The organism is Citrobacter enshiensis (assembly GCF_029338175.1).
In the GTDB taxonomy this organism is placed as follows: Bacteria; Pseudomonadota; Gammaproteobacteria; order Enterobacterales; family Enterobacteriaceae; genus Citrobacter_D; species Citrobacter_D enshiensis.
In genome coordinates, this window is record NZ_CP119862.1 from 2,988,284 (window position 1) to 3,045,954 (window position 57,671).

Genomic DNA, 57,671 nt, shown 5'->3' on the forward strand with positions numbered 1-57,671 from the left:
CTCAGCGCAAGAGCGCTATGACATGACTATTCCATTGACCCCGTCCGGAACCGGGTTGCTCCCATTGCTAAATGATCTTTGAACTCAGGCGCGGCAATCGTCGCAGATCTGAAATGTGCGCTGGGCGGGTTTGCCCCTGCTAAGTGATTATCCACCTGGTCTGGCGGTTTTTTTCCATGAAAAAGTGGTTTGCCGATGGCGCTTTTCGCACCATCATTCGTAACAGCGCCTATTTAGGCTCCAGCAATGTCGTGAGCGCCCTGCTGGGTTTACTGGCACTTTCCTGTGCAGGTAAAGGCATGACGCCGGCAATGTTTGGTGTGCTGGTCATTATTCAGTCCTATACCAAAGGCATCAGCGATTTTGCCAAATTTCAGACGTGGCAACTGGTCGTTCAGTACGGCACGCCCGCGCTGGAAAGCAATAATCCGCAGCAGTTCCGCGATGTAATCTCATTTTCCTTTGGCCTGGATATCGCCAGCGGCGCCGTGGCGATACTCGTCGGGATGCTGCTGCTGCCATTTCTTTCGCAGTCATTAGGCCTCGATGCAGACAGTTTCTGGCTCGCAATGCTGTACTGCACGCTGATCCCATCCATGGCCTCATCGACGCCAACGGGGATCCTGCGGGCGGTGAACCGCTTTGATTTGATTGCCATCCAGCAGGCAACTAAACCCTTTCTGCGCGCCCTTGGCAGCGTTATCGCCTATTTTGGCGACTATGGGTTTGCTGGTTTCGTGATCACCTGGTATGCCTCAAACCTGGTCGGCGGCACCATGTACTGGTGGTTCGCCGCGCGGGAACTTCGCCGCAGGAACATACACAATGCGCTACGGCCACGTCTGTTTGAATCGGCGCGCCGCATTAAAGGCGCATGGAGTTTTGTCTGGGCGACCAACTTTGCCCACACGATATGGTCTGCGCGCAACTCGTGCAGCACCGTGTTAGTGGGGATTGTTCTGGGCCCCGCCGCTGCCGGGCTGTTTAAAATTGCAATGACCTTTTTTGATGCGACAGGAACCCCCGCTAAACTCCTCGAAAAGAGCTTTTATCCTGAAGTCATGCGTTTAGATCCGCGCAGCAAAAAGCCGTGGCAACTGGGGATAAAATCAGCGTTGTTAGCCGGAGGTATCGGTATCGCCGTAGCGCTTGTGATTGTGATTGTCGGTAAACCGCTAATTTCGCTCGTGTTTGGCGTCAAATATCTTCAGGCATATGACCTCATACAGGTCATGCTCGGCGCGATTATCGTATCGATGCTGGGCTTTCCTCAGGAATCGTTGCTGCTCATGGCTGGCAAACAGCGTGCTTTCCTGACCGCACAGACGATTGCCTCCATCGCCTATATTGTCCTGCTGGTGGGACTGTCGCATCGCTTTGGCGTGATTGGCGCCGCTTTTGCCTACTTCGGCGGACAGAGCCTGGATGTGCTGCTTTCCCTGATACCAACGTTATATGCCTATAACCGTCGCCATTTACTGAAGTTTACGACGGCCAAAGAGAACCATTCATGACACGCGAAACATTCTCACCTGACATTCTGCAGCGCCTGTTTGTGGCCGTAGAAGAAGATGACATCGTAGATCAACATGCCACGCTGCCTGAAATTATTCATCCGCATTGCACTGAGGAAAATATTCAACGCTGTTATGCCTTATGCCTGCAGTTTTGGGAGGAGGGTGTTGCCCGAAAGGACTTACTGCATTTAGTACTGAAACAACTGAAAGGCACCGGGTTATCTGAGAAAGAACGGATGCAATACAAATATATTCGCGCACGTTATAAGCATTTACGTTTTGCCCTGCGACTCTACCGAAAAAGCCACTACTCAGGCCTCTTATTCAGTAAAACGACCGTTTTTCTCGGGCATTTTCAGGATGGGTTTCGTAATGGGAATAACGATATTATCGCCACTTATGGAAAGCGGTTACGTATTTACCTGAGCCTTCCCGTCTGGGCGCTGGTCCATTATTCCCTGCGTCATAGTCAGTTAGAAACGGCAAGTGGATTTCTCGCCTACTGCCAGGCACAACTGCGCACGCTGCAAACGCTTATTGCCAAACCGAAACTGACGGGAAGCGAATTCCATGACATGCGAAAAATCATTAGCCAGCAGGTATCTTATTACGACACCTTACGCTCTCTCGATCCGGACAATCAGGATGCCCGGTCAATTTCCCGCTTTCTGGCCGCGATTAATGGTCTGATGGGTGACCGGCATGATGAAATGGTGGCAGATGATATGGAAATGAGAACCCCCTACGAAGAGCCTTGTGCACTGGACAGTAATATACGCGAGCGTATAGAGCATTTTCTCGCACATTATCCTCTATAGGTTTATCTCCTTATGATTCCCCATACTGACCAGCGAAATAAAGGATATATGATGCTGCTACGTCCATTACTGGTTGCTTCATTCCTGCTCTCTCCGGTGCAGGCGTCCGCGCATAACTTTGTCGTCGGTAAATCGGTACAACCCGTCAGTATTGCAGATCGCGGGGAACTGCTTCTGGATAATCAGGATGAATTTAGCTACCGGAGCTGGAATAGCAGCGAACTGGCGGGAAAGGTGCGCATTGTTCAGTACATTGCCGGGCGAACTTCCGCAAAAAAGAAAAACTCGCTGCTGATTAAAGCGGTCAAGAAAGCGAATTTTCCTCAGGACCGCTTTCAGCCCACCACCATCGTCAATACCGATGATGTGATCTTTGGTTCCGGTTTTTTCGTGCTGGGTAAAATAGAAAAAAACAAACGGCACTACCCGTGGGCACAATTTATTATCGACAGTGACGGCTTAGGACGAAAGACCTGGCAACTTAATGAAATGAGTTCAACCATTCTGGTGCTGGATAAAGATGGGCACATTTTATGGGCGAAGGATGGCAATCTGACACCGAAAGAGGTGCAACAGGTCATCTCGATGGTGCGAAAAGTGATTGGTGAATCGAGCCCTCTATGAATTTAATTGAGCGCTACATCATGACCGGCATTCGTCGACTGGTGGTGACCATCATTGGTTTTCTGATCTTTATTTTCGCCAGCTATTCCGCTCAGCGCTATCTTACTGAAGCGGCCAACGGCACGTTAGCGCTTGCAGTCGTATTGGATGTTGTCTTCTATAAGGTACTGATAGCGCTTGAGATGCTGCTACCTGTCGGCCTTTATGTCTCCGTCGGCGTAACCCTCGGCCAGATGTATACTGATTCGGAGATAACAGCAATATCCGCCTCTGGCGCCAGTCCGCTTCGCCTTTATAGCGCCGTGATGTTTCTCGCCGTTCCGTTGAGTATTCTGGTTACGCTTCTTTCCATGTACGGCAGACCCTGGGCCTACGCGCAAATTTATCAGTTAGAGCAGCAATCGCAATCTGAGCTGGATATCCGTCATTTGCAGGCCAAAAAGTTTGCTATTAATAACAACGGCAGGATGATCCTCGCTCAGCAGATTTTTCCCGCCTCTCATCATCTCAACGATGCGCTGATTTACACCTCTTCAGGCAACAAAACCAACGTATTCAAGGCCCGCGTCGTTGATGTTGTCGACGCATCGCCTACGACGCCTGCGGTCATGCTGCACTCAGGCACCGCCTATGTACTGGCGCATCAGGGCAGTGATGATAACGAACAGATTTACCGTAACCTCCGACTGAATCTCAAACCGTTCGACCAGAATCCTGATGTCAAACGCAAAGCCAAATCCATAACAACGCTTTCTCACTCCCGGGATCCCGCTGATATCGCCGAACGGCAGTGGAGGGAAAGTCGCGGTGTTTGTGCGTTTTTAATGGCGTTGCTGGCGATCTCGTTAAGCCGCGTCAAGCCGCGCCAGGGACGATTTTCAACGCTTCTCCCGCTCACCCTGTTATTTATCGTCATTTTTTATGGCGGTAACATTTGTCGCACGCTGGTTGCCAACGGTGCGCTTCCCGTCATTCCGGGAGTGTGGTTGATCCCCCTACTCATGCTTGCCGGCGTGTTTATTCTGGTGATTCGCGACTTTGCTCTCCTGGAGAAAATACGCCGATGAAGATATTCAGCCGCTATTTACTACGCCATATCTTTATTGGATTTGCTGCCGCAGCAGGATTATTGCTTCCGCTCTTTACCACCTTCAATCTGATCAATGAACTTGATGACGTGAGTCCCGGTGGATACCGCTGGACGCAAGCTGTGATTGTCGTGTTAATGACATTGCCCAGAACCCTCATCGATCTTGGCCCCTTCATCGCGCTGCTTGGCGGTATCATTGGGTTGGGTCAACTGTCGAAAAGCATGGAGTTAACCGCAATCCGTACAACGGGATTCTCCATTTTTAGAATAGCCATGGTAGCGCTGTGCGCTGGACTGATGTTGACCTTCGCTCTCAGCGCAACCGACGAGTGGATTGCTTCGCCGCTACAACAGCAGGCGGTGCAAATAAAAAACCGTGCCGATGCGCTTGATGGCAGTAACGATGTGGCGGGAAACATTCTGTGGGCACGACGAGACAATGAGTTTGTCACAATAAAGTCTCTGGATGAACAGAATCAGCCTGCAGGCATTGAGTTGTTTTACTACCGGCCCGACCGTTCGTTAGAAACCTATATTTATGCACAGACAGCCACGATTTCAGATAGCAGGACGTGGGTGCTACACGGTGTTAATCAGAAAAAATGGCTAAATGGGAAAGAGACGATAGAAACAACAGCGAACTTGCCGTGGCAATCCCTTTTTGCGGACATGAGTCTGTTGGAACTCACCATGCCCAGTAATAGCTTTTCGATTACGCAACTCGGTCATTATATTGCCTGGCTGAAAAAGACGGACCAACCCAGCATCGAATTTAAGCTGGCGTTGTGGCAAAAGCTGGGATATCCCCTTTTAACCCTGGCGATGATTCTGTTGGCCATCCCCTTCGCCTTTAGCGCCCCCCGTTCCCCCGGACTGGGCAGTCGCTTAGCCGTCGGCGTGGTCGTTGGGTTACTGACCTATGTCAGTTATCAAATCATCATCAACCTGGGGTTGCTGTTTTCCCTTAATGCTCAGTTGACGACGCTGGCGCCGCCGGTATTTCTTTTGGTGGTGGCGTTAATTCTGGTTTATCGATTTGATCGGCAGCACTAACAGGCAAGACGTTCAGAAGTCACAGCGGTTATCCCCATGCAGAATAACCGCTGCGGGTATAGAGCATCACTTTTTCAACTGCGCAAACGCATGAATAATTGCGTCAATCTGCTCACAGGTATGTGCAGCGTTGACGCTGCAGCGCAACAACGTGATCCCGGCAGGCGCGGCTGGCGGCAAAATGAGGTTCACATAGACACCTGACGCAATCAGTTCTCGCCAGATACGCAACCCCTCTTCTTTAGCGCCAATAATAACCGGAACCACTGGGCTGATGTGTGAGCTCAGTTCGTAGCCCAGTTTTTCCAGCCCTTCATACAGTCGTGCTGCGTTGTCCCACAGTTTTTGGCGCAACTCCGGTTGTGTGGCAATCGTTTTTAACGCGGAGCGTACAGAAGCAATACTCGACGGAGAAGGCGATGCGGTAAAAATATAAGGGCGGCTGGCATAGCGCAATACATCCATGGCATTAGCGCCAACGGCAAAACCGCCAATGGAAGCCAGACTCTTACTGAATGTTCCCACGATGATATCGACATCCTGCTCGACACCTGCCGCCTCAGCCAGTCCCCGTCCCGTCGGGCCCATCACGCCGAAGGAGTGCGCTTCATCGACGATCAAAAACCCACCCAGCCGTTTTTTGATATCAACAATTTCGACCAGAGGCGCAATGTCGCCCAGCATACTGTAAATGCCTTCGACAATGATGATTGCGTCTTTGGCGCGCTCGCCAAGGCGCACCATACGACGCTCCAAATCTTTCGCATCGTTATGGCGGAAACGAATAATTTCTGCACCGCCTAAAGCACAGGCATCATAAATACTGGCGTGGCTGTCCGCATCCAGTAATACCACGGCATTATGATCGGCAAGCGTACTGATGACCCCCAAATTGGCGGTATAGCCCGTAGAGAAGACTATCGCGGACGGACGGCCAAAAAACTCAGCAATCTCCTGCTCTAATGCCAGATGCGGTCCATAACTGCCGTTGGCCATCCGGGAACCGGTCGTTCCCGTCCCCTGTTTTGCTAATGCGGTCTGAGCATCGGCAATCGCCTGCGCATTAAAGGTCAGTCCGAGGTAGTTATTCGTCCCCGCCAGAATAATCTTTTGATCACCAATACGCCCTTCCGTTGCGGAATAGACTTCGTCAATACAGGTGCCAAATGGATTAATCCCTGCTGTGCGAAATTGCTCCCGCTCACTGGCAATGCGCGAAAATTTATCATAATGGCCCATTGATACTCTCCAGATAGGGGATTAGTGCTTCAATGAGTTGCGCAGGCGTTCTGACATCCAGCAATATATTAATGGGGATGGAAATATCGAATTTATCTTCCAGCAGCATTAACAAATCCATTACTTTGATAGATTCCAGACCGAGATCATTAACAAGCTCGCTGTCAGGATGAATATCCACTCCGCTTTCGACCATACCCTGTAAACAGTAAAGGGTGTACTCCATTACTTCTTCACGATTTAACATAGAAATGTAACATACCTGTAATTAAAAATAATCAAAATAGCCTATGACGCAATGCATATTCCAGGCTAACCCGGGGAAACCAATTCATATTTTCGAACAGACATTTATTATTCGCGGACCAGTCAGGATGTGTTAATTCACAGATTTTACTGCGAGTTAACATCGGTTCTTTTCCGACAAACTGACTGATTAACGTACTCATATCGGCAATGAATTTGAGTAAAGGTAATGGAATACCGATAATCCGCACAGGGCCATTCCGCACCGCAGCAGCAATTTCCTGAATGCGTTGCCAGCTATACCCTCCGGCATGACCATCACACAACTCGTAAGGATAAACCGTCGTCCGATCAGCAATGAGCCATTGGCTCACGGCCATCGCTAAATCACTTACGTGTAAAAAAGAGAGCTGAGTTTCCGATGTGCCAAAGCGCGGAAGGAACCCGCGCAGCATCATGCTAAATAACGGTTTTAACTCTGTATCGCCGGTCCCATAAACGGCGGTAGGACGAAAAATTCCCAGCTCAATGTCCGACGCCATCGCAGTTAGCTCCTGCTCAGCAACGAATTTAGAGTTCGCATACCAGGAGAGTTCAGGATGACGTGCGGCGAGGGAAGAGATAAACAGAAAACGTCGACAATGGCCGCTCTCTTTTGCGGCCTGCATCAGTCGCAGGCTGCCTTCGACATTGCACTGGGTAAAAATCGCCTCTTTGCGCCCACGAACTTGCCCGGCACAGTGGACAACGAAATCCGCGCCAGCCACCAATTTCGCCAGTGCTCCATACTCTTCCAGCGAACCGCGGATCCAGACAAGATTATCGCGTGAGTCGTGACGAGCGGTTCGGGTTAACGCACGAACCGTAAAGCCGCGGGACAACAGGTCATCAACGATATGCTTACCGATAAAACCGGTTCCTCCTGTCACCGCCACTGTTTTACTCATTGCGCGTAACCCGTCACTGGAAGCGGTGGATTTAGCGTCTCCGCGAAGAGGGTCAGATAGCGTTTTTTCGCTTCAGCACGTGCCGGTTTCCCGGAGGATGTTCGCGGAATACTGTGCGGCGGCAAGAGCTCGATACTAACAGAAACGCCAAACTCGCTTTGTATTCGGGCAATCAGGGTGTGAACGATCTGCGCACGGCGTTCTTCAGAACTGACCCGACACTGGATCTGCAAAATAATCCGCTCCTGAGACGTCACAAACGCGATCGCATCGCCAGAGTGAATTTCCGGTTCCTGTTCCGCGATATACTCGATATCCTGGGGCCAGATATTACGGCCTCGAATGATAATCAGATCTTTTATTCGCCCCGTCACATACAGGTAGCCATCCAGCAGATAGCCGAGATCCCCGGTATCCATCCATCCTGTTGACTGAATTTCTTTTTGCGAAGTCATATCCTCGAAATAACCGCTCATCAGACTCGGACCGGATATACAGATATGACCGACTTCCCGTTCAGGAAGCGGTATCCCGACTTCGCTACGAATTTCGATGCGGTGGCCGGGCAGCGCTTTTCCACAATTCACAAAGGTGGAAATTGCCCGGGTATTTTGGTTTGGCGCAGCGGCTTTTCCCTGATACTCCAGAATATCGCGGTCAACATCATTCACCTGTGAACCTGATGCTTCATCGGAAAAACTGACTGCCAGCGCGTTTTCAGCTAAACCATAGCACGGCATAAAGGCCCGGCTGTCAAAACCCGCGCTCCTGAAACATTCGCCAAACTGATTGAGCTGCTTAGCAGAGATAGGTTCTGCCCCCACTCCAGCGACACGCCAGCAGGAGAGATCCAGCCCGACGAGCTCTTTTTCATTGATACGGCGTAAGCATAAATCGTATCCAAAAGGCGGGGCCACGGAGACGGTGCAGCGGTTCTGACTTATTAATTTCAACCACTGCAGCGGACGCATGGCAAAATCCTGGGTGCGGAGATAATCCACGGAGAGTTGCGTCGCCACAGGCGTAAGCAGAAAACCCACCAGCCCCATATCATGATAAAAAGGCAACCAGGAAACGCAGCGGTCACTTTCACGTAATTTTATCCCATCATGGCTAATGACGTGCAGATTAGACATCACTTCACGATGGGTGATAATGACGCCTCGGGGAAAACGTGTGCTGCCAGAGGTGTACTGGAGATAGGCAATATCGTCTGGTAACGGCAGCGGGAGTTCTATATCCCTTTCCGGTAACGCATTAAAACTCGCGTTGGTGAGAATATGGGTTGTCGTACCATGAACATTGACAACATTAATAAGCGATAGCCATTCATCACTGCTAATAATTGCCGCAGGCTTACAACTGGCTAACAGGCCCTGCAATTTCGCGGAATAAGAATCACGCTGCCCGACACCCATAGGAATCGCGAGGGGTACGGCAACCAGACCCGCATACTGACAGGCAAAAAAAGCTTCGACAAACCCCACGCTGGTTTCAGCAATAAGCGCGACACGGTCCCCTTTATTGAGATTCAACGATAACAATCGTCGCGCCCCTGCTATTGCCCGCAATCTTAGCGTGCGATACTCCAGCACGGCTTCAAGTTGAGTGCGGCGGTCATAAAAATTCATTCCTGCATTTCCCAGTGCAGCATAGTCCAAAGCTTCCACCAGGGTTGAAAAGTCAGCATAACGCATAGGAAGAGAATGAGTTGAGATTCTATTGGACATATACACCATGAGAACGTTTGAATTAAAAAACACTGGATATACGAAACGAATAACCGTCAAAGGATAATATAAATTAAATAGTCATAAAGCAGTACATCTTTTTTTGCAAAAAAATTATCACCTACAAGAATACTTTTCCGCATAGCAATATTATCGACAATAACATCATCAATATAAATATTTTATGCCGCATATTTATCACTCGCATGAATTTCTCACAATTAAATAACACTTCACTTTTTCATCGTGGCAGTAAAAGCATTAAGTGGTAAAAGATGGAAAAAATTATTCAGTAGCCTGATTTGTCATCTCAGATATTTACGTTATTGCATTACTGCAAACACTATTATTTTTAATTTCTGCACTTTTATTTAAGGCTGTTTATGATCCACATAGAAAAAGTCATGAATAAACATGACCTCAATGCCTTCATCTCTTTCCCCTCTTCGCTCTATCGTGCTGACCCTTGTTGGATCCCGCCCTTATTTCTTGAACGCGCCGAGCATCTGTCAGAGAAAAACCCGGGTTCTGAGCATATCAAATGGCAAGCATGGGTCGCTAAAAAAGAGGGTGTCGTGGTCGGCAGAATTACCGCCCAGGTGGATAGTTTGCATCGCCAATTGTACGGTGAAGATACAGGCCATTTTGGCATGATCGACGCCATTGACGACCCTGAAGTGTTCAGTGCTTTGTTTACCACCGCCGAAGCATGGCTGAAGTCCTCGGGGGCGCGAAAAATCAGCGGTCCTTTTAGCCTGAATATTAACCAGGAAAGCGGTTTACTGATCGAGGGGTTCGACACTCCGCCCTGTGCGTTAATGCCGCATGGTAAGCCGTATTATGGTCTCAATATCGAGCGACAAGGATACACAAAAGGGATAGATCTCCTGGCCTACTGGATGCGCCGTACGGACCTCTCTTTCTCTCCGTCGCTGACCCGACTTATGGATCAGGTACGCAAAAAGGTAACCATCCGCTGTATCGACCGCAAGCGGTTTACTGAAGAGATGCAGATTCTACGGGAGATTTTTAACTCCGGATGGCAACACAACTGGGGATTTGTCCCCTTCACGGAACACGAATTCGCCACCATGGGCGAGCAGCTTAAGTTTCTCGTTCCGGACGATATGATTTACATCGCTGAAATAGATTCAACACCGTGCGCGTTTATCGTTGGCATGCCCAATATCAATGAGGCCATCGCCGATCTCAATGGTCGTTTGTTTCCGTTTGGCTGGGCAAAACTACTCTGGCGTCTGAAAGTGAGCGGCATACGTACTGCGCGGGTGCCTCTAATGGGCGTTCGTCAGGAATATCAGTTCAGCCGCATTGGCCCGGTCATTGCACTGCTGTTAATCGAAGCGTTACGCGACCCCTTTGCGAAGCATCAAATCGATGCGCTGGAGATGTCCTGGATTCTGGAGTCGAATACCGGGATGCGTACGATCCTTGAACGGATTGGCGGGGTTCCTTATAAGCACTATCGCTTATACGAAAAACAACTCTGACATCGACATTTTACGACTGGACCTGCGGGATACAACCTGGCGGATTTTTCGCGAAAGCGTACAGCAGTTGTAAACAGGGGGCATTACATTGTCCCCTGACTGTTTTTCCCAAAATAAATGACAACCTCACAATAAATAACACTTTATAGGTACAACCTGGCGCAACACGTTATTTCTCTGTGCCACGCGTCATTATCAGGATATAAATCAATTTTCGCCGTTGGGTTCCGCCGTAGCATAGTAGCATTATGGATGCACGTTCTGGGAAAGTGAGCGGTCATGGGCGAAACGAAGAGAACACGCTGGCAACGCCGTCAGGGAACAACAGGCGGGAAATTACCCTGGAATGACTGGCGAAACGCCTTAACCTGGCGCAAAGCCACGCAATATCTGCTGCTGGCCATCAATATTTATATTGGCGTCAGTTTCTATTTCTGGGTCCGTTTTTATGAAACGGGCGGCACCAGTGTCTTTATTCCCAGACCCGGCGGTATTGAAGGATGGTTGCCCATCGCAGGGTTGATGAACGCCAGATACACCGTGGAAACCGGTTTGCTTCCCCCTATTCACGCCGCCTCCATGCTGTTTCTGGTGGCATTCGTACTGATAAGCCTGCTGCTTAAAAAAGCCTTCTGCTCCTGGCTGTGCCCTGTAGGTACGCTATCGGAACTGCTTGGCAGTCTGGGGATGAAATGCGTTGGGCGTCAATTTACGCTCCCTCGCTGGCTGGATATTCCGTTACGCGGACTGAAATATGTGCTGTTAAGTTTTTTTCTGTATATCGCGCTTTCAATACCAGCCCAGGGAATTCAGCTCTTTCTCATGTCGCCTTACGGGATAATTATCGACGTTAAAATGCTCAATTTTTTCCGTCACATCGGTACGTCAACGCTCGCCTGTGTGATTATTTTCGCTATCGCCAGTCTGTTTATTCGTAATGTCTGGTGTCGATATTTGTGTCCCTATGGCGCCTTACTTGGCCTTTTTTCTCTGTTGTCCCCGTTTAAAATCCGCCGTAATGCAAACAGCTGTATTGATTGTGGAAAATGCGCCCAAAATTGCCCATCCCAAATACCGGTAGACCGATTAATCCAGGTGAGAACGCTTGAATGTAGTGCCTGTATGACGTGCGTTGAATCCTGCCCAGTCGCGTCGACCCTGGTTTTTTCAGTACGTACACCACCCGGAACACAAAGCATTCCACATCAGCAAACGCGGTGGCAGAGCGGCCTCTCGGGGGCCACCATGGCCGCACTGGTACTGGGGATTGTATTTGCCGCGGTCGGCATCGCCATGCTGGCAGGTGTATGGGAGAGTCCCGTACCCGAACATCTCTATTTCCGGCTCATTCCGCAAGCAAACATGATTGGGCATTAATTGAACAAGCTCATTATACGCCAGGAAAAAACATAACCCCTGCTCAGGGGTTATACTCACTGGCGGGAATTTTAGGGTTATCGATGCTATACTTGAGAGCACTTGCGGGTGGTTTAAAAAAGGGAAGTTACCAGCTTGTCTCCGAATAAATATATCAGCGCCGTTATCATCATCATTGCCTGTACGACATCGATTTTTTTGGCACTCTTCGCTCATGAATACCGTAGCCTTCAACGCTACATGGGATACATTGCTGAAAACGGAAAGTCTGCGTTATTCCATGAGGAGTTCATAAACCAGGATATTGCATTTCGACTATCGCGAGCATTTTCATCCACAGCCTCTCCGTCAGCAAAGAAAACGGATGAGATGACTGACGTATGCAAACACGTCGAATCAGTGAACACGATTTTCGGTTTAAATCTGGTGGGTAAAACGCTGCCCGCGTTAGAGGGGACGCTACAAACTCACAATCCCTCATGCGCACAATGGGGCCAGGACGTCTCCGCGCTGCCCATCATTCAACATGCAAACACGATGATTTCGTCACAGTACAGTTTTTCGAACTACAACGGATATGTGTTCAAAAACATGCGATATTACATTGATATGGCACACAATTATATTTACATCAATCAGTTAGTCGATACCCGGCATTACAAATTCAGTAACTGGCTGGTTGCCGATGATGACAGCATCAATATTGTTCGTAGCGCCCACACCATTAATATTGACGCCGCGGCATTAAATGACTTGATGCAGGGTGAAAACATCGTTTCACATATTTATCATGATGGCTTTACAGAGAAAAATATCATCAGCATGCTGACCCCTGTATTCCGTCACAATATCGTGAAAGGAATATTGATTACCGATATCAACATTAATGATCTGGCAACATCGTTCCATACCCTCGATCGCCCTTTGCTGTGGCAATTTTTATCGCTTTACGTCACAGACAATACCACCCGAGACAATATCATTTTCCATAGCCCGTATATTAAAACGGTAGATGCTATTAATTATGAAGAGCCTATAACACAGTACTACACTCTGCATATTAAACTTGATGCGATTTATCTTATCATCAGCAATATGTGGTTAGTCATTCTTTATGTATTCAGTACCTGGCTACTCTGCCGTTATGCTAAACAACAGTTTATACGTCATATGTCACTGTCTCACGACAATGTCACCGATGCGATGACCGGTCTCTACAATCGAAAAATAATGAACGCCAGTCTCGATCTAAAAATCCGTACCTTGCTCCAGAAAAAAATCGCCGTCACGGTAATTTCGATCGACAGCGATGGGTTGAAAAAAATCAACGACACGCTGGGGCATCATATGGGCGACAAAGCCATCCAATCTCTGGGCATGGCGATAGCACAATCAATCCGTAAAAGTGACTACGGTATACGACTGGGCGGAGATGAATTCAGCCTGATTTTGATCGATTATACGCTGGCGAAGTCCTGGGATGTCATTGCCCGAATCCAGGAAAACCTGACCACACTGGATGAAGAAAAACTCGTGGCCTTCTCCTACGGTTGCTATCAACTGCATCCTAATGACACGCTGGAAACCGCGCTGTTAAAAGCAGACGATTTGCTGTATCAACATAAACGGAATAAATACGGTATTCAGGAGCCGGGTAAGATCTGAGTGCGTCAACGTATCGCCAATATGAGGATATCAAAGTCACCCGCGTTGGCGTGAACCCTGTAGAACACATACAGGGCTACGCCAACCAGGGAAATGCTACAGTAACAGTTTTGCCAGACCTTGCTCCAGTACGGGTATCGCCGCACCGTACACGCCAAGATCACGGTTCACCTGACTGACCGATAACACCGGGATGGTCTGACCAAAGAAGTTGTTTTGCTGTTCAAAACCGTCACAGAATGCATGCCATATGCCCGCATTTTTTACGAACGGACCGGAAACAACCAGTTTTTTAGGGAAAAAGACACGACAGACATTAGACGCAGCGGTGGTCATCTGCTCTACCGCTTGCCGCACCGCCGGATTGTCAGACAACGCTCTGGATTCCAGCATAGTCGCAATATGCTCTTCATCATCCCCTGCCTGAAAATCATCGTCCAGAACCGCGCGGCCGATGGACCATAATGCAGCGACGGTTTCCAGACAGCCTTTTTGTCCACAGTGACAGAGGCCATTCTGTCCTGGAATATGCCAGTGTCCAATTTCACCGAAGGCATAACCACCTTCAACAATGTTGTCCCCGGACTGGCCAAACGCAAAACCGACGCCGTATCCCCAGTGCAAAAGCAATGTGCTTTCATTTTGCTGGAGGAGGTGGATCAGTAATTCATTATCCAGTGTACGAGACAGTGTGACTGAGTGTTCTTTATCCGGAAAAATATGTCTGATGTCCAGGTTATGCATCCTGGGCCAGCGCGAGGTGTGGATCCAGCGGTAAGTCGTCCGATCAAATACACCGCCAAGCGAAAAGACCGTCCCGGCTAATTCAGCACCTGCCGGTAACTTCATCACGATACTGTTATAGAGATTAAGAAAAATCGCTTCCAGGGCCGCATTGTCGCTGTCGGGTGAAGCCTCAACATGCTCATGCGCGATAATCTGCGCAGCCAGGTTGACCATAAAGGTATGCACCGACTGACTGATCACCTGAAAAACGATGGTCACCACTCTGTTGGCGTTAACACCCAGCGTCAGCGACGGTCGCCCTCGCCCAACATGTTCACTGGGCTCTTCCGTTAACAGGCGAGCCTCCAGAAGTTCAGCCACATAATCAGAGATCGTGGTGGAACGAATTGACAGTCGTTTGGTGGCTTCGCTTCGGGTTTTCACCTCTCCCTTCAGTACCGCAAGGAAAACACGTTCTTTATCATTGAGTAAGGCGCGAGTGATCGGCAAATGGGTCAAAAAGTCTATTGTGGGTTTGTTATTCATGCTCTTTTAAAAACATTTCAGGTTCAGACCAGGACATTAGCAGTAATCCCTCATCGTGGTAATCACGAGGGGCGTTATGCCAGCAGAGCTACCCGACAAAGTATCCAGAAAGGTAGCGCATCAATCAACTCTGATTTGCTTTTTACAGGAGAAGGAACAAACGGTTACAACGTTGGGGAAACATTTTAAATGCAGAGAGCTAGCATTGCAGGGGCATTGCTGCCCCTGTTTTTAGTTGTAGCGCCTGCTGATGCCAGACGCGATATGACATTCAATGACGGCATTGTTGTCATCCCAGACCACCCTGGATTCAGGGCGAATTTGCGAATGATGAACCATTGCCTTTTGCATAACCCTGCCCGGGTGGGCGCTTGCCATCTCCACGGCTTCGTCAAAGCTGGCGATATTCCAGTGCACCAGATTACGCACTGCCTGATCCAGGGTTAGACTGGATCCCGCCAGATTACTGGCACCCGGCTGGCGTACCGTACCATCGTCAGCAAGTTCCACCTTCACTCCGGCAAAAGAATACATCCCAGAGTTCTTGCAGGCCGCAGCACTCATCGCATCCGTCACCAGAATCGAGCGGGCCAACGTTTTCGCGCGCAGAAGGTTTTTGAGCGCGAACGGGGGAATATGTAACCCATCAGCAATAAAGCAGGCATCCAGCGCATCGCAACTCAGTTGCGCCTGTAATGTGTTATCCAGCTTAGGTAACGTCTGAGGAATGCCATTACCAAGATGTGTACACAGACTGAGCCCCGCCTCAACTGCTTCCTGAAGTTGGGCGTAACCGACGCTGGAATGCCCAACCGCAACACGTTTTCCCCTTTCCGTTAACGCCCGCACAAACGCGCCGCTGGCATCAAATTCGGGGGCGCAGGTGACCAACAGAATCGGTCGTGAGAGTCCCTTTTCGATGTCATCAATCAGCCGAATGTCCGGAGCAAGCATATCTTGTGGAGGATGACACCCGGCATATCCCTCTGCCGGATTCAGGAAAGGTCCTTCCAGATGATATCCCGGGACCATCAACGCCCCGAGCTTACTCCCGGTCACGGCTTTATCCAGCGCCTGAAAGCGCCTGATAAGCACAGGTCCGGAAGCCGTAATCAGCGTTGGCAGACAGCAGGTCACGCCGGTTTTCAGCATGGCTTCCAGCGCGAAGTCCAGCATTTCGGCTTCAATACTTTCATCATTGAAATCTACACCGGCAAACCCATTCACCTGTATATCAAACAAACCTGGAGTGACTTTCATCTTTCATCCCTTACGGTCTGGTCATAAGCGAGGCGGATTCATTATCCAAAAATACCTCGCAGGCAGCATGACGTTGAACAATAGAGGCCGGAACAGTATTCACCACAGGGCCTTGCAGAGCATCTTTTACAGCCTGCGCTTTACGTGCATCCGGAATGCTCAGGATCAGCGCCCTGGAGAGCATAATCTGATGGATGCTCATGGAGATAGCGTGTGACGGCACCTCCTCTAAGCAACTGAACCATTTTTCGCCCAACTGCTGGCGGCGACAGGCTTCGTCCAGTTCAACCTTCAGATAAGGCACCGTTGTTGTAAAATCTGCCGGTGGATCGTTAAAGGCCAGATGACCGTTTTCACCGATCCCTGCAAAGCAAACGTCAATATCCTGCGCGCTAATCAATCGGTTCAGACGAGCAAGCTCCAGGTCAATATTCTCAGCAGAGCCATCAACTCCCACAAACTGGTGCAATCCAGAAAGCTTTTCGACAACACGTTCACGTAGATAACGCCGGAAACTGGCCGGATGATCTTCGCCTAACCCAATATATTCATCCAGATGAAAAATCGTCACTCGCGACCAGTCAATATCCGCCTTGATGAGATTTTCCAGCATTTGAAACTGACTGGCTCCGGTCGCCAGAATAATGGCAATATGCGCTTTCTGAGCCAGCGCATTTTGTATCGCAAGAATACCGGCTTCCGCTGCTTTCACACCCAAAATGTCTTTATTGTCTGAAATAATGATATTCATGTTTACCTCATTGATTAATTTTTAATACTGTCTCTGGACCCACATTAATGATGTTCTTTCAATCCCTTCGCCATTTGCACTGCGACTAAGGTCAACAGGCTACAAAAGATCAGGTAATAGATCAGAAGGGTCGGCTCTCCATCACCAAAGGTGATGAGTGCAGCGGCAATAACGGGTGTGGAACCCGCAAAAATGACGCTGTTAAGTTCACGCGATAACGCGATGCCAGAATAGCGGTACTGCGTCGGGAAGAGATTCGCAAGAAATGCCCCCTGAGCTCCCGACGTTGCGCCGTGTCCAATACCGTAAGCGATACACATCCCGATGGTGGCCAGCACAATATCGCCGCTATTAAGAAACCAGAACAGCGGGAAAGCGAAGGCACCAAGGAAAATAGCGCCAAACGAGAAGACAACCGTCGTGCCATATTTATCGGCCATTTTTCCCATGACCGGCGTCATGAGGGTATTTACCGTCACGGCAATCATCAGTGCTATTAGCCCTTCAGATTTCGCCATCCCTAAGGTATTCGTCAGATAACTGATACTGAAAACGCTCAGCAAGTACCCATTTGCCTGGTGGCCCGCCAGACTGAAGAAACCGCAAATAAGGCTTTTAGGGCTGTTCATGATCAACGCTTTAATCGGGACGGCCTCGGTTTTCTTATTACTCTCGGCCTTCTCCATCGATTTTACGTATTCAGGCGTTTCATCCAGATGTTTACGGATATAAATAGCCACAATAAACAACACAATGGAGAACAGGAACGGAACACGCCATCCCCAGCTCATAAAGGCTTCATCCGGTAACTGGGTGACCAGGAAAAAGGCCAGCGATGAAAGAAGAATGGCCACGCCCGTGGAGGCATTGATCAGTGAAGTGTAAAACCCTCGCTGATTAGCAGGCACATATTCGGCAACAAAGGTTTGCGCCCCCGCCAGTTCCGCGCCTGAACCAAACCCTTGCATCAGGCGGATAACGACCAGGGCAATGGTCGCCCAGATACCGATGTGGTGATATGTCGGCAATAATCCCAATGCCAGTGTTGCAATCCCCATTAATAGTACGGCGAAAATCAGGGCGGGTTTACGCCCGTAACGATCACCAATATGCGCAATAATCACCCCTCCCAGGGGACGTGAAACAAAGCCAACCGCAAAGGTTAAAAAAGCGGCCAGCGTTGCAATGGTAGGAGAGAGATTAGGGAAATAGAGTTTATTGATGACCAGCCCCGCAGCGGCGCCGTATAGCGAATAGTCGTACCATTCAATAACGGTGCCTGAGATGCTGGCAAACATGACTTTGCGAATCGTTTTTTTACTGGCCCCCTGCTCTGCAGGGATATCCAGTATGCTACCTCGGTCTAAATTTGCTTCACTCATTGCTCCCCCTGAACTTCATTAAACAATTGTTTTAAAACAATAAAAAACATTGTCTGATCTGGATAACAAGCGGACATCAACCTCGCGTGCAATGACGGTATCACTACGGCATCTATTTTTGAACACATGCGTTCAAAAATAGAGTTGTAAATGTGACAGCTGTCATGACAAACGGGATTTATGAGTAAAAATGGGTCTGAAAGGACGTCAGGTTCGACGGTGCCGGGAATGATATTCAGGTGACGGTTTCAATGGTGTGTCTGACGCGGGACTAGAATTTGTTGTGGTGACGGTACAAGCGATTCCCCCCGGCCTCACGCCGGGGGGTTTTAACCATTAAGACTGGATTACATCTCTGGTTGATTGCGGTGCTGTTCGAAATAGTTCCTTGCCTTATCGTCCGCTTCTTTAAATGCGGCAGGCGTTAAATTCTGCTTTGCGCTCTCCATAGAGGTCTGCGCATCAAAATTTCCATTGGCGACGGCCACCGCAGTCCAGATATAGGCTTGCGCATAGTCCTGCTTCACCCCTTTCCCTTCCAGGTACATGCTTCCCAGCAAACCCTGAGCCCCTGCATTTCCCTTCCTGGCGGCTTTATCAAACCACTCAAGGGCTTTTTTATCGTCCTGGGCGACGCCAAGTCCTTCTAAGTACATCTTCCCAAGCTCCGTCTGAGAGCCTGTATCTCCCTGCTCAGCGGCCTTGCTAAACCACTCCATCGCTTTCTTATTGTCCTGAGCGGTTCCCTCTCCCTTTAAGTACATTGAGCCGAGCATGCCCTGCGCCAGCATATCGCCCTGGGGAGCGGCCTGGTTAAACAACGTAAACGCTTTCTGGTAATTCTGAGCAACACCGACGCCCTCGCCAATGTAATACATAACACCCAGCATGCTCTGACCCAGTGCATCGCCGTGGCTGGCGGCTTGCGTCAACAGCTCACGCGCTTTTTTATGATCCATACCAACGCCATCACCCTCAAAGTACTTTCTGCCGAGTAAAGCCTGCGCCTTAGCATCTCCCTGCCCAGCCGCTTTACTCAATGCCTTGACGGTGTTGTAGCCCTCTAACAGCGCTTTATTGTTTTCAAGATAATGCTTCGCATCGGGATTTCCTCGTTCAACCGCCCGATGAAGCCACTCTATCGCAAGATAGTTTCCCCGTCCGGCCGCCTTACTAAGCCACTCAACCGCTTTCTTGTTTCCCTGTTCTGCTTCTTTGTTGAACCATTCAATGACCTTGCCGTCATACCACCGCGCCCCCTCACCATCGAAGTACATCAAGGCGAGGAAATAGCGCGCATCGGCATTTCCCTGTTCCGCAGCCTGGGTCAGCCATTCAACGGCTTTCTTGTCGTCCTGCTGTACGCCCTGACCTTCGCAGTACATGGTGCCAAGGTAGTACTGCGCATCGACTTTCCCCTGCCCGGCTGCTTTGCTAAACCACTCAGCCGCTTTCTTGTCATCCTTCTGCTCTCCCTTTCCCTCGTAATACATGAGCGCAAGAAGGTGCTGCGCATCCGCGTTTCCCTGCTCTGCAGATTTGATTAGCCACTCGCGCCCTTTACTGAGGTCCTGCGGCACCTCTTTTCCCTTTAAATAAACGGCCGCAAGAACGAACTGTGCCTCCGCATCACCCGCCTCTGCCCCTTGCTGTAAAACAGTCATAGGCTCCTTTTTCCACTCTTTTGCGTGTCCCTGCGATGCGCCTACGCCCCATAATAAGCCGATGAAAGTTAAGGCGAAGAGAGGTCGAATGTTCATATAACGTAATCCTTGTTAAGAAAAATGCACATAATGGAGATGGCACACTCACAATCCAACCTGTTTGGCCGACGGTTGTGATCTGTATCAGAACTATAAGTCGTCGACTTGATAAAACGCGGAAAAAATGCCCTTAAAATTCAGGGAATTCAACTGAAGCGTATGGCATTTATGCAGCGGACGCTGCCGCAGGGAATGCAAACAGTGGGGGGAATCCAGCACAGACCAGAGATACGGTTAGCCGAAACGCCCCCATTAATGAATGGTAACGGGCACTGCCTGTTGAAATAAGTTGGGCATTACGCCGGATTAGGTCCAAGTCGGGACAATAGCACTGCCGCACGAGCTGCGGTGTTCGGACCTGCCCCTTTTGCCTGCTCAGCGAAAGCAATAACTTGCGCTCGATGTGTCTTAAGTGCGGAAGCGTTGAACTCAGAAAGCACAACGACGGCATTGAAGATACCGTTCTCATTGGAGGGATGGCTTTTAGCAAAGGATATGATCGCATCAACCGCTCCAGGATCGTTCCGCCAACCTTGAATGATTTGCTGTGCAGCCGTTATACGGGTACTGGCATCTGATGCGAACAGATCCTGAAGTAGTGTCTCTATTCGCTGATCAATAGAGTTACGAGCGGCTTCCTGCACCGACTTATCCTTGTCTGTTTGTTCTATCGTGCGTGCCAACGCTGGGCCCTCTTCCGGGAGGGCAATTATCACCGCTTGAACGGCTAACTGACGTTCCTGTGGGTTCACACTGGTCAACGATTTCATAAGGGTATTAATGAGATTCGCCTGTGAAACACGCACACTCTCCCGAGCAAGCGCTCTATCGAGATCTGCGCGCTTTTCCTGGGATGCAATTTCTGCATCCTTGATTGCCTGACCGATGAAGTAACCGGCCAGAGCAATAGCAGCAGGGATAAGGATCGCCGCAAGCGATGTAATGCGGTCCCAAACATCCTTATCGGAAAAAGACACAGCATGTTTTCTGGGCTGAGATCGCGTCGTATGAGAAGTTGAAGAAACACGAGAAGAAGGAGCACTCATTCAAAACCTCCAGAAATTTATTCGCAACGCATCACGGATGGATCCAGAATGCACTCTCGGCAAATTGCTCACCATTCCACCCGTTGATTTTACCCGTACCAAAGCGAAAGTTATTCTCACCGGCTTGACTCTGCAGCGGCGCGACCAATTCAGTACAGGGCGCTTCAGCTGATACGCCATGCTATTCCGGTAGCCCCGGTTCATTGAGCGAATGCCCCCCGCGAGTTCAACTCTTCGCGTCACCTTGCCAGGTTTCCGTGGCATGTAGAGAGTCGATCCGATGTTAAACCCACAGAAAGGATCTGATGATGTTTCGTTACGTTCACCCACAGTCATTGCATAGCCGCGGATATAGATGATGGGGTATCTGTGCATAACAAACACTCTCTATTTGTATTACCTGATTGAAAATACAGGATAATTAGAAACAAGCCTGGCTAGCGTGCAAAGCACGCAATCATTTGCTGATGAAATGAGTATTTATTGCCAGTATTTTCAGTTTATTATTGCTATCAAATTGGCATACTAAATATTAACTTTCGTACTATTTTCATCTTAATAATCATGCAAAATAATGATGATAGCCTGTCTGCCGGATAACCAGGAAGGTACAGAAAATAAACTGACCACGCTCAGCAATCTGTTGTTCCTCGAAATGCTGCAGGACAGCCCGCACAGATAAAAGAACGGGACATCCGTTTTGCGTTTAATGAGCTTTTGCTGCTGCCACCTACGTAACTGACTTTTTCTGTACCACGGTGCAGCGCCCCGGCCAGATAATATTTTTCATTCTGCCCGGGAGTAATCACTCGTTTTTGATGCCCTCGCAGTTGCCAGTCCGCTCCGATTTTTGGATTGAGGTGGATATCCACTTCACCTTCATAAAATACCGGGTGCTCCACGTTGCATTCGTCCAACTCTTTATGGATTGCGGCCATCTTTCCATTAATTTCGTCTGTTACCATTTGTGCTGAAACACGTGGGTTAGTAGGCTTCTGGCACTGCGAGCTAAGTTGCAATGTGTTGAAAAAATGACTAACTAAGTTTAGTGATTTATTTATCCAGCGGATTGAGCGTAGCAGTCTGTGACCTCCTTTCCCGGTTCCGTGTTTTTTGACGGGATTCGCTTTCTCACAAAACCGATATTTTACTGCAGGCGCCAGCATAAGCATTGATAACATAACTAAAAACACAGCATTATAAAGGTGGCTTTCGTTCCCTTTAATAAATCTTTTAGTTCTGTTGGCGTATGCTGGCGCGACATCGTCTTCTCCTTATCCGATTAGAATAAAATCATTAATATTTATGCTGTTAGAGTTTACGTTTTCTAAAGTAATGACATCGCCATTAAGAGGATTGCCGATGGTAATGACGGTACTGCTACCGGATCCCCCAGCAATCGTGACGCTGCTGGCAAAATTCGCTACAGCAATTCCTAATGAACTCAGATCGAGGTAGTCCTGTCCGCCGCTGGGATTACTATCAAAACCGTTGGTAATACGGTCTCGCCCAAAGCCTGCGCTAAAGACGAAGGTGTCATTTCCGGAACCACCTGCCATGATATCAGCGCCCTGGCCCCCCTCGAGTCTATCGTTACCCGCTCCGCCTATCATGTTATCGTTACCGGTGCCGCCCTTCAGGTTATCGATACCGTCCCCCCCATCAAGGGAGTCATTTCCTGCCCCGCCGTTCAGTTGGTCGTTTCCTCCCATCCCATACAAAAAGTCATTACCGCTGCCACCGTTGATGGTGTTGGCAATGGCATTCCCTCTGCCAGTGAAAGCGCCTGTCCCGGCGAACACCAGTGTTTCAACGTTATTGGTCAACGTGTAATTTTGGAGGGTGGTCTGGACAACATCCGTCCCGCCATTAAGACCTTCCTTGACACTATCCATGGCATTATCAACCAGATAAACATCATCTCCGGCCCCCCCTGTCATGCTATCGGCACCCTGGCCACCCTCGAGTCTATCGTTACCCGCTCCGCCTATCATGTTATCGTTGCCAGCCCCGCCCTGAAGGTTATCGGCTCCGTCACCACCATCAAGGGAGTCATTTCCTGCCCCACCGTTCAGTTGGTCGTTTCCTCCCATCCCATACAAAAAGTCATTACCGCTGCCACCATTGATGGTGTTGGCAATGGCATTCCCTTTGCCGGTGAAAGAGCCCGTCCCGGTGAACACCAGTGTTTCAACGTTATTGCCCAACGTGTAATTGTTGAGGGTGGTCTGGACAACATCCGTCCCGCCATTAAGACCTTCTGTGACAACGTCGCCAATATTATCAACAATATAGGTATCATTGCCGAGACCGCCCACCATCACATCTGCGCCAGTGCCGCCGTTGAGCGTGTCGTTGCCGGCCCCACCGTTGAGCGTATCGTTGCCTCCCCCACCATTGAGGACGTCGTCGCCGAGCCCACCATTGAGGACGTCAATGCCGTTCCCACCATTGAGGACGAGGTTGCGGTGGGCAACGACCGGCGGATTATCGAGCTGACTCGTCCCGAAGATGTTCTCGGGAAGATTGGTCAGGCCCGTATTGCGTGCCACGATCCCGGCAAAGCCCTGCTCCTCGATGACCTCGTAGAGGTCCAGATGCTCCACGCGGTCGAGATAATACAGCCGGTCACCTTCCTGGATCCGGTCAAGTTGCTCGTGGATGATGACCCAGAAGGTCTGGCCAACCACACCGCCATTAATGTGCTTCTCGGCGAGTCCGCCAACGAACAGATCAACTCTGTCGATGCCTTTGACGGTGTTTCCGTTGACAAATTTATAGCCAGGATTCGCTGCCAGGAAGTCTGCAATTTGAGCATCTTCCAGCACGAGGTCTGGATAGGCCTGCTTGAATTGCTCAATGACTGTGTCGCTGAGATTGTTCCGTGCCTGGAAGTCCTCCCACGAACTGTAGGGTGTGAGATCGCCGGCAAAGCTGACCGCCTCCTTCACATACGGATCGCGAGAGGCCAGCAGGTCGGCCCGGATCTGGTTCATCGAACCCAGACCGACGTCCCACTCGCGGGCGACGTCGAAGGCGAACACGTCAGCACTGGTGCGAATGAGGTCATTTCGGACAGCATCGACGATATTGACGTCGACTTCTTCCGCTTGCTGGACAACACCACCGGCAATGATCCCAGAGACACCCAGTTGCTCATAGCCAGGCTTGGGAGAGTAAGGCAATTGCCCACTGGGGAGGATGAATGCACTCGTATCGTTGGTCGGGTTGAGGAACGCGTCGAACAGCGGTACCTGCGTTGCATTGCCCTGAGCGTCGAGCACCGTCAGCGTCTGCCCTATCAGCGAATGACCGAACCGGTAAGCTGCAGTCGCGAACTCGTGGGAGACTCGTGCATCCACTTCCGGATTGTACCCGGCGAAGCCGTGATCGCCCTCGCCTCTCATGCCACCAAGCAACTTGTCGGCAAAGTCGGTGTAAATAACGCGCTGATACTCAGCCTCGTTGATTATCTTGGCGGCCTGGAACAGTTCTTCAGCTGTTCCATCAAATCCGGCTTCGAGCAATCCGTTGACATGGAAGTTGTGATTCCGCTCCCAGATGTTGTGGATCGCAGTGAGTGCGATGTTCTCGTTCGCACGTCCATCACCCGCTACGTAGTGGTCGAGCAGGTTGATAAAGGGGTTGGTGTCGAGCAGCAGCGCAAAGCCACTTCCCATGAAATTAGAGGTCATGGCAGGAAGCATCGACTTGTTGATAACGCCATTGCTGTCGACCAGTCCGGCGAAGTACTCCCGGAAGGTCACGGTGTGGTCGCCCGGCAGCGAGCTGTCGGTGAACAGCGTGTTGTTGCTCCAGTGATGCAGGATCAGTTCGCTCAGCGTGGGCAGCAGCTTGAAATTCGGGTTTGATGGATCCACTCCGCCCTCTAACAGCTTGCCCGTAAATCCGCCCTGTCCGTCGCCTTCGCGCAGGAACTGGCCGACGAGTTCGTTCGAGCCATAAGTTTGGTTCTGGTCAGCGAATGGCGATGTCTTATTGAGATGCTGCGGGATGCCATTGGCATCAATGCTGTCAACGGTGCCGCGAGTCAGGTCCGCAGGATTTGGAACCGTGCCCGGAGCGCCAATCTGGATCGTTCCGTTACCTCCCTTACCAAGGAAATCCAGACCGTGATCGAAGTACTGACCGAAGGCCGTGAACAAGCTGTTCACGCCGGCGGCGTTGCCGGAAAGATTTGCTTCCTGTGCGCCAAGGATATTGCTGATGGCTCGCGGATCCAGCCCGGAGAACAGGGGATTGATGTCGCGGTTGTGAGTCGTCTCATTCCAGACGCCGTAGTGCGCGTCGGTGAGTCGTATGAACGGCTGATCGGCCGAACCATAGTCAAGGTGAACACGGTTATTGCCGGTACCTTCGAGATCGCGGATCCCGAGCGCATCGTTGTCTTCACCGCCTTCACGCCCGTTGACCAGATTCTTCAGGTTGGCGACATCACTGGCGTTGAGCGGGAAGGCTCCGTCGCCGCCGACATCATCATCGCCATCACCATCGTCATCGTCATCCGTCGACGTTTTCTTGCTCGCTAAGATAATGGGATCGGCAGGTTTCGACAGGGTGTTCATGCCGTCAGGCACTGTGCTCGTGTCCTGGGTCAGCGTAGAAGGCCTGGATTTCGACGCCAGCTCAACAACCTCCTGCGGCGATGGCGTGCCAAACACACCATCCAGACCGGTGCTGATGACCGGATCGGTACCTTTGTTCACTTCAACTGCGGGTAAGATGTTGGCGGTCTGGTTACTGATAACCGATCGCGGCGGATCTATAACCGACCATATCCCGGCATATCCCGTTTGAAACGCGTGATCAAACACGCGCAGGAAGGAATGGTCTGTGGCCCCAAACTTGTGCTGCCCTGTGACCAGGTGGTTAAAGCTACCATCGAAAGTACGAATACCGAATGGAAGCAGAGGGTTGGAGAGTAAATTAAAGTTGACACCCTCGACATACGCTTGTGCTATAGAGGTTTGCAGGAGGATAAATTTAGGGTCATGCTTATTAATATCGGCCATGTTCATTTCTCTCAAGAATGATTATGAAAGGGCACGAAAAGGCGAAGCCTGTACGCGGCACTCGGATTACGCGCCTGGAATTGCTAACTGAGCGAGTAGACAGAGCAGCTCCGAGCTCCGAGGGGGAAAACGATCTATATTCCCCCTTCACTTCACAAAATGACCCTACGATGGATATGCTCAGCTCCCACTGGAAAATCGCGACGACTTACTTTGCCAAAGTGATAATAGGCTTCAGACAAGCGATCCCCTGATATTTAATAAAGCCATAAAGTTAACAACCGTCAATAATATTAAATAGCGAAAATGAACCACCGGTAATTAACCGGTCAACGTTGCACTGATAGCCGCGCTTTAACTATCCAGCAATACAACGCGATAGGTGAAATTTTCCAGATGAATATTGAATAAATCATAAAGAAAAAATTAATTATTAATATAGCCATACTAAAATCAATAATATAAAAGTTTATAAAAAAAACCTGAAAATAATACGTTATTAGTACCGCTTCGTTGACATACCGAAACTAACTTATATTTACCTGCCATCAACATCATAAACGAGGTCATTATGTATGATGTGACCTGTCCCCAGAATTAGAGACTACCGTCAGTGAGTCATGTCGGTTTGTTTACCTTTAATTTTTCCGTTTCGCCAGCCTGCTGCAAACTCTGATGGCGTCGGATAATTCAGTTCTGAATGTGGACGATACTCGTTATAACCCTGCCGCCAGTCATTAATGTTTGGACTGACCCCACCTCAGTAGACATTTCCTATCCTCACGACGAGGCCCGTTCGAAGCACGTATCAAACTCCAAAGATGACTCTACTGTAAGCACAGTGTTCATCTTTGAGCTGGTGAACTTGAAAAGATGGTTAACTCTGGAATGACGATGACTTCGGCGGTACATGATACCCCCAAACCACAATAACCCTAATTTCAATAGGGTCTATGGCGGCTATTGCTTCCAGCAGGGACACTAAATGGTTAGGAGGCGTCAACTTATGGTAAAAATACCGAAAAAAAAGGGGTTACCTTTCGGTAACCCCTTCTCTGTATTTGGCGGAAGCGTAGAGATTCGAACTCTAGAACCCTTTCGAGTCGCCGGTTTTCAAGACCGGTGCCTTCAACCGCTCGGCCACGCTTCCAATGAGGCGCACTATAAACATCCCGAGCGGACCTGTAAAGCACCAAAACGTTCGTTTGCCTGAAAAACAGTCAAAATACTGTTAATAGCCTGAAATAACAACAAATTGAACATTTATTCAGCATAAAACCATCACTGTTTTTTGATGTACATATCTTTGCTGTAGTAATTTCCCAGACTGTCGGAGACAAATCCGCCTACCCACGGCTTCACCAGATGGGTGCGAACGTAGTGATAAACCGGAATTGCCGGTACATCCTGCCCCAGCATGTCTTCAGCCTGCTGATAATATTTACCTCGCTCCGCGACCGTTGCTGCTGTCGCGGCATGACGTAATGCCTCGTCATACGCCGGATTGCTGTACTTGCTCGTGTTCTCACTGTCGCCAGTACGGTATGTATTCAGGAAACTTGCCGCATCATCGTAATCCGCTATCCAGGCATAACGAACCGCATCGAAATTACCGGTATGCATGGTATCGAGCATCGTTTTCCATTCCTGGTTTTGTAATTTCGCTTCTACGCCGAGGTTCTTCTTCCACATCGAACTCGCCGCAATGGCAATGCGCTGATGCGTTTCCGAGGTGTTATAGAGCAAATTGAACGAAAGTGGATGATCCGGACCAAATCCCGCGTCGGCTAACAGTTTTTTCGCCTCTGCGATGCGTTTGTCCCGTGGCCAGGAGGCATAGTCAGGCGCACGCAGCGTCACACCGCCAATATCCGGCTGGCTGATGACCCAGGCTTCGCGTTGCCCCTGCCCCATGACTTTCTGCGCGATAATGTCTTTATCCAGCGCCATATTCAGCGCGCGGCGAACACGCGGGTCATTGAACGGCGCGCGGGTAGTATTGAACTGATAATAATAGGTAGACAGCTGTGGTGCGACGCGTAGCTCATCGCCCATTGTTTTTTTCAGTTGCGCGAACTGATTCACCGGCACGGTATAGACAATATCTATCTCTCCCGCTTTGTAGCGGTTAACGTCCGCCGCCTCAGAGCTGATAGGCAGCCAGGTGACTTTATTGATAACCGTATGTTGGTCATCCCAGTAATGAGGGTTGCGCACCGTCACAATCCGTTCGTTCACCACCCATTGCGAGAGCGTGTATGCTCCGCTGCTGACGAAATGTTCGGGTTTTGTCCATTTGTCGCCAAAACGGCCTATCAGGACTTTATCCAGCGGCACCAGCGATGGATGGGCCAGCATCGCGAGAAAGGCGGCGGTTGGCTGCGTGAGTGTGATTTCCAGCGTGCTGTCGTTGACGGCTTTGACCCCCAACGTATCAGGCGCTTTGTTGCCTTGCGCAATCTCGGCGGCGTTCAGAACATGCATATTCCCCAGATAGGTCGCATACGGAGAGGCCGTTTTGGGCGAAACTAAACGCTGCCAGCTCCAGACGATATCCTGCGCCGTGATAGCCGAGCCATCAGACCAGGTGATCCCGGGGCGTAAATGGAACGTCCAGACCGTATTGGCTTTATTTTCCCATGACAGGGCAAGTCGCGGTTCAATCGCCCCTTGCGGGGTGACGGCGACCAGTCCATCGAACATATCGCTGATTAAACTAAGCTCGACATTGCTTTCAACTTTATGCGGGTCCAGCGATGCCGGTTCGCTACCGTTGTTTCTGACCAGCTCCTGTTTTTCTGCCAATACCGTTCCGGCCGGAACATTCGCTGCCCATGCCGCACTGGTTATCGACATCAGACTGACGGCCAACAGCGTAAACGTAAACACCCTCGGGTTGAGTTGAGTCATTCCCTTTACCTTATTGATCTGTTGATGAGGACATCACCACTCATAATGGGCGTCATGTAATAAAGCAATAATTTTCAGTTACCTATACGACACCGATCTCCCTGCGGCGTATAATTGGTGTGTTAAACTGGTTTACCTGATTTTTCTGAAATAAAATGCTTATCCCGTTAGAGATCAACTGCGTAAAGATGGGTAAAACCGCTGTGTCATTGCCAGCGATTTCTTTATCCTCCGTCATTAATTACATCTGTCATAAGAGAGTGACTCATGGATCGTATAATTACTTCTTCGCGCGACCGTACATCGCTACTCAGCACTCACAAAGTGCTGAGAAATACCTATTTTCTGCTGAGCCTGACGCTGGCGTTTTCAGCGATCACCGCCACGGCAAGCACCGTATTAATGCTGCCGTCTCCGGGTCTGATCCTGACGCTGGTGGGTATGTATGGCCTGATGTTCCTGACCTATAAAACAGCGAACAAACCGACCGGTATCCTCGCCGCTTTCGCATTTACCGGCTTCCTGGGCTACATTCTCGGCCCGATGCTGAATGCCTATCTGTCCGCAGGTATGGGTGATGTGATCGCGATGGCGTTGGGTGGAACTGCGCTGGTCTTTTTCTGCTGCTCCGCCTACGTTCTGACAACGCGTAAAGACATGTCTTTCCTCGGCGGTATGCTGATGGCGGGTGTCGTTGTCGTACTGATTGGTATGGTGGCGAACATCTTCCTGCAACTGCCAGCGCTGCATCTTGCCATTAGCGCGGTATTTATCCTGATCTCTTCCGGTGCCATCCTGTTTGAGACCAGCAACATTATCCGTGGCGGTGAGACTAACTACATCCGTGCGACGGTTAGCCTGTACGTTTCGCTCTACAACATCTTTGTCAGCCTGTTGAGTATTCTGGGTTTCGCCAGCCGCGACTAAGAGACAAAATGTGTCATCCAGCCCCGCTTATGCGGGGCTTTGTTTTTTGGTAAACTGGCAACAGTTTGACTAACGCTGTGAAGAATTATGTTGATCTTTGAAGGGAAAGAAATCGATACCGATAGCGAAGGCTATCTGAAAGAGACGACGCAATGGAGCGAGCCTCTGGCAGTTGTTATTGCGCAAAACGAAGGCATAACCCTCTCGGCGGAACACTGGGAGGTAGTTCGCTTTGTCCGTGATTTTTACCTGGAATTTAATACGTCGCCCGCGATCCGTATGCTGGTAAAAGCCATGGCGAATAAATTTGGCGAAGAGAAAGGCAACAGTCGCTATCTGTACCGCCTGTTCCCGAAAGGTCCGGCTAAACAGGCCACAAAAATTGCAGGCCTGCCCAAGCCAGTGAAGTGTATCTAATAGCGAATATTAAAGCCCTTTAACTCGGCGCCAGGGCGATGCGGTTCACTGAGAACCCGGTCAACTCTGGCGCTCCTTGGCCCCCCATCCTTCAGCCACTTAAGCAGTTTTTCAACGAGCTCAGCTTCGCCGCAGGCCACGACTTCTACACTGCCGTCATCGAGATTTTTCGCGTAGCCGGTTAATCCCAGTCGTTGCGCTTCATGCTGCGTGCTAAAGCGAAAGCCAACACCCTGAACGCGACCGTGCACCCAGGCGATTATGCAGATTTTTGACATTGCTGTTCTCCTTATCATCGCGGGGCGCGTTGCAAATCCTCGCAAAACTCAGGACAATGGCGCCCATTTCTTTGATTCGACAGAATAGTAAATTATGAGTGTACGTTTAGTGTTAGCCAAAGGGCGCGAAAAATCTTTACTTCGCCGCCATCCGTGGGTCTTTTCCGGTGCGGTAGCTCGCATGGAAGGTAAAGCCAGCCTCGGTGAAACCATTGATATTGTTGACCATCAGGGAAAATGGTTAGCACGCGGCGCGTATTCGCCTGCGTCGCAGATTCGTGCACGCGTCTGGACGTTCGATAAAACGGAATCCATCGACATCGCCTTCTTCACCCGTCGCCTGCAGCAGGCGCAGCAATGGCGCGAGTGGCTGGCGAAGAAAGACGGGCTGGACAGCTATCGGCTGATTGCCGGTGAGTCTGATGGGCTGCCAGGCGTAACCATCGACCGTTTCGGCAACTTCCTTGTGCTGCAGCTGTTGAGCGCGGGAGCAGAATATCAGCGCGCCGCCTTGATCAGCGCACTGCAGACACTGTATCCCGAATGCGCCATTTATGACCGCAGCGATGTTGCGGTGCGTAAAAAAGAAGGCATGGAGTTAACCCAGGGACCCGTTACGGGCGAGTTGCCTCCTGCCCTGCTGCCTATTGAAGAACACGGTATGAAGCTGCTGGTGGATATTCAGGGCGGACATAAAACCGGTTACTACCTTGATCAACGCGACAGCCGCCTGGCGACCCGTCGCTACGTAGAAAACCAACGCGTTCTGAACTGCTTCTCCTATACCGGGGGGTTCGCGGTATCGGCGTTGATGGGCGGATGTCGCCAGGTCGTGAGTGTCGACACCTCTCAGGACGCGCTGGACATTGCGAAGCAAAACGTTGAACTGAACAAGCTGGACCTGAGCAAGGCCGAGTTTGTGCGTGATGATGTTTTCAAACTGCTGCGCACCTACCGCGATCGTGGCGAGAAATTTGACGTGATCGTGATGGATCCGCCGAAATTTGTCGAAAATAAAAGTCAGTTGATGGGAGCATGCCGCGGCTATAAAGACATCAATATGCTGGCAATCCAGTTGCTGAACCCTGGCGGCGTATTGCTGACATTCTCCTGTTCCGGGCTGATGACAACCGATTTATTTCAGAAAATCATCGCCGATGCCGCAATAGATGCTGGTCGTGATATACAATTTATAGAGCAGTTCCGTCAGGCTGCCGATCATCCGGTGATCGCTACCTACCCGGAAGGGCTGTATCTGAAAGGGTTTGCCTGTCGCGTCATGTAACTTGAAAAGTGGAATTTTACCCTCAAATAGAGAGTATTAATTTCCCGGGAGGTGACTATGATTGCCAGCAAATTCGGTATTGGCCAGCAGGTCCGCCATTCCCTGTTAGGTTATCTCGGAGTGGTCGTGGATATCGACCCGGTCTATTCGCTCGAGGAACCGTCACCTGATGAGTTGGCGGTTAACGACGAACTTCGCGCTGCTCCCTGGTATCACGTGGTGATGGAAGACGATAATGGTCAGCCTGTACATACCTATCTGGCTGAAGCGCAGTTGAGTAGCGAAACGCAGGACGAACATCCTGAGCAGCCTTCAATGGATGAACTGGCCCGCACGATTCGCAAGCAGCTCCAGGCGCCACGCCTGCGTAACTGATTTTAACCTGTGCCCGATGGCGCTTCGCTTATCGGGCCTACGCGTCTTATCCGGCCATGAACCGTAGGCCGGATAAGCAACGCGCCATCCGCGCTGTCTTACTTTGCCAACCCCAGACGTGGAATTTCAATCGCCGGGCAGCGATCCATCACGACGGTCAGACCCGCGTCTCGCGCCAGTACCGCAGCCTGCTCATTAATCACGCCCAACTGCATCCACAGCGTTTTCGTGCCGATAGCAATCGCCTCCTGCGCGACGCCCCACGCGGCTTCTGAATTGCGGAAAACATCCACCATATCGACTTTTTCCGGCACATCGGCCAGCGTCGCGTAGCCTTTCTGCCCTAACAGCGTCGTCCCGGCAACCTTTGGCGAAACAGGAATAACGTGATAGCCCTGGTCGAGCAGATATTTCATCACACGATAGCTTGGGCGATCGGGTTTATCACTCGCCCCCACCAACGCGATAGTACGGGTGGACGTCAAAATGCCAGCAATATCGGTCTCTTTCATCATCTTTCTCCAGGCTGTTTTGCAAAGTGTACGACAAACCCGACATCCCAACCATTCGCCCCATACGAATGTATGAGAGCAAAAGTTAAAAATATGTCTATATGTTAGTAAAGATGATTGCCGCAAAATTTTGATACATTATTCATCATGCGGTCTTTGGACAGGAGAACCCTATGAAAGCCGGCATTGTGACAACCTTCATTGCATTGATTTTGCCGGCCACCGTTTTCGCCACCACCTTACGCCTTTCCAGTGATGTTGATCTTCTTGTTTTAGATGGTAAAAAAGTCTCCAGTTCGCTGTTACGGGGGGCCGACAGTATTGAACTGGATAATGGTCCGCATCAGTTGGTGTTTCGTGTGGAGAAGACCATTCGCCTCTCCAGCCATGAAGAGCGACTCTATATTTCACCCCCATTGGTGGTGAGCTTCGATACTCAGCCTATTAGCCAGGTCAATTTTCATCTGCCACGGCTGGAGAACGAGCGTGAAACGGCGCATTTTGATGCCGCGCCTCGCCTTGAACTGCTGGATGGCGACGCCATGCCAATCCCTGTAAAGCTTGATATTCTGTCCATCACGTCGACGGCAAAAGTCATTGATTATGAACTTGAAACTGAACGATATAATAAAGCGTCTAAACACGCCTCGCTGCCGCAGTTTGCCACGATGATGGCCGATGACAGCACCCTGCTTTCGGGGATCTCAGAGCTGGATGCCATTCCGCCGCAATCCCAGACGCTCACAGAGCAACGGCTCAAATACTGGTTTAAACAAGCCGATCCGCAAACCCGAAATAACTTCCTGAAATGGGCAGAAAAACAGCCATCCTCATAGCGTTTTGACGCCCGTCCGCATTTTTTACGTCTTTCTCTTGCAGCGTCAAGTGCTTCCAGTACTCTGTAGCAAGGTTAACTACGGAATTGAACTATGGAACTGACGACTCGCACTTTGCCGGCGCGCAAACATATTGCGCTGGTTGCACACGATCACTGCAAACAGATGTTGATGAACTGGGTTGAACGCCACCAGCCATTACTGGAAAAGCACGAACTTTACGCGACGGGTACAACCGGAAACTTAATTCAACGCGCAACAGGTATGGAAGTGAACGCCATGCTGAGCGGCCCGATGGGCGGCGATCAGCAGGTTGGCGCGCTGATCTCTGAAGGGAAAATTGATGTCCTGATTTTCTTTTGGGACCCGCTCAATGCAGTGCCGCACGATCCGGATGTCAAAGCGCTGCTGCGTCTGGCAACGGTGTGGAATATCCCGGTTGCCACCAACGTTTCTACCGCCGATTTTATTATCCAGTCGTCGAATTTCAGCGATGAAGTGGATATTTTGATCCCGGATTATGACCGCTACCTGGCCGAACGCCTCAAGCCATAAGCCTACAGGCGGCGTTTGCCGCCTGTTTCTCAGGGTTTCCTCGCTACCGGCACATCCAGATGTTTCAGATCGTCGACAAAGCAAGACGGATTTTCTTTGTTAAATAAAATCCACACGCGATGCCGGGCACGTGTCAACGCCACATACAGCAATCTCCGCTCTTCCGCATTCGGGAAATCTTCTACCTGCGGCAGCAAGGCCTCTTCCATGATCGACTCGCGCGCTGGCGCCGGAAAACCATCGCTTCCCCCCTGCAACCCGACGATGATCGCATAATCTGCCTGCTGGCCTTTACTGGCATGAATGGTCATAAAATCCAACTGCAGTTTTGGCCAGCGCGTCGCGGCCTTTTCCAGACAGGCGGGTTTCAAATGATGGTAGCGCGCCAGCACCAGAATACGCTCATCCTCTTTTGCATAGCCAGAAAGCTTATCCAGCAATGCATCCAGCTGACTTTCCTCCAGCAGCGTGACCGCCTTCTTATCCCCTGACGTCAGACTGTTGAGCGGTTTTGCGAGTTGGTGCGGATTCTGCTGGATAAATCGGTTAGCGATTTCGCCGATCCGACTGTTGAAGCGATACGTGGTATCAAGATCGCACCGATCGCCCTCGCCAAACGTTTGATGAAAAGCCGTCGTGAGCGAAAGCTGCGCCCCACTGAAACGATAAATGGCCTGCCAGTCATCCCCGACGGCAAACAATGTGCTATGTGGGTTTTGCCGACGCAACGCGGCCAGCAATGCCGCGCGTTGCGGGGAGATATCCTGAAACTCGTCAACCAGAATATGCTTCCACGGGCTGATAAAGCGTCCTTTTTCAAGGACCACAATCGCCTGATGAATAAGCCCGGAGAAATCGACAGCATTTTCCTCTTTCAGCGCGCTTTTCCACGCTTTCAGTAACGGCGCCATCAATTTGATGCGTTTGCCGAACAGGTCGCGGATCTCTTCCGCCGCGCTGGCGATCATCTCGGCCTGGGTGCCCCCATGCATTCGCATCAGACTCACCCAACGATCCAATCGTGGCGCCAGTCGACGCCGCAGCTTTTCTTCATCCCAGAAATTGCCTTCCGGCACGGTCCACTGCATTTCGTCTTCCAGCCATTGCCGCCAACCTTTTGCCTGTGCCTTTTTCTCACTGCACTGTTGTCGCCACGCCGAAATAAAGAGCTGGTGTCTCGCGTCAGTATCGTTTTCAAGTTTACTGATCGTCGGGACTTTTTTGCTCCCTTGCTGGATGATATGCAGCGCAAGCGCATGGAACGTTCGCGCGGCGATCTCTTCAGTATGCAACCGCTCGCGAATACGTTGGTCCATCTCTTCGGCAGCTTTACGGCCAAAAGCCAGCAGCAGAATTTGTTCAGCCGCCGCCTCTCCCCGGGTCAAAAGCCAACCGGCACGAGCGACCAACACCGACGTTTTGCCACTGCCAGCCCCGGCAAGAACCAACAGCGAATGCTCGCCGTTGACGACCGCTCTGGCCTGTGCTGGATTCAACGGGGACGATTCTATCTGTTCGAAAAATGCCGCATATTCTGTCAGCATCACATCGGTATAAGCCTGATTATGCGCCAGGCGACAACCTTCGATATCCTTTAGCCATGCCAGACACTTATGCCAGGCATCACGACAATTTTCAAAGGATTCCAGCCGGTTGACGGGCAACGGCAGCGCCGCAAACGCGCGACGAATTTGCTGCTGAATTCCTGACGTTTGCTCTCGGGTCAACCATTTGTTTTCCCCCGTCCTCTGTGCAATGAGATCCAATTGCTCCTGCAACACCCGCGCAGCAACGTCACTCATCTCCTGGCTCCAGCGTTGCCAGTGCGCCTCCAGATGATGGTGAAACCGTTGCGTTTCGCTCCATTCTGTACCGTGCAAGCGCACAACCTTATCATCCGGCAGGACGAACTCCAGTTCTCCCCACACCAGGCCGCGCTTGCAATGGATAGCCAGTAACTGATTGAATGGAATAAGATATTCATGGCGATCGCCAGAGACTTTGATACCGGCATTAAGAATAACAGCCCGATCGTAAGGGTGTTGTGCCAGACGTTTTCCAAGAGAAGTTGCTTTCAGTTCCATGACTCAGTGGATCCACACGAGAGGTTTACTTCTCAGTGTAACCGCCAGAGAAAACGTGCTCCAGCCCAAAAAAACGTTACAATTGCCTGGAATCATAGAAAACCAGATTTGACCGAGGCTTTATGCGTACCGTTCTGAATATCCTAAATTTTGTGTTAGGGGGTTTTGCGACCACCCTGGCTTGGTTACTGGCGACGCTCGTCAGTATCGTTCTGATTTTTACATTACCCCTGACCCGCTCGTGCTGGGAGATAACCAAACTCTCTCTGTTTCCCTACGGCAACGAAGCGATTCATGTGGATGAACTCAACCCGGCGGGCAAAAATGCGCTGATGAATACGGGCGGTACGTTACTCAACGTTTTCTGGCTGATTCTGTTCGGTTGGTGGTTATGCCTGATGCATATTGCTGCCGGTATTGCCCAATGCATTACGATAATCGGGATCCCTGTTGGCATTGCGAACTTCAAAATTGCCGCCATCGCACTCTGGCCGGTTGGCCGCCGCGTGGTCACTGTTGAAACCGCTCAGGCTGCGCGCGAAGCAAATGCGCGTCGCCGTTTTGAATGACCAGGACTGATGGCCTTTATGTTGAGTCCCCTGCTTAGACGTTACACCTGGAACAGCACCTGGTTATATTATGTGCGTATTTTTATCGCGCTGTGCGGCACGACGGCTCTGCCCTGGTGGTTGGGCGATGTAAAACTGACCATACCGCTAACGCTGGGTATGGTGGCCGCCGCGTTGACCGATCTGGATGATCGCCTTGCAGGACGTCTGCGCAATCTGATCATCACCCTGATCTGTTTTTTCATCGCCTCCGCCTCCGTGGAATTGTTGTTTCCGTGGCCCTGGCTTTTCGCTATTGGCCTGACGTTATCGACCAGCGGATTTATTTTGCTCGGCGGCCTCGGACAGCGCTACGCGACCATTGCTTTTGGCGCATTGCTGATCGCCATCTACACCATGCTTGGCGCATCGCTGTACGAGCAGTGGTACCAACAGCCATTGTTCCTGCTGGCCGGGGCGGTATGGTACAACCTGCTTACGCTGACCGGGCATCTGTTGTTCCCTATCCGCCCACTGCAGGATAATCTGGCGCGCAGCTATGAGCAGCTCGCGCATTACCTGGAATTAAAATCCCGGTTATATGATCCGGATATTGAAGATGAGAGCCAGGCACCTTTGTACGATTTAGCGCTCGCCAACGGGCAACTGATGGCGACGCTGAACCAGACCAAAGTTTCCCTGCTCACCCGTTTGCGGGGTGACCGTGGGCAGCGAGGTACGCGCCGGACGTTACACTACTATTTTGTGGCGCAGGATATTCATGAACGCGCCAGCTCATCGCATATCCAGTATCAAACGTTACGCGATCATTTCCGTCACAGCGACGTGATGTTCCGCTTTCAGCGTCTGATGTCGATGCAAGGGCAAGCCTGTATGCATTTGTCGCGCTGTCTTTTACTGCGCACGCAATATCAACATGATCCGCATTTTGAACGTGCATTCACGCACCTCGACGCAGCGCTCGAGCGCATGCGGGTCGGTGGCGCTTCAGCAGATTTACTGAAAACGCTGGGATTTTTACTCGCAAACTTACGCGCGATAGATGCGCAGCTGGCCACGATTGAATCTGAGCAGGCACAGGCGGCGCCTCGCAATGAATCAGAGAATCAGCTGGCAGACGATAGCCCGCACGGATTCAGCGATACCTGGCTACGGTTGAGCCGCAATTTCACGCCGGAGTCCGCCCTGTTTCGTCACGCAGTAAGAATGTCGTTAGTGCTCTGCCTGGGCTATGCCCTGATCCAAATTACCGGAATGGATCACGGTTACTGGATCCTGCTTACCAGCCTGTTCGTGTGTCAGCCAAACTATAATGCCACCCGACATCGCCTGGCGTTGAGGATTATCGGCACGTTGGTGGGTGTCGCCATTGGTTTGCCGATTTTGTGGTTCGTTCCCTCCCTCGAAGGGCAATTAATTCTGCTGGTGATTACAGGCGTGCTGTTTTTCGCTTTCCGCAATGTGCAGTATGCCCATGCCACGATGTTCATTACCTTACTGGTATTGCTGTGCTTTAACTTGCTGGGAGAAGGTTTTGAGGTCGCTCTGCCGCGTGTAATAGATACGCTCATTGGCTGTGCCATCGCGTGGGCTGCCGTCAGCTTCATCTGGCCAGACTGGCGTTTTCGCAACCTTCCGCTTGTCCTGGAACGCGCGACGGATGCAAACTGCCGCTACCTGGATGCGATCCTCGAACAATATCACCAGGGCCGTGATAACCGACTTGCCTACCGTATTGCCCGCCGGGATGCGCACAATCGCGATGCGGAACTGGCATCGGTGGTGTCAAATATGTCGAGCGAGCCCGATGTCACCGCAGAAACCCGCGAGGCTGCGTTTCGGTTACTCTGCCTCAACCATACTTTTACCAGCTATATTTCCGCGTTAGGCGCTCACCGTGAACAGTTAACCAATCAGGAGGTCCTGACCCTGCTGGACGATGCGGTATGCTATGTCGATGATGCGCTTCATCATCAACCCGCAGACGAACAACGGGTACATCAGGCGCTTGAGGGGCTAAAACAGCGGATTCAGCATCTGGAGCCTCTCCCGGACAGCAAAGAACCGCTTGTCGTACAGCAGATTGGGCTGCTGATCGCGCTGCTCCCTGAGATCGGACGTCTGCAACGACAAATAACGCAATTGCCGTCTACTACCCCTGCTCTGTCGTAAGCGACTGAACCCAGTCTGCAAGCTCCTGGCGGCGTACCGCCGGGAGCGCGGCTTCATGTACCCCGAGAATCGCCCCTTCCAGAGAATAGAGAATTTTCACCGTCAGAGATTTATTGAGATGACGAAGCCTCAGCCAGCTCATTTTCGCCCCCAGATTCCGTAATGTGCTCTCGTCTTTAATCCCTGCTTCGTTCAGAAGGATCTCCAGATGAAAGGTCATGTTGGGTAAATCCTTCAGACGATGTTGCGAAAAGCGGGAGTTTTTTTCCTTCACCGCCGCCTCCAGTGAATACTGTGACAAACGCACCAGTTGTTGCTGGTCGCACCACAGGCTTTCATCCACCCGATAATAGTGGAGCATAACCGGACGTCCACGCTTCATAAACGTCAGCCAGACAGGCGGATGTTTCACACAATACTGTACACTTTGCTCGCAGGCACGAAGGTATAACTCCCCATTAGCGACCATCGCAAAGACAGTATCCCCAATACTCAAACTGTAACTGCCAAACAGCGAGCGGTAGCCAATCGTGCCCAGTGAAGCCAGGTATTCTTGAGATTTATAGATTCGACCATAAGAACGCGCTCTCATAAAAATCCTTTTAAATCATAAACTAAATAAATAATTAGTAGTAACAGCTCCGTTAATGACGAAAATAGGCAACTTATTCTAAAGGGGCAAGATGAATTTTGTTTTTACTGCGACGACGAATAAAAATTGCGAGTCTGTTTCCGAAAATTAGGTTGATCTTTATTGGTCGCAGGGTTACTGTATATCCATACAGTAACTCACAGGGCTGGATTGATTATGTACACATCAGGTTATGCAAATCGTTCTTCGGCGCTCTCTTCCACTTCAGGTCGAATTGCGCGTGTCTCTTCCGAGAACTCCACCGCAGGGCTTATCAGTGAAGTGGTCTACCGCGAAGACCAGCCCATGATGACCCAATTACTGCTCTTACCTCTTCTGCAGCAACTGGGGCAGCAATCGCGCTGGCAGCTCTGGCTGACGCCACAGCAAAAACTAAGCCGGGAGTGGGTGCAGTCAGCCGGACTTCCCCTCACCAAGGTGATGCAAATAAACCAACTCTCGCCGTGCCATACGTTAGAATCAATGATTCGGGCATTGCGCACAGGAAACTACAGTGTCGTGATCGGTTGGTTGTCGGATGAATTGACAGAAGAAGAGCATACGCAACTGGTAAAAGCTGCCGATGAGGGAAACGCCATGGGATTTATTATGCGTCCGGTGCGCGCACACTCCCTTGCCCCGAGACAGCATTCCGGGCTAAAAATTCACTCTAATTTGTATCATTAAGTAAATTTAGGATTTATCCTGGATTTTTTTTTCATGCCTTACCGGCGAATTGAAGTCTAAGGCTTTTTTGGTGCGAACGCTTGCCAGAAGCGGTTTCAGCGATTTTTGTTGCTCAATTTCTCATCTCAAAATGTTAAATAATGTGTATACAAGCCTTTTTTTTTCATATGCCTGACGGACTTCACACTTGTAAGTTTTCCACTACGTTGTAGACTTTACATCGCCAGGGGTGTTCGGCCTAAGCCGCAGATTCGGTAGATTAACTATTGAGCAGGTCCCCCGGTGAAGGATTTAACCGTGTTATCTCGTTGGAGATATTCATGGCATATTTTGGATGATAACGAGGCGCAAAAAATGAAAAAGACAGCTATCGCGATTGCAGTGGCACTGGCTGGTTTCGCTACCGTAGCGCAGGCCGCTCCGAAAGATAACACCTGGTACACCGGTGCTAAACTGGGCTGGTCTCAGTTCCACGATATTGGCAACAACCAGATCAACAACAACGGTTCTACTGAAGAAAGCCAGCTGGGCGCAGGCGCGTTCGGTGGTTATCAGGTTAACCCGTACGTTGGTTTCGAAATGGGTTATGACTGGTTAGGTCGTATGCCGTACAAAGGCAACACTCAGACCGGCGCTTTCAAAGCTCAGGGCGTTCAGCTGACCGCTAAACTGGGTTACCCGATCACTGACGATCTGGACATCTATACTCGTCTGGGTGGTATGGTTTGGCGTGCAGACGCTAAAAACAACACTGGCTTCAAAGACCACGACACTGGCGTATCCCCAGTATTCGCAGGTGGTGTTGAGTACGCAATTACTCCTGAAATCGCTACCCGTCTGGAATACCAGTGGACCAACAACATCGGTGACGCTAACACCGTTGGTGGTCGTCCGGACAACGGCCTGCTGAGCGTAGGTGTTTCCTACCGTTTCGGCCAGGGTGAAGTTGCTCCAGTCGTAGCTCCGGCTCCGGCTCCGGCTCCAGAAGTACAGACCAAACACTTCACTCTGAAGTCTGACGTTCTGTTCAACTTCAACAAAGCAACTCTGAAACCAGAAGGCCAGCAGGCTCTGGATCAGATGTACAGCCAGCTGAGCAACCTGGATCCGAAAGACGGTTCTGTTGTTGTTCTGGGCTTCACTGACCGCATCGGTTCTGACGCTTACAACCAGGGTCTGTCCGAAAAACGTGCTCAGTCCGTTGTTGATTACCTGATCTCTAAAGGTATTCCTTCTGACAAAATCTCTGCACGTGGCATGGGCGAATCCAACCCGGTTACTGGCAACACCTGTGACAACGTGAAAGCTCGCGCTGCACTGATCGACTGCCTGGCTCCGGATCGTCGTGTTGAGATCGAAGTTAAAGGTATCAAAGACGTTGTAACTCAGCCTCAGGCTTAAGTTTCCGTCTAATAAAAAACCCCGCTCTGCGGGGTTTTTTTTCGCCATGCTGCTGTTCTCAGAACACGCCGGCAGAGTCACACGCTATTCTTTACCCAATAGGGCCTGCAGATCCTGCTTCAGCGTAGACATCTGACTGGCATACTTCTCTTTGTGCTCCGCATCCTCAATCAGCTGCACTATCGTTTCTGAAAGCGTTTTGCCACGGCGCTGCGCAAGTCCAGCCAGACGTTGCCAGACGATAAATTCTAAATCGATCGATTTCTTGCGCGTATGCTGATGCTCAGCATTAAAGTGTCGTTTGCGTCGTGCCCGTATCGTCTGTTTCATACGATTTTGCAGCGCAGGATTCATATGCCCTTCAATCCAGGTATTGACCCGAACCGGTTCATTCTCGAGGGTTAGCAACAAATCGACGGCCTCTTTGGCAGCGCTGGCCTCCACGTAACGGGTAATCAACTCCCCTTCGCGGTGCTTTTTGACCAGATACTTCCACTTCCAGCCGCTTTCAAGATTTTCAAGTTGTTGATATTTCATTGCGATCTCAATGTTACCGTGTAACTCTTATCAGAATATCAGCTTTTTAGGTATCTGAAGAAAAGAATATCCAGCCTGTGAACTGTCGCGCGTCATACTGCGTGTTTCCGTTCGCTTTCCACGTGTGCAGTGTTGCCTGTTACGGTATAATCGCGTTTTTTACAACAGACTAAAAAACCTCAACTTTGACCATTACGAAACTTGCATGGCGTGATCTGGTTCCTGATACCGACAGTTATCAGGAGATATTTGCACAGCCACACTTTACTGACGAAAACGACACCTTACTCAGTGATACTCAACCGCGATTGCAGTTTGGTCTGGAGCAACTTCTCCAGCCCCGTGCATCGTCATCTTTTATGCTGGCAAAGGCCCCGGAAGAGCTTGAGTATATCAATCTCCTGGCCGATGCAGTCCGAACGCTGCACACCGACGACGGTAAGTTGACCGGCGGTCATTACGAGATTTCAGGTCATCACATTCGTTTTCGCGAAGCAGAAAAAGCAGAAGACAATTTTGCGACGTTAACTCAGGTGGTCAGTGCCGACTGGGTTGAAGCCGAACAACTGTTTGGCTGCCTGCGTCAGTTTAACGGAGAAATCACTCTGCAGCCCGGTCTGGTACATCAGGCTAATGGCGGCGTTCTGGTTATTTCTCTGCGCACGCTTCTAGCCCAGCCTTTGTTATGGATGCGCCTGAAAGCCATAGTGAGCCACGAAAGGTTTGACTGGGTCGCATTCGATGAGTCTCGCCCTCTGCCCGTTTCTGTGCCCTCTATGCCGCTCAAAATGAAAGTGGTACTGGTGGGTGAGCGCGAGTCGTTAGCGGACTTCCAGGAAATGGAGCCGGAACTCGCAGAACAGGCGATCTATAGCGAATTTGAAGACAATCTGCAGATAGTGGATGCAGAATCCATGACGCAGTGGTGCCAGTGGGTGACTCAGGTCGCCAGAAGCAATAATCTGCCCTACCCTGGCCCTGATGCGTGGCAGGTTCTGATTCGTGAAGCGGTACGCTATACCGGCGAGCAGGACACATTGCCGCTCTGTCCTCTATGGATTGCCCGTCAGTTCAAAGAAGTTGCCCCGCTGTGTGAGGGTGAGATCTGTAATGCAGAACAACTTCGCCTGATGCTCGCCCAGCGCGAATGGCGCGAAGGTTTCCTTGCAGAACGGATGCAGGATGAAATCCTCCAGGAACAGATCCTGATCGAAACCGAAGGTGAACGCATTGGCCAAATCAATGCGCTCTCGGTGATTGAGTTTCCTGGCCATCCTCGCGCATTTGGCGAACCTTCACGTATTAGCTGCGTGGTGCATATTGGCGATGGGGAATTCACTGACATTGAGCGAAAAGCGGAACTTGGCGGGAATATCCATGCCAAGGGAATGATGATCATGCAGGCTTTCCTGATGTCTGAGCTGCAGCTTGAGCAGCAGATCCCGTTTTCCGCTTCGCTGACCTTCGAACAGTCCTACAGCGAAGTCGATGGCGACAGCGCATCCATGGCTGAACTATGCGCGTTGATCAGTGCGCTGGCGGATGTTCCGGTTAATCAGAGTATCGCCATTACTGGTTCTGTCGATCAATTCGGTCGGGCGCAACCGGTCGGCGGTTTAAACGAGAAGATTGAAGGCTTCTTTACTATTTGTCAGCAACGAGAATTATCAGGCAAGCAAGGCGTCATTATTCCTGCTGCCAACGTCAGACATCTTAGCCTGCAACCTGCGCTGCTACAGGCCGTAGAAGAAGAGAAATTCAGTATCTGGGCGGTGGATGACGTCACAGACGCCCTGCCGCTTCTGTTAAATCTGGTGTGGGAAGGTGAAGGTCAGACAACGCTGATGCAAACTATCCAGGAACGTATTGCGGCAGCAACGCAACTGGAAGGTCGTCATCGTTTTCCCTGGCCGCTGCGTTGGCTGAATTGGTTTGTTCCGAACTGATCGGACTTGTTCAGCGTACACGTGTTAGCTATCCTGCGTGCTTCAATAAAATAAGGCTTACAGAGAACATGGTAGATAAACGCGAATCCTATACAAAAGAAGACCTTCTTGCCTCTGGTCGCGGTGAACTGTTTGGCGCTAAAGGCCCACAACTGCCAGCACCAAGCATGTTGATGATGGACCGTGTCGTCAAGATGACAGAAACCGGTGGTAACTTCGACAAAGGTTATGTCGAAGCTGAGCTGGATATTAACCCGGATCTGTGGTTCTTCGGATGTCACTTTATCGGCGATCCGGTCATGCCGGGTTGTTTAGGTCTGGACGCAATGTGGCAGCTGGTTGGATTCTATCTCGGCTGGTTGGGCGGTGAAGGTAAAGGCCGTGCACTGGGCGTAGGCGAAGTGAAATTTACCGGTCAGGTCCTGCCGACCGCGAAAAAAGTCACTTACCGTATCCACTTCAAGCGCATCGTTAACCGTCGCCTGATCATGGGTCTGGCGGATGGCGAAGTTCTGGTCGATGGCCGTTTGATCTACACCGCTAATGACCTGAAAGTGGGCCTGTTCCAGGACACTTCCGCGTTCTAATCCTGATTTTTTACAGCCAGCATCTTTTGCTGACTGGGTGAAAAAAGGCGAAACCTCCGCAATGCGGAGGTTTCTTTTTTCTAAAGAGACAGAATCAGGCCATTACTGCCCTGTCCGCCATGGCTTCTCGCCAGCCTCCCAGCCAGTATGACCTCTGATTCAGCGTCTGATAGGGACACATTTCTTTTGAGCGTCCGGCGATGCCGGCCTGATATCCACGTTGATGTGCCCGATCCAGGCGATCTCGTTTTTGTCTCTTCATGCCTCGTTTCCCTCATCTTTTATCTGGTGGAAAAGAAAACAGTGATTACGAAGTGTGCAATCACACTAAAACGAATACCGCGAAACATTGGTCCCGTCAATGCGCAAAATTCACGCCAGTGTCATATTTGTGAGCTACCCGATAATTCATTTGTACAAGAAATGTGAGCCAGGACAGCTATTTTCGCGGAATAAAAATGAAAAAAAACCGCCTCAGGGGTTAGCCTGAGGCGGTTTAATTTACAATTTTTTAAACTTTAAGGGAGACGTTTTATCTCCTGGGCGATAGAAGCGGCCTCCTGGCTCCATGCCGTCGCCAGCACTTTGACCATCTCATCATAGCCATCCTGCTGCTGCGTCGCCTCGATATGGAATGGACGTTTAATCAGCTGCCCTTGATGGTTCAGAAGCCACTCACCGCTCACGATAACCTTACCATCATAACGACCGTGGAATCCGGTCACCGTGACGTTTAGCGTGTCCTGGGTGCTTCCCAGCGGCTGAGAGGCGACAACCCAGCCCGGAAGCTGGGTATTCAGGCTGGCCACCAGCGTATTGCGCAACTGCTGGTCCAGCGGGCTGGCCCAGAGGTTGCTGTTCGCAATCACGTACTTCACATCGCTGGTCTGATAGACCACGCCATTCCCTGCCAGGTAATCAGGTACCGAAACCTGTTCCACCCACAGCAGACGGTTTCCCTGATTCGCCGTACTTTGCACGCCCCCCTGCGCAATAGGCAGTTGGTAATAGCTTTTACTTTCTCCACCGGAGCTGCATGCCGTCAGCCAGACCGACATCATCACCACTAGCCACTTTTTCATTGTTTCGCCCTCTTCGGCTCTGGATCTTTCTTGTCCTTCGCTTCAAATACCAGCGCATTGCTCTTATCGTTGAGCGTTTTCAGAACCGGCTGCAGTTCGCGGAGTACCTGATCAAGACGCTGCATATCCGCCACCATCTTGTTATAGGCGGCAGAACCTGGCTGGAAGCCCTGCATACTGCGGTTCAGTTCGCGTAGCGTAGTTTGCATATCCGCCGGAAGCTGCTGCATCGACTCACTGGACGTAATCTTGTTCATGTTGTCCAGCGTGGTTTGCAGGTGCTTCATCGTACGCTGGCTTTCAGTGAGCGTATTGGTCGCCTGCTCAATCATCGGATTCAGTGGCAGATTGTTGATTTTATCCAGCGCTTCCATCAGACGTTGTTGGATCTGCGCCAGACCACCACTCACGGTCGGAATGATCTGATAACCGCTAAACTCACGGATGCCCTTAATCGGTGGTTCCTTCGGATAAAAATCGAGGTCGACATACAGTGCGCCAGTCACCAGATTCCCCGTTTTTAACGATGCGCGTAAGCCACGGTTCAGCAATTCCTGCAGATGCGCGCCCACATCCGTATTTTCGCCTAACTGCGCTTTCAGACGCTCAGGTTCAATACGGATCAGAACCGGAATGCGGAAGTCATTGTTAAATACCTGACGCATATTTGGCACAAAGAAAGGTACTTTGCTGACGGTACCCAGACGAATACCGCGGAATTCCAGCGGCGCACCGGGTTGTAATCCACGAACCGAATCTTTGAAGAACACCAGATAGTCAATATGGTCGGTAAACAACGAATCCTGAATGCTCTTCTGATCGTCATAGAGGACGAACGCCGATTTTTCCGCGACCGGTTGCCCCTGATCAAGCCCTTCCGGGACGTCAAAACTGACACCGCCGCCGAACAAGGTGGTCAGCGAGCCCATTTCTACACGCATTCCCGCAGAGGTGAGATCGACCGCAATGCCGCTGTCTTTCCAGAAACGCACATTATTGGTGACCAGGCGATCGTTCGGCGCATTGATAAAGAGCTGATAGCTAATGCTGCGCTTTTGCGGATCAAACGTGCTGGTTTCAACTGAGCCTACACGATAACCACGGAACAGCACCGGATCGCCAGGACTTAGCTGCCCGGCTTTTTTGCTGTCAAGAATCACGCGGATCCCTTTCGCATCCGGCGGCGCCAGCGGCGGAGAGTCCAGCAGATCGTATTTATTGAGCTGGCTTCCTTTATTACCCGGCTGCAGTTCAATATAGGCGCCAGACAGCAGCGTACCTAAGCCGCTGATGCCTTCACGCCCTACCTGTGGCTTAACCACCCAGAAGACTGAATCTTTATGCAGCAACTTTTCCATACCGGAATTGAGGCGTGCTTTGATTTCTACATGGGTTAAGTCATCGGTCAGCGTCGCGCTTTCGACCACACCGACATCCACGCTACGGCTTTTTATGGTGGTTTTACCGCCCTCAATGCCTTCCGCATTGGTGGTAATCAGGGTGACTTCCGGCCCCTGATGACTGTAGTGGTAAAACAGAACCCATGCCCCAATAAGCGCAGTGACGATGGGGAATATCCACACGGGAGACCAGTTCTTTACCTTCTGCACTTTGGCTTCCCCACTTTTAGATTCCATGCTGTCAGGACTCCTCATGGTCTGGTTCTGGTTTACGGTCCCACGACAGACGAGGATCAAACGTCATCGCAGAAAACATTGTCATAATGACGACTAAAGCAAACATCAAAGCACCCATTGCAGGATAAATGTTCATCAACCCTCCCATGCGCACCAGCGCAGAGAGTACGGCAATAACAAAAACATCGATCATTGACCAACGACCGACAAATTCCACGACTTCGTAAATCAAATGCATTCTTTCGCTGTCACGCTTTCCATGCCCTTTTGCGTCCCAGCATAGCCATGCAATCGCAATCATTTTTAACGTTGGCACCATAATGCTGGCGATAAATATCACAGCGGCAACCGGATAAGATCCCTCACTCCACAGTAAAACCACCCCGGCAATAATTGTTGATGGCAATTTTGAACCCAGCAAATCAGTAATCATAATCGGCATGATATTGGCTGGAAGATAAAGCATGATCGACGTGAACAACAATGCCATCGTCCACTGCAGACTGTTTTTACGTCGCACATGCCCTTTGGTATTACAGCGTGGGCACACTAATTCATTGGCAGGCAGTATTGCTGTACAGCAGGAACAGGAACGTAGACCTTGTTGAATCCCCGGCGTTCCCACTTTTAACGGCTGCGCAATTTTAGGCGCAGGGGCAATGTCATCCCACAGCCAGCGACGATCCACACACTGGAACGTACGGAGCTGCAAAATACAAAACAGACACCACGGAATGAAACTGCTGCCTACGCCAATATCGCCGTAGGCCATCAGTTTGACAAAACTCACCAATATCCCGGCGAGGAATATTTCTGCCATACCCCAGGATTTTAACTGGAACAAAACACGCGCCAGCCTGGCCTGTATTTTTTCCGGCATGGCGACACGATTAACGAGCAGTAATATCGTGATCAGGCAAAAGGCAGGAACCACTTGAACGAATAATAAAAAGAAGGTACCGAGACTGGCATAATCTTCAGAAAATAAAACGCCCGGAATTTCCAGAAACGAAACTTCGCTGCTCACCCCCGCCACATTCATACTCACGAAAGGGAATAGGTTGGAGAGTAGCAGCATGAATAAAGCCACTATTGCATACGCGGTGGGACGCTGCCTTGGCGCGTCCCACTCGGTTGTTAATGTTGTGCCACATCGTGGGCATGCCGCTTTTTGACCATGCTCTAACGGGGGTAATGCCACCAGCATGTCACATTGCGAGCATAATATATGCCTCGCAGCATGGTGATGTTCGCACATATGTGCTCCTTTAATTATGCGCCATTCTTCAAGGCTTCAAGATACTCCCAGCGCTCAAAGGCTTGCTCAAGTTCTTGTTCCGCTTCACTCAGGTCAGCCAGAACCTTTTGTGTATGCTCATGCGGCTGGCTAAAAAAGGTGGCGTCAGCAACTTGCGCCTGCAGCGTTTCCAGTTTAGCTTCCAGCTCTTCAAGCTGCTGGGGTAGCTGTTCCAGTTCGCGCTGTAGTTTATAGCTTAGTTTGCCACTCGCTCGTTTTACAATTTCTGCTTTAGGGGCAGCAGGTTCCTCATTTTTTTTCACAACCGGCTGTTTAAACGCCAGATGTTGTACCTGTTGTCCACGTGCGTCGTGATAACCGCCGACATAGCGACCAATCTTGCCGCCACCTTCGAAGATCCAACATTCCGTCACGGTGTTGTCCACAAACTGACGATCGTGGCTCACCAGCAAGACTGTCCCCTGATAACCGTCAATCATTTCTTCCAGCAGCTCGAGGGTTTCGACGTCGAGATCGTTGGTTGGTTCATCAAGAATTAAAAGATTACTGGGTTTGAGGAATAAACGCGCCAGCAGCAGACGGTTGCGCTCACCACCCGACAGTGCACGAACCGGCGTCATGGCACGTTTAGGGTGAAACAAAAAGTCCTGCAGGTAGCCCAGCACATGGCGTGATTTACCGTTAACCATAACCTCTTGTTTGCCTTCCGCGAGGTTGTCCATCACGGTCTTATCGGGATCCAGTTCGGCACGATGCTGATCAAAGTAGGCCACTTCAAGCTTTGTACCTACATGAATACGGCCGCTGTCAGCCTGAAGCTGGCCCAGCATCAGTTTCAGCAACGTCGTTTTACCGCAGCCATTCGGCCCAATCAGCGCGATTTTGTCGCTACGTTGTACCTGCGCGGAGAAATCTTTCACCAGCTGTTTGCCATCAACCTGGTAATCCACGTTCTCCATTTCGAAGACGATTTTGCCCGAGCGCGTCGCTTCTTCGACCTGCATCTTCGCGGTACCCATAACTTCGCGGCGTTCGCCACGTTCACGTCGCATGGCTTTCAGTGCGCGCACACGGCCTTCGTTACGCGTACGACGCGCCTTAATCCCCTGACGGATCCACACCTCTTCCTGCGCCAGTTTGCGATCAAACTCCGCATTCTGTAGATCTTCAACCCGCAGCGCCTCTTCTTTCTCCAGCAGATACTGATCGTAATCGCCCGGATAAGAGACCAGCTTCCCGCGATCAAGATCGACAATACGGGTCGCCATATTACGAATGAACGAACGGTCGTGAGAGATAAAAATGATCGTGCCATTGAAGGATTTCAGGAATCCTTCCAGCCAGTCGATGGCTTCAATATCCAGGTGGTTAGTCGGTTCGTCCAGCAGCAATACGCGCGGATTGCTCACCAACGCTCTGCCCAGCGCCGCTTTACGCAGCCAACCACCCGATAGGGAAGAGAGCGCGGCGTTAGGATCAAGCCCCAATTGCGCCAACACTTCATTGATGCGGCTTTCGAGCTGCCACAGGTTATGGTGATCGAGCTGTTCCTGCACCCGCGCCATTTCATTGAGGTTCTTATCGCTGGGGTCCGTCATCACCAGGCGAGAAATATCGTGATAACGTTTCAGATATTCCGCCTGTTCCTCGATACCTTCAGCGACAAAATCATACACGCTGCCCACAACGTTTCGCGGGGGATCCTGTTGCAAACGCGCGACCACCAGATCCTGCTCATAAATGATGCGCCCGTCATCCAGACCTTGTTCGCGGTTGAGGATCTTCATCAGGGTCGATTTTCCGGCGCCATTACGGCCCACCAGGCAGACGCGTTCGTTATCTTCGATATGCAATTCTGCATTATCAAGAAGCGGCGCATCGCTGAACGACAGCCATGCGCCATGCATACTGATTAATGACATTTACTTTTCCTTTCAGGCTGAGGTAATCAGCCAGCAGTTGTGGATCTGGCGGTTACGGGCAAAGTCCTGGGAAAGCGTTTTCTGCGTAATTTCTTGTGCTTTCAGTCCCAGTGCCGCCAGTCCGTCGAGATCCATACGGAATCCACGTTTGTTGTTAGAGAACATGATGGTGCCGCCCTTACGCAGCAGACGCTTCAGATCCTTCATCAGCGCCAGATGATCGCGCTGCACATCAAACGAATCTTCCATACGCTTTGAGTTAGAAAACGTCGGTGGATCGATGAAAATAAGATCGAATTGTTCATCCGTCTCACGCAGCCACGCCAGACAATCGGCCTGGATTAAACGGTGCGCGCGGCCGCTCAAACCGTTCAGACGCAAGTTGCGCTCCGCCCACTCCAGATAAGTGCGCGACATATCCACCGTGGTGGTGCTGCGGGCGCCACCCAAACCGGCATGTACGCTGGCGCTGCCGGTATAAGAGAAGAGGTTAAGGAAATCTTTTCCACTGCTCATTTGACCCAGCATGCGGCGCGCAATACGGTGATCAAGGAACAGACCCGTATCCAGATAGTCGGTCAGGTTAACCCACAGACGCGCGTTGTACTCGCTCACTTCGATGAACTCGCCCTTCTCGTTCATCTTCTGATACTGGTTTTTCCCTTTCTGACGCTCACGCGTTTTCAGCACCAGCTTGTTCGGGGCCATCTCCAGCACGGAGAGGGTCGCCGCGATAATATCAAACAGACGCTGGCGCGCTTTCTGCGCATCTACCGTTTTCGGCGGCGCATATTCCTGGATAACCACCCAGTCACCGTAGCGGTCAACCGCCACGTTGTATTCCGGGAGATCGGCATCATAAAGGCGATAACATTCAATCCCTTCCTGACGCGCCCACTTCTCCAGCTTCTTGAGATTCTTACGCAGTCGGTTAGCATAATCTTCCGCCACCGTGGCCGGTTTACTTTCGGAGGTGGTCTCTGCGACGTGGTAGTTTTTCTGCACGCAATCCAGCGGACCGTTTTTGGCCTTGAATTGTTTATCGGCACGCAATTGCAGGCTGCTGAGCAAATCCGGAGAAGCGCTGAACAACGACAAATTCCAACCGCCGAAGTGGTTTTTCATGTTACGGCCCAGCAGGCTATGCAACGCAATAAGCGCTGGCTCGCTGTCCAGACGTTCACCGTACGGCGGGTTACTGATAACCGTCCCGTGCGGCCCCTCGGGCAGCGGATTGCTCAGCTGTGCAACGTCTTTTACTTCGAAGGTGATGAGATCGCCGATGCCTGCACGGCGGGCGTTACTGCGCGCACGCTCAATTACGCGAGCATCGCTGTCTGAACCGTAAAAGCGCGAGCTGTAGTCGGCCAGGCCTTTGCGGGCACGAACCTGCGCTTCCGCTTTTACTTCCTGCCAGACTGCCTCATCATGCTGCGCCCAACCGCTGAAGCCCCAGTATCCACGGTGTAACCCAGGGGCGCGATCGGTCGCCCACATTGCCGCTTCAATTAACAGCGTACCCGAACCGCACATCGGGTCGAGCAGTGGCGTGCCCGGCTGCCAGCCAGAACGCATCACAATCGCCGCCGCCAGCGTTTCTTTAATTGGTGCCTGACCGGTACGATCGCGATACCCACGCTGATGCAGACCGTCGCCGCTCAGATCAAGGGCAATACTGGCAGTGTCTTTGTTCAGCCAGACATTGATACGTAAATCCGGGGATTCACGATCCACATTCGGGCGCGGCAGGTTCTTGCGGGTGAAGGCGTCCACAATGGCATCCTTCACTTTCATTGCGCCGTACTGGCTGTTACGGATGGTGTCATTCAGGCCGCTGAAGTGCACAGCAAACGTGGCGCCTGGATTAAAAATCTCTGTCCAGTCGATTGCCTGAACACCGAGATACAAGTCCAGATCGCTATAGACCTTGCATTCCCCCATCGGCAATATGATGCGAGAGGCCAGACGGCTCCACATCAGGCTCTGGTAAACAAGCCGTGTGTCGCCCTTAAAATGGACACCACCCTGAACGACCTGGCACTCTTCAGCGCCCAGGTTTTCCAGTTCAGTTTTTAACAGCTCTTCCAGCCCACGGGCCGTACTGGCAAACAGAGAATTCATATCGTCACTTTTACTCGGGGAAAATTGCTGCGCATTATAGCTAATATGGGCTGTATGTCATAAAGTTGAGGGCTTATTTTCATTTGAGGGCTGTACAGTGGTGACGCTAACCAGACTTTTTGTTCATCCGGTTAAATCAATGCGCGGCATTGGCCTGACACACGCGCTGGCCGACGCCAGTGGTCTGGCGTTTGATCGTATTTTTATGATCACTGAACCCGATGGCACCTTCATCACTGCCCGCCAGTTTCCGCAAATGGTTCGTTTTACCCCTTCCCCGCTGCACGACGGACTGCATCTTACGGCCCCGGACGGTAGCAGCGCGCTGGTCCGATTCGCTGATTTCGCCGAACAAGATGCCCCAACTGAAGTCTGGGGGAACCATTTTACCGCCCGCATCGCACCCGATGCTGTCAATCGGTGGCTGAGTGGTTTCTTCTCCCGCGAGGTGCAATTACGGTGGGTCGGGCCGAACCTGACGCGTCGCGTAAAACAACACAGCAGCGTGCCGCTCTCCTTCGCTGATGGCTTCCCGTACCTGCTGGCCAGTGAAGCCTCTCTGCGTGATTTACAACAGCGCTGCCCTGCCAGCGTGAAAATGGAACAGTTTCGCCCTAACCTGGTGGTGAGCGGTGCCGCCGCCTGGGAAGAGGACACCTGGAAAGTGATCCGCATTGGCGACGTTATTTTTGACGTTGCAAAGCCGTGCAGCCGCTGTATTTTCACCACCGTCAGCCCGGAAAAAGGTCAAAAACATCCCTCTGGCGAACCGTTAGCCACATTGCAGCGTTTCCGCACGGCGCTGGATAATGGCGATGTCGATTTCGGTCAGAATCTGATTGCGCGCAACAGCGGCGTGATCCGCACAGGTGATGAGGTCGAAATACTGGCTACGGGGCCCGCAAAAAAATATGGTGCCGCGGCATCTGACGATACCGTAGCCGCAGAGCAACACCCTGATGCGGCGGTGAATATCGACTGGCATGGACAGGCTTTTCGTGGCAACAACCAACAGGTGTTGTTAGAACAACTGGAAAACCAGGGGATTCGGGTTCCCTATTCGTGCCGGGCGGGTATTTGCGGTTGCTGTCGTGTACGGTTGCTGGAAGGCGAAGTCAACCCGCTGAAAAAATCAGCGATAGGCGAGGATGGCACCATTCTTTGCTGTAGTTGTGTACCGAAAACGGCGCTCAGACTGGAAAGTTAAACGGCTTGTTCAAGGCTGAAACTGTCAATAATGGCTTGCGGTTTCAGTCTGTCATTCATGATCTTTATTGCATCGCCCAGTTGCATCGTTCGTCCCGCAACCACCACGCCAGGCTGAGCAAGCAGGCAAAGCGCTGCATTCTCACCCGGTTCCACCACCAGTAAATTCACCTGCTCTTCTGTGTCGCTCAAGTAAACGCAGGCCGCATCGCCACAGACGGGCGACCAGTTTTCTGCATGCGCAACAAAGTGCCAGCTTTTTGGCATCTGGGGTTTGAGATAACGGATAGCCACCAGCGCATTAAGCACCAGTTCCGCTTTTTGTTCTTTAGATAATTCGAGGTCGCGGCATTTTTCTTCAAAAGAAAAATAAAGCGCGGCATCTTCAACGCAAAAACCGGCGGGTGAAAAAGCATCAGGGGTGAGCATTTTGCGAGCAAAACGCGAGCGAAATAACATGCCATTGGCCAGATCGAGCATCATTCGGTCATGCTCTTCATCATAATACCAGCGCCAGTTATCGTCAGGTTTAATTCGCATTCGTTTATCTCCTGGGCTTAACATCCTGTTGCAACATTGTCCTGATTGCCGCTTCGTTTATTGCCTTAATAAGAAAAGACCAAAATGTATAAATAAGCAACAGTGAAGGAATATAAAACAACCAGGGCTGGAAATAAAGCCCTGGTTGTCCGATTAAGGGAAAAGGTTAGAGATGGGTAACGATTTCTTTAATCAGCGGCGGACCTTTAAAAATAAAGCCAGAATAAATTTGCACCAGCGAGGCGCCGGCCGCCATTTTTTCACGCGCCGCAATCACGGAGTCAATGCCACCGACACCAATAATCGGTAACTGTCCGTTTAATTCCTGCGACAGACGTCGAATAATTTCTGTACTTTTTAATTGCAGCGGTCGTCCACTCAAACCACCCATTTGGTCACAGTTTTTCATTCCCTGAACCAGAGAACGATCCAACGTTGTATTGGTGGCAATAACACCATCAATATTATGACGGACTAAACTGTCGGCAACCTGAATCAGTTCTTCTTCGGAAAGATCCGGTGCGATCTTTACTGCCACCGGCACATATTTTTGATGGATCGCCTGCAGATCGTTTTGTTTATTTTTAATTGCCGTCAATAAATCGTCCAGCGCATCGCCGTATTGCAGCGTGCGTAATCCTGGGGTATTTGGTGAAGAGATATTGATCGCGATATAACCGGCATAAGCATAGATTTTTTCCATACAAATCAGATAGTCATCTTTACCCTGCTCTACCGGCGTATCTTTATTTTTACCGATATTAATCCCCAGGATGCCGTCAAAATGCGATTTTTTAACGTTCTCCACCAGGTTATCAACGCCGTGGTTATTGAAGCCCATTCTGTTGATCAACCCTTCCGCATCGACCAGGCGGAAAAGGCGGGGTTTATCGTTGCCAGGCTGAGGGCGTGGCGTCACGGTGCCTATCTCTATCGAGCCAAACCCCATTGCGCCCAGCGCATCAATGCACTCCCCATCTTTATCCAGACCTGCTGCCAGACCAAGCGGGTTCTTAAACGTCAGCCCCATACAGGTAACAGGCTTTGCTGGCACTTTCTGGCGCACAAACGCTTCCAGCGGTGTCCCTGTGATACGGCGTAATTGTTGAAATGTTAATTCATGAGCGCGCTCTGGATCGAGCTGAAAAAGGGCTTTACGAACGAAGGGGTAGTACATGAACTCTCCTGGATTCCCGGTGTGCAAACCGGGGGCGTATTATGTGCGATGTTGAACCAAAAGGGAATTGACCTGCGGCAATAAATGACGATGTCCACGCAATCGTTTTCTTCCTCCCCACGTAATTATGCGTTTTTCAGATTTTCTCTGCCGGATAAATCATTTCGATTCACAAAATCTCTCTGTCAGACTGCACAAATTGTTATCAATGTTAGTAAAAAGAAACTAATTGGTTATAAGGAGAGATTAAGAATATGCGCATCATCACTCTGGCGGGAAGTCCGCGTTTTCCCTCACGTTCCAGTGCGTTACTGGAATATGCCCGTGAAAAACTCAGTGCGCTGGATGTCGAGGTCTGCCACTGGAACCTCCACAACTTTGCGCCTGAAGATCTTTTATATGCGCGATTCGACAGCCCCGCGCTGAAAACCCTCGTCGCCCAGTTAAAAGAGGCCGATGGGCTGATTGTCGCCACGCCCGTTTATAAAGCGGCCTATTCCGGGGCGTTAAAAACGTTGCTTGACCTGCTGCCTGAGCGGGCGCTCGACGGGAAAGTGGTTTTGCCTCTCGCCACCGGCGGCACTGTCGCGCATTTACTGGCTGTTGACTATGCGCTCAAGCCGGTATTAAGCGCGCTTAAAGCGCAGGAAATTCTGCATGGCGTGTTTGCTGATGACTCTCAGGTTATTGATTATCAGCATAAACCACACTTCACCCCGAACCTACAACTGCGCCTGGACACCGCGCTCGAGACGTTTTGGCACGCGCTGCATCGTCGGGATGTACAAGTTCCCACCTTTCACTCATCGCAGGGGATCGCCCATGCTTAATCTCTTCAAACGTCATTCCCCCTGGCTGGCGCTGGCTGGTTTACTGTCACTTTCAGCCCTGTCTCACGCAGCGACCTCCGCGCCAGAGACGCTGCGTATCGGTTATCAGAAAGGCAGCATCAGTATGGTGCTGGCAAAAAGCCACCAACTTCTGGAAACACGCTATCCGCAAACGAAAATCTCCTGGATAGAATTCCCGGCAGGACCACAGATGCTTGAAGCGCTGAATGTCGGCAGTATCGATCTGGGCAGCACTGGCGATATCCCACCGATCTTCGCGCAGGCTGCCGGCGCGGACCTGGTGTATGTCGGCGTCGAACCGCCTAAACCGAAGGCTGAAGTGATTCTGGTGCCTGAAAACAGCCCGATTAAAAGCGTGGCAGATCTAAAAGGGCGCAAGGTCGCTTTCCAGAAAGGTTCCAGTTCACATAACCTGCTGCTCCGGGCTTTGCAGCAGGCAGGGTTAAAATTTACCGATATTCAACCGACCTTTCTGACCCCGGCGGACGCCCGTGCGGCCTTCCAGCAGGGTAACGTCGATGCCTGGGCTATCTGGGATCCCTACTATTCAGCAGCACTTCTGCAAGGCGGCGTGCGCGTACTGAAGGACGGCTCTGACTTAAAACAAACCGGGTCGTTCTATCTGGCGGCGCGCCCGTATGCTGAAAAAAATGGCGCCTTTATTCAGGGCGTGCTCAACACCTTCAGTCAGGCCGATGCGCTGACGCTTAGCCAACGCGAACAAAGTATTGCGCTGCTTGCCAAAACGATGGGATTGCCCGCGCCGGTGATCGCCAGCTATCTGGACCATCGCCCCCCAACCACAATAGCGCCGGTTGATGCCACGGTTGCCGCACTGCAGCAACAA

The 57,671-nt window shown here is 50.9% G+C and carries 49 protein-coding genes, 1 tRNA gene and 2 pseudogenes (2 of these 52 running past the window's edge); 24 read left to right on the top strand and 28 right to left on the bottom strand.

The genetic code is table 11. From position 1 onward, the window contains the following. From P2W74_RS14530 to lptG, 6 genes are all read left to right on the top strand, one after another. A protein-coding gene (locus tag P2W74_RS14530) for a nucleoside/nucleotide kinase family protein (RefSeq protein ID WP_276295197.1) crosses the window boundary here: on the top strand, positions 1 to 26 show its final stretch. Its footprint begins 736 nt before the window's first position; the window shows 26 of its 762 coding nt (coding positions 737-762); the start codon falls outside the window, past its left edge; its stop codon occupies positions 24 to 26. Between the two features lie 150 nt (positions 27 to 176). Continuing rightward, positions 177 to 1,514: a lipopolysaccharide biosynthesis protein gene (locus tag P2W74_RS14535; protein WP_276292159.1), complete on the top strand. Its 1,338-nt coding sequence runs from the start codon at positions 177 to 179 to the stop codon at positions 1,512 to 1,514. Next, a complete protein-coding gene (locus P2W74_RS14540; protein WP_276292160.1) occupies positions 1,511 to 2,335 on the top strand; it encodes a hypothetical protein in 825 nt (274 codons plus the stop codon). The genes P2W74_RS14535 and P2W74_RS14540 overlap by 4 nt, the downstream gene beginning before the upstream one ends. Before the next feature lie 51 nt (positions 2,336 to 2,386). Then, a complete protein-coding gene (locus P2W74_RS14545; protein ID WP_276295198.1) occupies positions 2,387 to 2,959 on the top strand; it encodes a YtfJ family protein in 573 nt (190 codons plus the stop codon). Beyond that, on the top strand, positions 2,956 to 4,026 hold the full coding sequence (gene lptF / locus P2W74_RS14550) for an LPS export ABC transporter permease LptF (RefSeq protein WP_276292161.1): 1,071 nt from the start codon (positions 2,956 to 2,958) through the stop codon (positions 4,024 to 4,026). The genes P2W74_RS14545 and lptF overlap by 4 nt, the downstream gene beginning before the upstream one ends. Beyond that, positions 4,023 to 5,102 carry an LPS export ABC transporter permease LptG gene (gene lptG / locus P2W74_RS14555; protein WP_276292162.1) on the top strand — a complete coding sequence of 360 codons (1,080 nt, stop codon included), beginning with the start codon at positions 4,023 to 4,025 and terminating at the stop codon, positions 5,100 to 5,102. Before lptF ends, lptG begins: the two co-directional genes overlap by 4 nt. Before the next feature lie 66 nt (positions 5,103 to 5,168). Here lptG and spt read toward each other — a convergent pair whose 3' ends face one another. Genes spt through P2W74_RS14575 form a run of 4 tightly spaced genes read right to left on the bottom strand, consistent with a single transcriptional unit; the run spans position 5,169 to position 9,264 of the window. Then, the gene (gene spt / locus P2W74_RS14560; RefSeq protein ID WP_276292163.1) at positions 5,169 to 6,341 is read right to left on the bottom strand and encodes a serine palmitoyltransferase; all 1,173 of its coding nucleotides are present in this window, start codon (positions 6,339 to 6,341) and stop codon (positions 5,169 to 5,171) included. Beyond that, positions 6,328 to 6,588 (bottom strand): acyl carrier protein, encoded by a 261-nt coding sequence (locus P2W74_RS14565; RefSeq protein WP_276292164.1) that lies wholly within the window; start codon positions 6,586 to 6,588, stop codon positions 6,328 to 6,330. Before P2W74_RS14565 ends, spt begins: the two co-directional genes overlap by 14 nt. A gap of 31 nt (positions 6,589 to 6,619) precedes the next feature. After that, positions 6,620 to 7,534, bottom strand: coding sequence for an NAD-dependent epimerase/dehydratase family protein (locus P2W74_RS14570; RefSeq protein ID WP_276292165.1), 915 nt, complete (start codon positions 7,532 to 7,534; stop codon positions 6,620 to 6,622). After that, complete coding sequence (locus tag P2W74_RS14575) at positions 7,531 to 9,264, bottom strand: fatty acyl-AMP ligase (protein ID WP_276292166.1); 1,734 nt, start codon at positions 9,262 to 9,264, stop codon at positions 7,531 to 7,533. The genes P2W74_RS14570 and P2W74_RS14575 overlap by 4 nt, the downstream gene beginning before the upstream one ends. A 383-nt stretch (positions 9,265 to 9,647) precedes the next feature. Between P2W74_RS14575 and P2W74_RS14580 the strand changes: the two genes are divergently transcribed. The 3 genes from P2W74_RS14580 (at position 9,648) to dgcJ (ending at position 13,814) form a co-directional block, all read left to right on the top strand. After that, positions 9,648 to 10,772, top strand: coding sequence for an N-acetyltransferase (locus tag P2W74_RS14580; RefSeq protein WP_276292167.1), 1,125 nt, complete (start codon positions 9,648 to 9,650; stop codon positions 10,770 to 10,772). A 279-nt stretch (positions 10,773 to 11,051) separates the two neighbouring features. Further along, positions 11,052 to 12,149 (top strand): 4Fe-4S binding protein, encoded by a 1,098-nt coding sequence (locus P2W74_RS14585; protein ID WP_276292168.1) that lies wholly within the window; start codon positions 11,052 to 11,054, stop codon positions 12,147 to 12,149. A 198-nt stretch (positions 12,150 to 12,347) separates the two neighbouring features. Further along, entirely contained in the window at positions 12,348 to 13,814 is a 1,467-nt protein-coding gene (dgcJ, locus tag P2W74_RS14590; RefSeq protein ID WP_276295199.1) for a diguanylate cyclase DgcJ, read from the top strand. 96 nt (positions 13,815 to 13,910) lie between these two features. On the opposite strand, the gene P2W74_RS14595 is transcribed toward dgcJ, so the two are convergent. From P2W74_RS14595 to P2W74_RS14645, 11 genes and pseudogenes are all read right to left on the bottom strand, one after another. Beyond that, positions 13,911 to 15,086, bottom strand: a complete 1,176-nt coding sequence (locus P2W74_RS14595) for an ROK family transcriptional regulator (protein ID WP_276292169.1) — start codon at positions 15,084 to 15,086, stop codon at positions 13,911 to 13,913. 231 nt (positions 15,087 to 15,317) lie between these two features. Next, positions 15,318 to 16,346, bottom strand: a complete 1,029-nt coding sequence (locus P2W74_RS14600) for an N-acetylglucosamine-6-phosphate deacetylase (RefSeq protein ID WP_276292170.1) — start codon at positions 16,344 to 16,346, stop codon at positions 15,318 to 15,320. Positions 16,347 to 16,356: 10 nt separating this feature from the next. Further along, the gene (locus P2W74_RS14605) at positions 16,357 to 17,097 is read right to left on the bottom strand and encodes a glucosamine-6-phosphate deaminase (RefSeq protein WP_276292171.1); all 741 of its coding nucleotides are present in this window, start codon (positions 17,095 to 17,097) and stop codon (positions 16,357 to 16,359) included. Positions 17,098 to 17,141: 44 nt separating this feature from the next. After that, positions 17,142 to 18,479, bottom strand: a complete 1,338-nt coding sequence (locus P2W74_RS14610; RefSeq protein WP_276292172.1) for an MFS transporter — start codon at positions 18,477 to 18,479, stop codon at positions 17,142 to 17,144. 347 nt (positions 18,480 to 18,826) lie between these two features. Further along, positions 18,827 to 20,239 carry a tetratricopeptide repeat protein gene (locus P2W74_RS14615; protein ID WP_276292173.1) on the bottom strand — a complete coding sequence of 471 codons (1,413 nt, stop codon included), beginning with the start codon at positions 20,237 to 20,239 and terminating at the stop codon, positions 18,827 to 18,829. 299 nt (positions 20,240 to 20,538) lie between these two features. After that, positions 20,539 to 21,288 (bottom strand): hypothetical protein, encoded by a 750-nt coding sequence (locus P2W74_RS14620; RefSeq protein ID WP_276292174.1) that lies wholly within the window; start codon positions 21,286 to 21,288, stop codon positions 20,539 to 20,541. Between the two features lie 710 nt (positions 21,289 to 21,998). Beyond that, positions 21,999 to 22,229 (bottom strand): annotated as a pseudogene (locus P2W74_RS14625) (IS630 family transposase); the annotation flags it as partial. 333 nt (positions 22,230 to 22,562) lie between these two features. Then, entirely contained in the window at positions 22,563 to 26,321 is a 3,759-nt protein-coding gene (locus P2W74_RS14630; RefSeq protein ID WP_276292175.1) for a peroxidase family protein, read from the bottom strand. Between the two features lie 610 nt (positions 26,322 to 26,931). Next, positions 26,932 to 27,063, bottom strand: a pseudogene (locus tag P2W74_RS14635) (IS3 family transposase); the annotation flags it as partial. Between the two features lie 320 nt (positions 27,064 to 27,383). Continuing rightward, positions 27,384 to 27,471 (bottom strand) — tRNA-Ser (locus P2W74_RS14640). Between the two features lie 131 nt (positions 27,472 to 27,602). Continuing rightward, positions 27,603 to 29,231 (bottom strand): ABC transporter substrate-binding protein, encoded by a 1,629-nt coding sequence (locus P2W74_RS14645; RefSeq protein ID WP_276292176.1) that lies wholly within the window; start codon positions 29,229 to 29,231, stop codon positions 27,603 to 27,605. A gap of 267 nt (positions 29,232 to 29,498) precedes the next feature. On the opposite strand from P2W74_RS14645, the gene yccA reads away from it, so the two are divergent. Then, entirely contained in the window at positions 29,499 to 30,158 is a 660-nt protein-coding gene (gene yccA / locus P2W74_RS14650) for an FtsH protease modulator YccA (protein WP_162383894.1), read from the top strand. A gap of 87 nt (positions 30,159 to 30,245) precedes the next feature. Continuing rightward, on the top strand, positions 30,246 to 30,575 hold the full coding sequence (gene tusE / locus P2W74_RS14655) for a sulfurtransferase TusE (protein ID WP_276292177.1): 330 nt from the start codon (positions 30,246 to 30,248) through the stop codon (positions 30,573 to 30,575). Here the strand turns inward: tusE and yccX are convergent. Continuing rightward, positions 30,572 to 30,853: an acylphosphatase gene (gene yccX, locus P2W74_RS14660; protein ID WP_276292178.1), complete on the bottom strand. Its 282-nt coding sequence runs from the start codon at positions 30,851 to 30,853 to the stop codon at positions 30,572 to 30,574. The two genes, tusE and yccX, sit on opposite strands and share 4 nt — an antisense overlap. A 94-nt stretch (positions 30,854 to 30,947) precedes the next feature. Between yccX and rlmI the strand changes: the two genes are divergently transcribed. Then, the gene (gene rlmI, locus P2W74_RS14665) at positions 30,948 to 32,138 is read left to right on the top strand and encodes a 23S rRNA (cytosine(1962)-C(5))-methyltransferase RlmI (RefSeq protein ID WP_276292179.1); all 1,191 of its coding nucleotides are present in this window, start codon (positions 30,948 to 30,950) and stop codon (positions 32,136 to 32,138) included. Between the two features lie 57 nt (positions 32,139 to 32,195). Continuing rightward, on the top strand, positions 32,196 to 32,513 hold the full coding sequence (gene hspQ, locus P2W74_RS14670) for a heat shock protein HspQ (RefSeq protein WP_162382774.1): 318 nt from the start codon (positions 32,196 to 32,198) through the stop codon (positions 32,511 to 32,513). Between the two features lie 98 nt (positions 32,514 to 32,611). On the opposite strand, the gene P2W74_RS14675 is transcribed toward hspQ, so the two are convergent. Continuing rightward, positions 32,612 to 33,025, bottom strand: a complete 414-nt coding sequence (locus tag P2W74_RS14675; RefSeq protein ID WP_276295200.1) for a CoA-binding protein — start codon at positions 33,023 to 33,025, stop codon at positions 32,612 to 32,614. A 173-nt stretch (positions 33,026 to 33,198) separates the two neighbouring features. Here P2W74_RS14675 and csgI point away from each other — a divergent pair, with 173 nt between their 5' ends. Then, positions 33,199 to 33,861 (top strand): curli synthesis inhibitor, encoded by a 663-nt coding sequence (gene csgI / locus P2W74_RS14680; RefSeq protein ID WP_203358242.1) that lies wholly within the window; start codon positions 33,199 to 33,201, stop codon positions 33,859 to 33,861. Positions 33,862 to 33,954: 93 nt separating this feature from the next. Further along, positions 33,955 to 34,416, top strand: a complete 462-nt coding sequence (mgsA, locus tag P2W74_RS14685) for a methylglyoxal synthase (protein WP_276292180.1) — start codon at positions 33,955 to 33,957, stop codon at positions 34,414 to 34,416. A 29-nt stretch (positions 34,417 to 34,445) separates the two neighbouring features. Here the strand turns inward: mgsA and helD are convergent, their stop codons facing one another. Further along, the gene (gene helD / locus P2W74_RS14690) at positions 34,446 to 36,500 is read right to left on the bottom strand and encodes a DNA helicase IV (RefSeq protein WP_276292181.1); all 2,055 of its coding nucleotides are present in this window, start codon (positions 36,498 to 36,500) and stop codon (positions 34,446 to 34,448) included. A gap of 122 nt (positions 36,501 to 36,622) precedes the next feature. Between helD and P2W74_RS14695 the strand changes: the two genes are divergently transcribed. Then, the gene (locus P2W74_RS14695) at positions 36,623 to 37,069 is read left to right on the top strand and encodes a YccF domain-containing protein (protein WP_276292182.1); all 447 of its coding nucleotides are present in this window, start codon (positions 36,623 to 36,625) and stop codon (positions 37,067 to 37,069) included. A gap of 18 nt (positions 37,070 to 37,087) precedes the next feature. After that, positions 37,088 to 39,241: a YccS family putative transporter gene (yccS, locus tag P2W74_RS14700; protein WP_276292183.1), complete on the top strand. Its 2,154-nt coding sequence runs from the start codon at positions 37,088 to 37,090 to the stop codon at positions 39,239 to 39,241. Here yccS and P2W74_RS14705 read toward each other — a convergent pair. Continuing rightward, positions 39,222 to 39,833 carry a TfoX/Sxy family DNA transformation protein gene (locus P2W74_RS14705; protein WP_276292184.1) on the bottom strand — a complete coding sequence of 204 codons (612 nt, stop codon included), beginning with the start codon at positions 39,831 to 39,833 and terminating at the stop codon, positions 39,222 to 39,224. The genes yccS and P2W74_RS14705 overlap by 20 nt on opposite strands. Before the next feature lie 216 nt (positions 39,834 to 40,049). Here P2W74_RS14705 and sulA point away from each other — a divergent pair, with 216 nt between their 5' ends. Together sulA and ompA are read left to right on the top strand one after the other, a co-directional pair. Further along, positions 40,050 to 40,559 (top strand): SOS-induced cell division inhibitor SulA, encoded by a 510-nt coding sequence (sulA, locus tag P2W74_RS14710; RefSeq protein ID WP_276292185.1) that lies wholly within the window; start codon positions 40,050 to 40,052, stop codon positions 40,557 to 40,559. A gap of 354 nt (positions 40,560 to 40,913) precedes the next feature. Continuing rightward, the gene (gene ompA, locus P2W74_RS14715; protein ID WP_276292186.1) at positions 40,914 to 41,960 is read left to right on the top strand and encodes a porin OmpA; all 1,047 of its coding nucleotides are present in this window, start codon (positions 40,914 to 40,916) and stop codon (positions 41,958 to 41,960) included. Between the two features lie 84 nt (positions 41,961 to 42,044). Here ompA and matP read toward each other — a convergent pair whose 3' ends face one another. Further along, on the bottom strand, positions 42,045 to 42,497 hold the full coding sequence (gene matP / locus P2W74_RS14720) for a macrodomain Ter protein MatP (protein ID WP_276292187.1): 453 nt from the start codon (positions 42,495 to 42,497) through the stop codon (positions 42,045 to 42,047). Positions 42,498 to 42,682: 185 nt separating this feature from the next. Between matP and P2W74_RS14725 the strand changes: the two genes are divergently transcribed. Beyond that, positions 42,683 to 44,443: a Lon protease family protein gene (locus tag P2W74_RS14725; RefSeq protein WP_276292188.1), complete on the top strand. Its 1,761-nt coding sequence runs from the start codon at positions 42,683 to 42,685 to the stop codon at positions 44,441 to 44,443. A gap of 68 nt (positions 44,444 to 44,511) precedes the next feature. Then, the gene (gene fabA, locus P2W74_RS14730; protein WP_010429339.1) at positions 44,512 to 45,030 is read left to right on the top strand and encodes a bifunctional 3-hydroxydecanoyl-ACP dehydratase/trans-2-decenoyl-ACP isomerase; all 519 of its coding nucleotides are present in this window, start codon (positions 44,512 to 44,514) and stop codon (positions 45,028 to 45,030) included. A gap of 94 nt (positions 45,031 to 45,124) precedes the next feature. Here the strand turns inward: fabA and rmf are convergent, their stop codons facing one another. The 6 genes from rmf to rlmKL form a co-directional block, all read right to left on the bottom strand. Then, a complete protein-coding gene (rmf, locus tag P2W74_RS14735; RefSeq protein ID WP_276292189.1) occupies positions 45,125 to 45,292 on the bottom strand; it encodes a ribosome modulation factor in 168 nt (55 codons plus the stop codon). Between the two features lie 256 nt (positions 45,293 to 45,548). Beyond that, a complete protein-coding gene (gene pqiC, locus P2W74_RS14740; RefSeq protein ID WP_276292190.1) occupies positions 45,549 to 46,112 on the bottom strand; it encodes a membrane integrity-associated transporter subunit PqiC in 564 nt (187 codons plus the stop codon). Then, on the bottom strand, positions 46,109 to 47,749 hold the full coding sequence (pqiB, locus tag P2W74_RS14745) for an intermembrane transport protein PqiB (protein ID WP_276292191.1): 1,641 nt from the start codon (positions 47,747 to 47,749) through the stop codon (positions 46,109 to 46,111). The genes pqiC and pqiB overlap by 4 nt, the downstream gene beginning before the upstream one ends. Positions 47,750 to 47,753: 4 nt before the next feature. Then, on the bottom strand, positions 47,754 to 49,007 hold the full coding sequence (pqiA, locus tag P2W74_RS14750; protein ID WP_276292192.1) for a membrane integrity-associated transporter subunit PqiA: 1,254 nt from the start codon (positions 49,005 to 49,007) through the stop codon (positions 47,754 to 47,756). A gap of 14 nt (positions 49,008 to 49,021) precedes the next feature. Then, entirely contained in the window at positions 49,022 to 50,929 is a 1,908-nt protein-coding gene (locus P2W74_RS14755; RefSeq protein ID WP_276292193.1) for an ABC transporter ATP-binding protein, read from the bottom strand. Between the two features lie 12 nt (positions 50,930 to 50,941). Beyond that, positions 50,942 to 53,050: a bifunctional 23S rRNA (guanine(2069)-N(7))-methyltransferase RlmK/23S rRNA (guanine(2445)-N(2))-methyltransferase RlmL gene (gene rlmKL, locus P2W74_RS14760; RefSeq protein ID WP_276292194.1), complete on the bottom strand. Its 2,109-nt coding sequence runs from the start codon at positions 53,048 to 53,050 to the stop codon at positions 50,942 to 50,944. A 97-nt stretch (positions 53,051 to 53,147) separates the two neighbouring features. Here rlmKL and P2W74_RS14765 point away from each other — a divergent pair, with 97 nt between their 5' ends. Next, positions 53,148 to 54,257 (top strand): YcbX family protein, encoded by a 1,110-nt coding sequence (locus P2W74_RS14765; protein ID WP_276292195.1) that lies wholly within the window; start codon positions 53,148 to 53,150, stop codon positions 54,255 to 54,257. On the opposite strand, the gene zapC is transcribed toward P2W74_RS14765, so the two are convergent. Beyond that, complete coding sequence (gene zapC, locus P2W74_RS14770) at positions 54,254 to 54,796, bottom strand: cell division protein ZapC (RefSeq protein ID WP_276292196.1); 543 nt, start codon at positions 54,794 to 54,796, stop codon at positions 54,254 to 54,256. The two genes, P2W74_RS14765 and zapC, sit on opposite strands and share 4 nt — an antisense overlap. A gap of 166 nt (positions 54,797 to 54,962) precedes the next feature. Next, entirely contained in the window at positions 54,963 to 55,973 is a 1,011-nt protein-coding gene (pyrD, locus tag P2W74_RS14775; RefSeq protein WP_276292197.1) for a quinone-dependent dihydroorotate dehydrogenase, read from the bottom strand. Positions 55,974 to 56,227: 254 nt separating this feature from the next. On the opposite strand from pyrD, the gene ssuE reads away from it, so the two are divergent. Both ssuE and P2W74_RS14785 read left to right on the top strand, forming a co-directional pair. Then, positions 56,228 to 56,803 carry an NADPH-dependent FMN reductase gene (gene ssuE, locus P2W74_RS14780; RefSeq protein WP_276292198.1) on the top strand — a complete coding sequence of 192 codons (576 nt, stop codon included), beginning with the start codon at positions 56,228 to 56,230 and terminating at the stop codon, positions 56,801 to 56,803. After that, positions 56,796 to 57,671, top strand: partial view of a sulfonate ABC transporter substrate-binding protein gene (locus P2W74_RS14785; protein ID WP_276292199.1) — the 5' portion only. 99 nt of this gene lie beyond the right edge of the window; only the first 876 of its 975 coding nucleotides appear in the window; the start codon lies at positions 56,796 to 56,798; its stop codon lies off the right edge, out of view. The genes ssuE and P2W74_RS14785 overlap by 8 nt, the downstream gene beginning before the upstream one ends.

Excerpts from the sequence above, each read along its gene's own strand:
- P2W74_RS14535 (WP_276292159.1), top strand. The coding sequence starts at position 177 with ATGAAAAAGTGGTTTGCCGATGGCGCTTTTCGCACCATCATTCGTAAC.
- P2W74_RS14540 (WP_276292160.1), top strand. The coding sequence starts at position 1,511 with ATGACACGCGAAACATTCTCACCTGACATTCTGCAGCGCCTGTTTGTG.
- P2W74_RS14545 (WP_276295198.1), top strand. The coding sequence starts at position 2,387 with ATGCTGCTACGTCCATTACTGGTTGCTTCATTCCTGCTCTCTCCGGTG.
- lptF (WP_276292161.1), top strand. The coding sequence starts at position 2,956 with ATGAATTTAATTGAGCGCTACATCATGACCGGCATTCGTCGACTGGTG.
- lptG (WP_276292162.1), top strand. The coding sequence starts at position 4,023 with ATGAAGATATTCAGCCGCTATTTACTACGCCATATCTTTATTGGATTT.
- spt (WP_276292163.1), bottom strand. The coding sequence starts at position 6,341 with ATGGGCCATTATGATAAATTTTCGCGCATTGCCAGTGAGCGGGAGCAA.
- P2W74_RS14565 (WP_276292164.1), bottom strand. The coding sequence starts at position 6,588 with ATGTTAAATCGTGAAGAAGTAATGGAGTACACCCTTTACTGTTTACAG.
- P2W74_RS14570 (WP_276292165.1), bottom strand. The coding sequence starts at position 7,534 with ATGAGTAAAACAGTGGCGGTGACAGGAGGAACCGGTTTTATCGGTAAG.
- P2W74_RS14575 (WP_276292166.1), bottom strand. The coding sequence starts at position 9,264 with ATGTCCAATAGAATCTCAACTCATTCTCTTCCTATGCGTTATGCTGAC.
- P2W74_RS14580 (WP_276292167.1), top strand. The coding sequence starts at position 9,648 with ATGATCCACATAGAAAAAGTCATGAATAAACATGACCTCAATGCCTTC.
- P2W74_RS14585 (WP_276292168.1), top strand. The coding sequence starts at position 11,052 with ATGGGCGAAACGAAGAGAACACGCTGGCAACGCCGTCAGGGAACAACA.
- P2W74_RS14595 (WP_276292169.1), bottom strand. The coding sequence starts at position 15,086 with ATGAATAACAAACCCACAATAGACTTTTTGACCCATTTGCCGATCACT.
- P2W74_RS14600 (WP_276292170.1), bottom strand. The coding sequence starts at position 16,346 with ATGAAAGTCACTCCAGGTTTGTTTGATATACAGGTGAATGGGTTTGCC.
- P2W74_RS14605 (WP_276292171.1), bottom strand. The coding sequence starts at position 17,097 with ATGAATATCATTATTTCAGACAATAAAGACATTTTGGGTGTGAAAGCA.
- P2W74_RS14610 (WP_276292172.1), bottom strand. The coding sequence starts at position 18,479 with ATGAGTGAAGCAAATTTAGACCGAGGTAGCATACTGGATATCCCTGCA.
- P2W74_RS14615 (WP_276292173.1), bottom strand. The coding sequence starts at position 20,239 with ATGAACATTCGACCTCTCTTCGCCTTAACTTTCATCGGCTTATTATGG.
- P2W74_RS14620 (WP_276292174.1), bottom strand. The coding sequence starts at position 21,288 with ATGAGTGCTCCTTCTTCTCGTGTTTCTTCAACTTCTCATACGACGCGA.
- P2W74_RS14630 (WP_276292175.1), bottom strand. The coding sequence starts at position 26,321 with ATGGCCGATATTAATAAGCATGACCCTAAATTTATCCTCCTGCAAACC.
- P2W74_RS14645 (WP_276292176.1), bottom strand. The coding sequence starts at position 29,231 with ATGACTCAACTCAACCCGAGGGTGTTTACGTTTACGCTGTTGGCCGTC.
- yccA (WP_162383894.1), top strand. The coding sequence starts at position 29,499 with ATGGATCGTATAATTACTTCTTCGCGCGACCGTACATCGCTACTCAGC.
- tusE (WP_276292177.1), top strand. The coding sequence starts at position 30,246 with ATGTTGATCTTTGAAGGGAAAGAAATCGATACCGATAGCGAAGGCTAT.
- yccX (WP_276292178.1), bottom strand. The coding sequence starts at position 30,853 with ATGTCAAAAATCTGCATAATCGCCTGGGTGCACGGTCGCGTTCAGGGT.
- rlmI (WP_276292179.1), top strand. The coding sequence starts at position 30,948 with ATGAGTGTACGTTTAGTGTTAGCCAAAGGGCGCGAAAAATCTTTACTT.
- hspQ (WP_162382774.1), top strand. The coding sequence starts at position 32,196 with ATGATTGCCAGCAAATTCGGTATTGGCCAGCAGGTCCGCCATTCCCTG.
- P2W74_RS14675 (WP_276295200.1), bottom strand. The coding sequence starts at position 33,025 with ATGAAAGAGACCGATATTGCTGGCATTTTGACGTCCACCCGTACTATC.
- csgI (WP_203358242.1), top strand. The coding sequence starts at position 33,199 with ATGAAAGCCGGCATTGTGACAACCTTCATTGCATTGATTTTGCCGGCC.
- mgsA (WP_276292180.1), top strand. The coding sequence starts at position 33,955 with ATGGAACTGACGACTCGCACTTTGCCGGCGCGCAAACATATTGCGCTG.
- helD (WP_276292181.1), bottom strand. The coding sequence starts at position 36,500 with ATGGAACTGAAAGCAACTTCTCTTGGAAAACGTCTGGCACAACACCCT.
- P2W74_RS14695 (WP_276292182.1), top strand. The coding sequence starts at position 36,623 with ATGCGTACCGTTCTGAATATCCTAAATTTTGTGTTAGGGGGTTTTGCG.
- yccS (WP_276292183.1), top strand. The coding sequence starts at position 37,088 with ATGTTGAGTCCCCTGCTTAGACGTTACACCTGGAACAGCACCTGGTTA.
- P2W74_RS14705 (WP_276292184.1), bottom strand. The coding sequence starts at position 39,833 with ATGAGAGCGCGTTCTTATGGTCGAATCTATAAATCTCAAGAATACCTG.
- sulA (WP_276292185.1), top strand. The coding sequence starts at position 40,050 with ATGTACACATCAGGTTATGCAAATCGTTCTTCGGCGCTCTCTTCCACT.
- ompA (WP_276292186.1), top strand. The coding sequence starts at position 40,914 with ATGAAAAAGACAGCTATCGCGATTGCAGTGGCACTGGCTGGTTTCGCT.
- matP (WP_276292187.1), bottom strand. The coding sequence starts at position 42,497 with ATGAAATATCAACAACTTGAAAATCTTGAAAGCGGCTGGAAGTGGAAG.
- fabA (WP_010429339.1), top strand. The coding sequence starts at position 44,512 with ATGGTAGATAAACGCGAATCCTATACAAAAGAAGACCTTCTTGCCTCT.
- rmf (WP_276292189.1), bottom strand. The coding sequence starts at position 45,292 with ATGAAGAGACAAAAACGAGATCGCCTGGATCGGGCACATCAACGTGGA.
- pqiC (WP_276292190.1), bottom strand. The coding sequence starts at position 46,112 with ATGAAAAAGTGGCTAGTGGTGATGATGTCGGTCTGGCTGACGGCATGC.
- pqiB (WP_276292191.1), bottom strand. The coding sequence starts at position 47,749 with ATGGAATCTAAAAGTGGGGAAGCCAAAGTGCAGAAGGTAAAGAACTGG.
- pqiA (WP_276292192.1), bottom strand. The coding sequence starts at position 49,007 with ATGTGCGAACATCACCATGCTGCGAGGCATATATTATGCTCGCAATGT.
- P2W74_RS14755 (WP_276292193.1), bottom strand. The coding sequence starts at position 50,929 with ATGTCATTAATCAGTATGCATGGCGCATGGCTGTCGTTCAGCGATGCG.
- rlmKL (WP_276292194.1), bottom strand. The coding sequence starts at position 53,050 with ATGAATTCTCTGTTTGCCAGTACGGCCCGTGGGCTGGAAGAGCTGTTA.
- zapC (WP_276292196.1), bottom strand. The coding sequence starts at position 54,796 with ATGCGAATTAAACCTGACGATAACTGGCGCTGGTATTATGATGAAGAG.
- pyrD (WP_276292197.1), bottom strand. The coding sequence starts at position 55,973 with ATGTACTACCCCTTCGTTCGTAAAGCCCTTTTTCAGCTCGATCCAGAG.
- ssuE (WP_276292198.1), top strand. The coding sequence starts at position 56,228 with ATGCGCATCATCACTCTGGCGGGAAGTCCGCGTTTTCCCTCACGTTCC.